Annotated in this window: 59 protein-coding genes (2 of these 59 running past the window's edge); 39 read left to right on the top strand and 20 right to left on the bottom strand. The window is 75.0% G+C overall.

Features of this window, described 5'->3' with window-relative positions; translation table 11 throughout:
- Both ACR9E3_RS15420 and ACR9E3_RS15415 read left to right on the top strand, forming a co-directional pair.
- Positions 1-569, top strand: the 3' portion of a protein-coding gene (locus ACR9E3_RS15420) for an alpha/beta fold hydrolase (RefSeq protein ID WP_460381171.1). It extends 298 nt beyond the left edge of the window; only the last 569 of its 867 coding nucleotides appear in the window; the start codon falls outside the window, past its left edge; the stop codon is at positions 567-569.
- Entirely contained in the window at positions 570-917 is a 348-nt protein-coding gene (locus tag ACR9E3_RS15415; protein WP_460381170.1) for a cobalamin biosynthesis protein, read from the top strand.
- Here ACR9E3_RS15415 and ACR9E3_RS15410 read toward each other — a convergent pair whose 3' ends face one another.
- Positions 918-1,583, bottom strand: coding sequence for an alpha/beta fold hydrolase (locus tag ACR9E3_RS15410; RefSeq protein WP_460381169.1), 666 nt, complete (start codon positions 1,581-1,583; stop codon positions 918-920).
- A 144-nt stretch (positions 1,584-1,727) separates the two neighbouring features.
- Between ACR9E3_RS15410 and ACR9E3_RS15405 the strand changes: the two genes are divergently transcribed.
- From ACR9E3_RS15405 to ACR9E3_RS15390, 4 genes are all read left to right on the top strand, one after another.
- Positions 1,728-2,162 carry a LapA family protein gene (locus ACR9E3_RS15405; protein WP_460381168.1) on the top strand — a complete coding sequence of 145 codons (435 nt, stop codon included), beginning with the start codon at positions 1,728-1,730 and terminating at the stop codon, positions 2,160-2,162.
- Positions 2,162-3,259, top strand: a complete 1,098-nt coding sequence (locus ACR9E3_RS15400; protein WP_460381167.1) for a class I tRNA ligase family protein — start codon at positions 2,162-2,164, stop codon at positions 3,257-3,259. Before ACR9E3_RS15405 ends, ACR9E3_RS15400 begins: the two co-directional genes overlap by 1 nt.
- A gap of 157 nt (positions 3,260-3,416) precedes the next feature.
- Positions 3,417-4,898 carry a hypothetical protein gene (locus ACR9E3_RS15395; protein ID WP_460381166.1) on the top strand — a complete coding sequence of 494 codons (1,482 nt, stop codon included), beginning with the start codon at positions 3,417-3,419 and terminating at the stop codon, positions 4,896-4,898.
- 251 nt (positions 4,899-5,149) lie between these two features.
- Positions 5,150-6,904, top strand: a complete 1,755-nt coding sequence (locus ACR9E3_RS15390; RefSeq protein WP_460381165.1) for a proline--tRNA ligase — start codon at positions 5,150-5,152, stop codon at positions 6,902-6,904.
- On the opposite strand, the gene ACR9E3_RS15385 is transcribed toward ACR9E3_RS15390, so the two are convergent.
- The 3 genes from ACR9E3_RS15385 to ACR9E3_RS15375 all read right to left on the bottom strand — a co-directional run bounded on the left by ACR9E3_RS15385 (position 6,894) and on the right by ACR9E3_RS15375 (position 9,638).
- On the bottom strand, positions 6,894-7,601 hold the full coding sequence (locus ACR9E3_RS15385; RefSeq protein ID WP_460381164.1) for a DUF1345 domain-containing protein: 708 nt from the start codon (positions 7,599-7,601) through the stop codon (positions 6,894-6,896). The genes ACR9E3_RS15390 and ACR9E3_RS15385 overlap by 11 nt on opposite strands.
- 139 nt (positions 7,602-7,740) lie before the next feature.
- A complete protein-coding gene (locus tag ACR9E3_RS15380) occupies positions 7,741-8,982 on the bottom strand; it encodes an MFS transporter (RefSeq protein ID WP_460381163.1) in 1,242 nt (413 codons plus the stop codon).
- On the bottom strand, positions 8,979-9,638 hold the full coding sequence (locus ACR9E3_RS15375) for an HAD-IA family hydrolase (RefSeq protein ID WP_460381162.1): 660 nt from the start codon (positions 9,636-9,638) through the stop codon (positions 8,979-8,981). The genes ACR9E3_RS15380 and ACR9E3_RS15375 overlap by 4 nt, the downstream gene beginning before the upstream one ends.
- 60 nt (positions 9,639-9,698) lie before the next feature.
- Here ACR9E3_RS15375 and ACR9E3_RS15370 point away from each other — a divergent pair, with 60 nt between their 5' ends.
- A complete protein-coding gene (locus ACR9E3_RS15370; RefSeq protein ID WP_460381161.1) occupies positions 9,699-10,886 on the top strand; it encodes an ROK family transcriptional regulator in 1,188 nt (395 codons plus the stop codon).
- A 72-nt stretch (positions 10,887-10,958) separates the two neighbouring features.
- Here the strand turns inward: ACR9E3_RS15370 and ACR9E3_RS15365 are convergent, their stop codons facing one another.
- A complete protein-coding gene (locus tag ACR9E3_RS15365; RefSeq protein WP_460381160.1) occupies positions 10,959-11,369 on the bottom strand; it encodes a secondary thiamine-phosphate synthase enzyme YjbQ in 411 nt (136 codons plus the stop codon).
- A gap of 53 nt (positions 11,370-11,422) precedes the next feature.
- On the opposite strand from ACR9E3_RS15365, the gene ACR9E3_RS15360 reads away from it, so the two are divergent.
- Both ACR9E3_RS15360 and ACR9E3_RS15355 read left to right on the top strand, forming a co-directional pair.
- Entirely contained in the window at positions 11,423-12,241 is an 819-nt protein-coding gene (locus tag ACR9E3_RS15360; RefSeq protein ID WP_460381159.1) for an SDR family NAD(P)-dependent oxidoreductase, read from the top strand.
- A 105-nt stretch (positions 12,242-12,346) separates the two neighbouring features.
- On the top strand, positions 12,347-13,771 hold the full coding sequence (locus tag ACR9E3_RS15355) for a hypothetical protein (protein ID WP_460381158.1): 1,425 nt from the start codon (positions 12,347-12,349) through the stop codon (positions 13,769-13,771).
- A gap of 20 nt (positions 13,772-13,791) precedes the next feature.
- Here the strand turns inward: ACR9E3_RS15355 and ACR9E3_RS15350 are convergent, their stop codons facing one another.
- Both ACR9E3_RS15350 and ACR9E3_RS15345 read right to left on the bottom strand, forming a co-directional pair.
- Complete coding sequence (locus ACR9E3_RS15350; RefSeq protein ID WP_460381157.1) at positions 13,792-14,289, bottom strand: DUF4439 domain-containing protein; 498 nt, start codon at positions 14,287-14,289, stop codon at positions 13,792-13,794.
- Positions 14,286-14,825, bottom strand: coding sequence for a hypothetical protein (locus ACR9E3_RS15345; protein ID WP_460381156.1), 540 nt, complete (start codon positions 14,823-14,825; stop codon positions 14,286-14,288). Before ACR9E3_RS15345 ends, ACR9E3_RS15350 begins: the two co-directional genes overlap by 4 nt.
- A 299-nt stretch (positions 14,826-15,124) precedes the next feature.
- Here ACR9E3_RS15345 and rimP point away from each other — a divergent pair, with 299 nt between their 5' ends.
- From rimP to ACR9E3_RS15285, 12 genes are all read left to right on the top strand, one after another.
- Positions 15,125-15,730, top strand: a complete 606-nt coding sequence (rimP, locus tag ACR9E3_RS15340) for a ribosome maturation factor RimP (protein ID WP_460381285.1) — start codon at positions 15,125-15,127, stop codon at positions 15,728-15,730.
- The gene (gene nusA / locus ACR9E3_RS15335) at positions 15,727-16,812 is read left to right on the top strand and encodes a transcription termination factor NusA (RefSeq protein ID WP_460381155.1); all 1,086 of its coding nucleotides are present in this window, start codon (positions 15,727-15,729) and stop codon (positions 16,810-16,812) included. Before rimP ends, nusA begins: the two co-directional genes overlap by 4 nt.
- Before the next feature lie 3 nt (positions 16,813-16,815).
- Positions 16,816-17,217, top strand: coding sequence for a YlxR family protein (locus tag ACR9E3_RS15330; RefSeq protein WP_460381154.1), 402 nt, complete (start codon positions 16,816-16,818; stop codon positions 17,215-17,217).
- 61 nt (positions 17,218-17,278) lie between these two features.
- Positions 17,279-20,446, top strand: coding sequence for a translation initiation factor IF-2 (gene infB / locus ACR9E3_RS15325; RefSeq protein ID WP_460381153.1), 3,168 nt, complete (start codon positions 17,279-17,281; stop codon positions 20,444-20,446).
- A gap of 29 nt (positions 20,447-20,475) precedes the next feature.
- Positions 20,476-20,772 (top strand): DUF503 domain-containing protein, encoded by a 297-nt coding sequence (locus ACR9E3_RS15320; RefSeq protein WP_460381152.1) that lies wholly within the window; start codon positions 20,476-20,478, stop codon positions 20,770-20,772.
- A gap of 31 nt (positions 20,773-20,803) precedes the next feature.
- A complete protein-coding gene (gene rbfA / locus ACR9E3_RS15315) occupies positions 20,804-21,337 on the top strand; it encodes a 30S ribosome-binding factor RbfA (protein WP_460381151.1) in 534 nt (177 codons plus the stop codon).
- Positions 21,338-21,413: 76 nt separating this feature from the next.
- Positions 21,414-22,430 (top strand): DHH family phosphoesterase, encoded by a 1,017-nt coding sequence (locus tag ACR9E3_RS15310; RefSeq protein WP_285649528.1) that lies wholly within the window; start codon positions 21,414-21,416, stop codon positions 22,428-22,430.
- A 43-nt stretch (positions 22,431-22,473) separates the two neighbouring features.
- Positions 22,474-23,814 (top strand): MATE family efflux transporter, encoded by a 1,341-nt coding sequence (locus ACR9E3_RS15305; protein ID WP_460381284.1) that lies wholly within the window; start codon positions 22,474-22,476, stop codon positions 23,812-23,814.
- A 65-nt stretch (positions 23,815-23,879) separates the two neighbouring features.
- On the top strand, positions 23,880-24,200 hold the full coding sequence (locus ACR9E3_RS15300) for a DUF4288 domain-containing protein (protein ID WP_460381150.1): 321 nt from the start codon (positions 23,880-23,882) through the stop codon (positions 24,198-24,200).
- Entirely contained in the window at positions 24,197-24,382 is a 186-nt protein-coding gene (locus ACR9E3_RS15295) for a hypothetical protein (RefSeq protein WP_460381149.1), read from the top strand. The genes ACR9E3_RS15300 and ACR9E3_RS15295 overlap by 4 nt, the downstream gene beginning before the upstream one ends.
- A gap of 67 nt (positions 24,383-24,449) precedes the next feature.
- On the top strand, positions 24,450-24,989 hold the full coding sequence (locus ACR9E3_RS15290) for a GrpB family protein (protein WP_460381148.1): 540 nt from the start codon (positions 24,450-24,452) through the stop codon (positions 24,987-24,989).
- Positions 24,990-25,024: 35 nt separating this feature from the next.
- Positions 25,025-25,720, top strand: a complete 696-nt coding sequence (locus ACR9E3_RS15285; RefSeq protein ID WP_460381147.1) for a hypothetical protein — start codon at positions 25,025-25,027, stop codon at positions 25,718-25,720.
- A gap of 1 nt (position 25,721) precedes the next feature.
- Here the strand turns inward: ACR9E3_RS15285 and ACR9E3_RS15280 are convergent, their stop codons facing one another.
- A complete protein-coding gene (locus ACR9E3_RS15280; protein WP_460381146.1) occupies positions 25,722-26,987 on the bottom strand; it encodes a geranylgeranyl reductase family protein in 1,266 nt (421 codons plus the stop codon).
- 64 nt (positions 26,988-27,051) lie between these two features.
- Between ACR9E3_RS15280 and truB the strand changes: the two genes are divergently transcribed.
- The 7 genes from truB (at position 27,052) to dapB (ending at position 34,998) form a co-directional block, all read left to right on the top strand.
- A complete protein-coding gene (gene truB, locus ACR9E3_RS15275; RefSeq protein WP_460381145.1) occupies positions 27,052-27,999 on the top strand; it encodes a tRNA pseudouridine(55) synthase TruB in 948 nt (315 codons plus the stop codon).
- Between the two features lie 274 nt (positions 28,000-28,273).
- Positions 28,274-29,218 (top strand): bifunctional riboflavin kinase/FAD synthetase, encoded by a 945-nt coding sequence (locus ACR9E3_RS15270; RefSeq protein WP_460381144.1) that lies wholly within the window; start codon positions 28,274-28,276, stop codon positions 29,216-29,218.
- 88 nt (positions 29,219-29,306) lie between these two features.
- Positions 29,307-29,768: a helix-turn-helix domain-containing protein gene (locus tag ACR9E3_RS15265; RefSeq protein ID WP_460381143.1), complete on the top strand. Its 462-nt coding sequence runs from the start codon at positions 29,307-29,309 to the stop codon at positions 29,766-29,768.
- A gap of 225 nt (positions 29,769-29,993) precedes the next feature.
- Positions 29,994-30,263 carry a 30S ribosomal protein S15 gene (gene rpsO / locus ACR9E3_RS15260; RefSeq protein WP_285649546.1) on the top strand — a complete coding sequence of 90 codons (270 nt, stop codon included), beginning with the start codon at positions 29,994-29,996 and terminating at the stop codon, positions 30,261-30,263.
- 261 nt (positions 30,264-30,524) lie between these two features.
- Complete coding sequence (locus ACR9E3_RS15255; protein ID WP_460381142.1) at positions 30,525-32,852, top strand: polyribonucleotide nucleotidyltransferase; 2,328 nt, start codon at positions 30,525-30,527, stop codon at positions 32,850-32,852.
- Positions 32,852-34,231 carry a M16 family metallopeptidase gene (locus tag ACR9E3_RS15250; RefSeq protein ID WP_460381141.1) on the top strand — a complete coding sequence of 460 codons (1,380 nt, stop codon included), beginning with the start codon at positions 32,852-32,854 and terminating at the stop codon, positions 34,229-34,231. The genes ACR9E3_RS15255 and ACR9E3_RS15250 overlap by 1 nt, the downstream gene beginning before the upstream one ends.
- Positions 34,232-34,263: 32 nt before the next feature.
- Positions 34,264-34,998 (top strand): 4-hydroxy-tetrahydrodipicolinate reductase, encoded by a 735-nt coding sequence (gene dapB, locus ACR9E3_RS15245; protein ID WP_460381283.1) that lies wholly within the window; start codon positions 34,264-34,266, stop codon positions 34,996-34,998.
- 75 nt (positions 34,999-35,073) lie between these two features.
- Here dapB and ACR9E3_RS15240 read toward each other — a convergent pair whose 3' ends face one another.
- Positions 35,074-35,667 carry a GNAT family N-acetyltransferase gene (locus ACR9E3_RS15240; protein WP_460381140.1) on the bottom strand — a complete coding sequence of 198 codons (594 nt, stop codon included), beginning with the start codon at positions 35,665-35,667 and terminating at the stop codon, positions 35,074-35,076.
- Between the two features lie 90 nt (positions 35,668-35,757).
- Here ACR9E3_RS15240 and ACR9E3_RS15235 point away from each other — a divergent pair, with 90 nt between their 5' ends.
- Positions 35,758-36,249, top strand: coding sequence for a beta-class carbonic anhydrase (locus ACR9E3_RS15235; protein ID WP_460381139.1), 492 nt, complete (start codon positions 35,758-35,760; stop codon positions 36,247-36,249).
- 61 nt (positions 36,250-36,310) lie between these two features.
- Here the strand turns inward: ACR9E3_RS15235 and ACR9E3_RS15230 are convergent, their stop codons facing one another.
- The 3 genes from ACR9E3_RS15230 to ACR9E3_RS15220 form a co-directional block, all read right to left on the bottom strand.
- Positions 36,311-37,582: a WS/DGAT domain-containing protein gene (locus tag ACR9E3_RS15230; RefSeq protein ID WP_460381138.1), complete on the bottom strand. Its 1,272-nt coding sequence runs from the start codon at positions 37,580-37,582 to the stop codon at positions 36,311-36,313.
- The gene (locus ACR9E3_RS15225; RefSeq protein ID WP_460381137.1) at positions 37,579-38,868 is read right to left on the bottom strand and encodes an acetyl-CoA hydrolase/transferase family protein; all 1,290 of its coding nucleotides are present in this window, start codon (positions 38,866-38,868) and stop codon (positions 37,579-37,581) included. The genes ACR9E3_RS15230 and ACR9E3_RS15225 overlap by 4 nt, the downstream gene beginning before the upstream one ends.
- Before the next feature lie 89 nt (positions 38,869-38,957).
- Positions 38,958-39,224: a hypothetical protein gene (locus ACR9E3_RS15220; protein WP_460381136.1), complete on the bottom strand. Its 267-nt coding sequence runs from the start codon at positions 39,222-39,224 to the stop codon at positions 38,958-38,960.
- A 98-nt stretch (positions 39,225-39,322) separates the two neighbouring features.
- Between ACR9E3_RS15220 and ACR9E3_RS15215 the strand changes: the two genes are divergently transcribed.
- Positions 39,323-40,573 (top strand): winged helix-turn-helix domain-containing protein, encoded by a 1,251-nt coding sequence (locus ACR9E3_RS15215; protein ID WP_460381282.1) that lies wholly within the window; start codon positions 39,323-39,325, stop codon positions 40,571-40,573.
- Here the strand turns inward: ACR9E3_RS15215 and ACR9E3_RS15210 are convergent.
- Complete coding sequence (locus tag ACR9E3_RS15210) at positions 40,543-41,487, bottom strand: LysR family transcriptional regulator (protein WP_460381135.1); 945 nt, start codon at positions 41,485-41,487, stop codon at positions 40,543-40,545. The two genes, ACR9E3_RS15215 and ACR9E3_RS15210, sit on opposite strands and share 31 nt — an antisense overlap.
- 76 nt (positions 41,488-41,563) lie before the next feature.
- Between ACR9E3_RS15210 and ACR9E3_RS15205 the strand changes: the two genes are divergently transcribed.
- Genes ACR9E3_RS15205 through ACR9E3_RS15195 form a run of 3 tightly spaced genes read left to right on the top strand, consistent with a single transcriptional unit; the run spans position 41,564 to position 44,990 of the window.
- Complete coding sequence (locus tag ACR9E3_RS15205; protein WP_460381134.1) at positions 41,564-42,259, top strand: succinate dehydrogenase cytochrome b subunit; 696 nt, start codon at positions 41,564-41,566, stop codon at positions 42,257-42,259.
- A 2-nt stretch (positions 42,260-42,261) separates the two neighbouring features.
- On the top strand, positions 42,262-44,238 hold the full coding sequence (locus tag ACR9E3_RS15200; protein WP_460381133.1) for a fumarate reductase/succinate dehydrogenase flavoprotein subunit: 1,977 nt from the start codon (positions 42,262-42,264) through the stop codon (positions 44,236-44,238).
- Complete coding sequence (locus ACR9E3_RS15195) at positions 44,235-44,990, top strand: succinate dehydrogenase/fumarate reductase iron-sulfur subunit (RefSeq protein ID WP_460381132.1); 756 nt, start codon at positions 44,235-44,237, stop codon at positions 44,988-44,990. The genes ACR9E3_RS15200 and ACR9E3_RS15195 overlap by 4 nt, the downstream gene beginning before the upstream one ends.
- A gap of 113 nt (positions 44,991-45,103) precedes the next feature.
- On the opposite strand, the gene ACR9E3_RS15190 is transcribed toward ACR9E3_RS15195, so the two are convergent.
- Positions 45,104-46,048, bottom strand: a complete 945-nt coding sequence (locus ACR9E3_RS15190; RefSeq protein WP_460381131.1) for a DUF4097 family beta strand repeat-containing protein — start codon at positions 46,046-46,048, stop codon at positions 45,104-45,106.
- Positions 46,045-46,818: a toxin-antitoxin system HicB family antitoxin gene (locus ACR9E3_RS15185; protein WP_460381130.1), complete on the bottom strand. Its 774-nt coding sequence runs from the start codon at positions 46,816-46,818 to the stop codon at positions 46,045-46,047. The genes ACR9E3_RS15190 and ACR9E3_RS15185 overlap by 4 nt, the downstream gene beginning before the upstream one ends.
- A gap of 96 nt (positions 46,819-46,914) precedes the next feature.
- Between ACR9E3_RS15185 and thyX the strand changes: the two genes are divergently transcribed.
- From thyX to ACR9E3_RS15170, 3 genes are all read left to right on the top strand, one after another.
- On the top strand, positions 46,915-47,670 hold the full coding sequence (gene thyX, locus ACR9E3_RS15180) for an FAD-dependent thymidylate synthase (RefSeq protein ID WP_460381129.1): 756 nt from the start codon (positions 46,915-46,917) through the stop codon (positions 47,668-47,670).
- A 51-nt stretch (positions 47,671-47,721) separates the two neighbouring features.
- Entirely contained in the window at positions 47,722-48,354 is a 633-nt protein-coding gene (locus tag ACR9E3_RS15175; RefSeq protein WP_460381128.1) for a TIGR03085 family metal-binding protein, read from the top strand.
- 104 nt (positions 48,355-48,458) lie between these two features.
- The gene (locus ACR9E3_RS15170; RefSeq protein WP_460381127.1) at positions 48,459-50,231 is read left to right on the top strand and encodes a ribonuclease J; all 1,773 of its coding nucleotides are present in this window, start codon (positions 48,459-48,461) and stop codon (positions 50,229-50,231) included.
- 10 nt (positions 50,232-50,241) lie between these two features.
- Here ACR9E3_RS15170 and ACR9E3_RS15165 read toward each other — a convergent pair whose 3' ends face one another.
- Positions 50,242-50,628 (bottom strand): NUDIX hydrolase, encoded by a 387-nt coding sequence (locus ACR9E3_RS15165; protein WP_460381126.1) that lies wholly within the window; start codon positions 50,626-50,628, stop codon positions 50,242-50,244.
- Between the two features lie 38 nt (positions 50,629-50,666).
- Here ACR9E3_RS15165 and ACR9E3_RS15160 point away from each other — a divergent pair, with 38 nt between their 5' ends.
- From ACR9E3_RS15160 to fdhA, 3 genes are all read left to right on the top strand, one after another.
- Complete coding sequence (locus ACR9E3_RS15160; RefSeq protein WP_460381125.1) at positions 50,667-51,278, top strand: hypothetical protein; 612 nt, start codon at positions 50,667-50,669, stop codon at positions 51,276-51,278.
- Positions 51,275-51,721 (top strand): hypothetical protein, encoded by a 447-nt coding sequence (locus ACR9E3_RS15155; RefSeq protein ID WP_460381124.1) that lies wholly within the window; start codon positions 51,275-51,277, stop codon positions 51,719-51,721. The genes ACR9E3_RS15160 and ACR9E3_RS15155 overlap by 4 nt, the downstream gene beginning before the upstream one ends.
- A 131-nt stretch (positions 51,722-51,852) precedes the next feature.
- On the top strand, positions 51,853-53,067 hold the full coding sequence (fdhA, locus tag ACR9E3_RS15150) for a formaldehyde dehydrogenase, glutathione-independent (protein ID WP_460381123.1): 1,215 nt from the start codon (positions 51,853-51,855) through the stop codon (positions 53,065-53,067).
- A 23-nt stretch (positions 53,068-53,090) separates the two neighbouring features.
- On the opposite strand, the gene ACR9E3_RS15145 is transcribed toward fdhA, so the two are convergent.
- The 4 genes from ACR9E3_RS15145 to pqqE all read right to left on the bottom strand — a co-directional run.
- On the bottom strand, positions 53,091-54,176 hold the full coding sequence (locus ACR9E3_RS15145) for a sodium:calcium antiporter (RefSeq protein ID WP_460381122.1): 1,086 nt from the start codon (positions 54,174-54,176) through the stop codon (positions 53,091-53,093).
- Between the two features lie 11 nt (positions 54,177-54,187).
- Positions 54,188-54,769, bottom strand: a complete 582-nt coding sequence (locus ACR9E3_RS15140) for a TMEM165/GDT1 family protein (protein WP_460381121.1) — start codon at positions 54,767-54,769, stop codon at positions 54,188-54,190.
- 65 nt (positions 54,770-54,834) lie between these two features.
- The gene (locus ACR9E3_RS15135) at positions 54,835-55,119 is read right to left on the bottom strand and encodes an amphi-Trp domain-containing protein (protein ID WP_460381120.1); all 285 of its coding nucleotides are present in this window, start codon (positions 55,117-55,119) and stop codon (positions 54,835-54,837) included.
- Between the two features lie 76 nt (positions 55,120-55,195).
- On the bottom strand, positions 55,196-55,299 hold the 3' portion of the coding sequence (gene pqqE, locus ACR9E3_RS15130; RefSeq protein ID WP_460381119.1) for a pyrroloquinoline quinone biosynthesis protein PqqE. The gene runs 1,024 nt beyond the window's last position; the window shows 104 of its 1,128 coding nt (coding positions 1,025-1,128); the start codon falls outside the window, past its right edge — the gene reads right to left on this strand; it ends in the stop codon at positions 55,196-55,198.

Below are 55,299 nucleotides of genomic sequence, written 5' to 3'. Positions count from 1 at the left end.
GGCCCTTCGCGCTGGCCTGTGCGGCCGGGGCGAACCCGCGCGTCACCGGGACCGCCCTCCTGGCCGGCGCGGGACCGATCGACGACCGGCCCGGCGCCCGGGAGGGACTCGCGAAGTCCGACCTGGACATGCTCGACCTCCTCGAGAAGCACCCGCACCGCGAGGCGATGGCGCTGCGGGTCCAGAAGTGGGCGACGCAGCTCGTGCCCTCGGCGGCGATCGGGCAGGTCTCCGCCGAGCTGACGCAGCCCGACCGGGACTTCCTCGCGCGGCGCTCCGCGAAGGAGGAGATGTCCTCCTTCGTCGAGTCCCTGCGGCAGGGCCCGGCCGGCGTCATGGAGGAGTACCGGCTCTGGGCGGCACCGTGGCACCTCGACTGGGCCGCCGTGACGACGCCGGTGGAGATCTTCCAGGGCGAGGACGACGCCATGGTGCCGATGCACCACGCCGAGGACATCGCGTCCCGCCTCCCGGCCGGGGTCGGCCGTCTGCACCGCCTGCCGGCCACCGGGCACCTGTCGATCCAGGACCACGTCGGCGACGTCCTCGACGCCCTGCGCGCGCCGTAGATGCTCGTCCTCGGTGTCGGCATCGAGCCGGGCACGCCCCTGACGCACCTGCAGGAGGCGGTCGAGGCGCTCGGGATCGACGGCTACGGCGTGGTGGCGACCATCGACACGCGGGCCGCCGAGCCCGCCGTGGTCGACCTCGCCGCCGGGCGGGTGCTGCGCACGTACTCCGCGGCCGTCCTCGGCACCGTCGCGGTGCCCAGCCCGTCCGCGGTCGTGCGGCGGCTGACGGGGACGGGCAGCGTCGCCGAGGCCGCGGCCCTGCTCGCGGCCCGCGAGACCGGCGCCGGGGAGCTCGTGACGCCCAAGCAGCGGGGGCGCGGGGTCACCGTCGCCGTCGCGCGCTGATCAGGACGCCGCGGCGAGGAGGGCGTCCCGCAGCGCGCCGGGGGCGTCGCGCATGAGGTTGTGCGCGGCGTCGAGCTCGCGGACGTCCCACGTCGGGTCGTCCCGCAGCCGGGCGAGGGTGTCGGCGAACGGCGAGGTCAGGTCGCCCCACTGCGTCGCGTAGAGGTAGACGCGCTTGCGGAACCCGTCGAGGCCGGCCGCCAGCGCGGCGGGCTGCTCGAGGGTCGCGAGCGGGTGGTCGGTCGCGCGGGCGTCGAAGAACGGCATCCGGGGGACGAGGCCGGTCGGGCGCCCCTCGTCGTACCAGGCGCGCTCGTGGTCGTTGGTCATGGAGCGGGCGGTCTCGCCGTCGCGGGGCACGAAGGCGTCGAGGTAGACCAGCGCGTCGACCCGCTCGGGACGCCGGTCGGCCGCGACGGTCATCGGGAGCCCGCCGTAGCTGTGCCCGGCGAGCACCACGGGCCCGGTGGCCGCGTCGAGGGCACGGACGACGTCGGCGACGTGGGTCGCGAGGTCCACGGTGGGGTCGGGCGGCGCGGTCGGGTCGCCGACCGACGTCAGCGTCACGGCGTCGACCGTGTGGCCGGCGGCGCGCAGCTCGGCGGCGAGGTCGTCGAAGCACCACCCGCCGTGGCACATGCCGGGTACGAGCACGAAGGTCGTCACGGCTCCCAGCCTGGGCGGCGCCCGGTCATGTGTCGAAGACATGCCAGGACTGGTGCTCATCACTGCTGCTTCTGCGTCGCGGATCGCACCGACGCGCAGTGGGAGGGGCTCACGGACCGGGCCGGGACGGGGGAGGATGCGACCATGAGCGAGCAGCCCCGGTACGGCGCGCCGTCGCCCGCCGACGGGCCCACCACCCCCGGCACCGGCGCCGTGTCGCGTGCCGACGTCGCGCCCGCCGCGACCGGAAGGACGGGGCCGCCCTCGGAGCCGGTCACGATCCCCGACGGTGCCGCCGCCGCCCGTCCGCGCCTCCGGTCCTCGCCGGGGCGCACGCGGATCGGCGGGGCGTGGATCGGGCTGATCCTCGGCGCGGTCGTGCTGGTGTTCCTGCTCGTGTTCATCCTGCAGAACCTCGACCCGGCGCGTGTCGCGTTCCTCGGGCTCGAGGCCACGCTGCCGCTCGGCATCTGGCTGCTGTTCGCCGCGATCGCGGGGGTGCTGCTGCTCGCCATCCCCGGTCTCGGGCGCATGGTCCAGTGGCGGCGCGCGGCACGTCGCACGGGGAAGGTGCGCTGATGAGTCCGTCCCTGCGTCTCGCGGGCGACCCGGTCCCGCTGGTCGGGCGGGCCCGCGCCTACGTCTGCGGCATCACCCCGTACGACACGACCCACCTCGGGCACGCGGCGACGTTCGTGTGGGCCGACGTGGCGACCCGCGTGCTGCGGCGGGTCGGGATCGAGGTCGTCAGCTGCCGCAACGTCACCGACGTCGACGACGTCCTCGACGCGGCGGCGGAACGCGCGGGCGCGCGCTTCGACAGCTTCGCGGCCGTCGGCCAGTTCCGCTTCGACCGCGACATGACCGCGCTCGGCGTCCGGCCGCCGACCCACGAGCCGCGCGCCCACAACCACGTCGACGGCGTCGTGGCGCTCGCGTCGGCGCTGATCGAACGCGGTGCGGCGTACGAGCGCGACGGGGCCGTGCTGTTCCGGGCCGACCGGATCCCCGCCCCGTCTCCGTCCCGGTCCCCGTCCCCGGACCCCGACGAGACCTCCGCCGAGGCGCCCTGGCCCGGCGCCGACGACCCCGGCGACGCCCTGGTCTGGCGCCCCGCCGCGCCGGGCGAGGCCGCCTGGCCGAGCCCGTGGGGCGACGGGCGGCCCGGCTGGCACGCGGAGTGCGCGGCCATGGCGCTCACCGTGCTCGGCCCGGCCGTCGACCTGCACGTGGGCGGCGCGGACCTGCGCCACCCCCACCACACCGTGCAGGCCGCGATGGCCGAGGCCCTCACCGGCGTCCACCCCTTCGCCCGGGCGCGCCTGCACGTCGGGACGGTGCGGGTCGAGGGCCGGAAGATGGCGAAGTCGGCGGGCAACCTGGTGCTGGTCGGCGAGCTGCTCGAGACCCATTCGGCCGCGGCGGTGCGCCTCCTGCTGCTCGACCGTGCGTGGGCGGAGCCGTGGGACGTCGACACGGGCGCCCTCGACGCCGCCGAGGCCCGGCTGGAGCGGCTCTACGCCGCCGCCGCGCGCCACGTCGAGGGCGACGTCGCATCCGGGGCGGTGCTCGATCGGCTCCTCGACGACCTCGACGTGCCGGGCGCCCTGGCCGTCGCGGAGGAGTCCGGCGGTGACGCCGCGCGCACGGCGCTGGCGGTGCTCGGCCTGACCTGACCCGGCCGGGGGAGATCCCGACCCACGGCCGTGGCCTGCACAACTGCCCCCGCGTGTCGGGCCCGGCACGCCGCGATCCGACCGGGCGTCCCCCTACCGTGGGTCCGGCGCCGGAGGCTTGCCCCGACCCCGGCGGCGGAGGGGAGGTGGCCTCGTGGTGGCGGGCACCCGATGGTGGCGGCGTGACGAGACCGATCCGGACCCCGACGTCTGGGGCGGGCCCGACGAGGTGACCCTCGCGCCCGCTCCCCGCAGCGCACCCGACGACGACGTCGCCCGCGACGCGGCGGAACGCGAGGCGCGGGAACTGGCGGAGCGGGAAGCGGCCGAGCAGGCGGAGCGCGAAGCGCGCGAGCAGGCGGACCGCGAGGCCGCCGAGCAGGCGGAACGGGAGGCCCGCGAGCAGGCCGAGCGGGAGGCCGCCGAGCAGGCGGAACGCGAGGCCGCTGAACGAGCCGAGCGCGAAGCGCGCGAGCAGGCCGAACGCGAGGCCCGGGAACAGGCCGACCGCGAGGCCCGGGAACAGGCCGACCGCGAGGCCCGCGAGCAGGCCGACCGCGAAGCCCGCGAGCAGGCCGACCGCGAAGCCCGCGAACAGGCCGACCGCGAGGCCCGCGAACAGGCCGAACGCGAAGCCCGCGAACAGGCCGACCGCGAAGCCCGCGAACAGGCCGAACGCGAGGCCCGCGAACAGGCCGAACGCGAAGCCCGCGAACAGGCCGACCGCGAAGCCCGCGAACAGGCCGAACGGGAAGCGCGCGAGCGCGTCGAGCAGGAGCGGGTCTCGACGCTCCCGGGCGCGGAGGCGGTGTCGCCGTCGGTGGCGCGGGAGTCCGCGGCGCGCGAGGAGGCCGCGCGGGAGGCGGCCGCCGCCGACAGGAAGCGCCGGCGCCGCCGGGTCCTCGTCGTCTTCGCGGCAGCGGTCGTCGCGGTGGCGGCGGTGTGGATCGTGCCGCGGCTGATCGCCCTGGGCCTGTCGTTCCTCACGGTGCTGGGGGTGGTGTCGCCCGCCGAGACCCCGTCGATCCTGGACGCGACACCGGTGGCGGCGGCGGACGCCGGACCCGTCGTGCGCCCCGAACTGCCGCGCGGAGGGTCCGCGGTGGCGCCGGCGCACCGGGTGGTCCTGGCGCGCGGCACCCCCGACGGCGTCGAGGCCGCCGCGGCCCCGTTCGACACGGCGGACCGCCCCGTGCTCCCGGCCCTCGAGCTCCCGGTCGCCGGCATCGATGAAACGCCCGCCGTCTGGCAGCGCCTCGCGGACACCCGCGCGCACCGGCAGCTCCTGGTGCTCGCCGTGCCGACGGGTCCCGTCGGCGTGCGCGATGCCCTGGCGCCGTGGGAGCGGCTGCTGCGCGAGCCCGACGTCGGCCTCGCTCTCGCCGCGCCCCTGGCCCCTCCGGAGCTCGCCGCCGCGACGAGCTGGCTGGCCGGCCTCGTCCGGGACGCGAACCTGCCCCAGAAGCTGCTCGTCGTGCCGTCCGCGACCGGACCGGCGCCGGGCGAGCTCGCGGTGGTCGCCACGGACGGGGCCGCGGCGCCACCGGTGCTCCGGGGGGTCGTGCTCGCGCCCGGCGGGCCGGGACCCCGCGCGGTACTGGCCGCCACGCCCTCGCCGGACGTCCTGCTCCGCCGCTGAGGAGCATGATCGCTCCAGGTGCTCCTCCCACCCGATGACATCGGGTCAGAGGAGCACCTGGACGGATCATGGGCCGCCGCGCGCGGTCCCCACCCGAGCACCTCGGTCGGGGCCAGGACATCGCCCGTCCGGGAGCCGCCCGACACACCGCGGCCCGTCGGCGATCACGGCGCGGGCGGCCTCGAGGTCCACGCCACGATCCCGGCGCCGCCCTGCGCAACCCGCTTCGCGACCGTCGTTACGCTCGGAACATGGCACGAGGGGTCACGCGGATGTCCGGGCTGTTCCTGCGCACGCTGCGCGAGGACCCGGCCGACGCCGAGGTGATCAGCCACAAGCTGCTGGTGCGCGCCGGGTACGTGCGCCGCGTCGCGCCCGGCATTTACTCGTGGCTGCCGCTCGGGATGAAGGTCCTCGAGAACATCGAGCGCATCATCCGCGAGGAGATGGCCGCGATCGGCGGCCAGGAGGTCCACTTCCCGGCGCTGCTGCCCCGCGAGCCGTACGAGGCGACGGGCCGCTGGACCGAGTACGGCGACGCGCTCTTCCGGCTCAAGGACCGCAAGAGGGCCGACTACCTCCTCGGGCCGACGCACGAGGAGATGTTCACCCTCATGGTCAAGGGGGAGACCAGCTCCTACCGCGACTTCCCGATCACGCTGTACCAGATCCAGACCAAGTACCGGGACGAGGAGCGGCCCCGCGCCGGCATCCTGCGCGGCCGCGAGTTCACGATGAAGGACTCGTACTCCTTCGACCTCTCCGACGAGGGGCTGCAGGCCTCGTACGACGCGCACCGCGTGGCCTACCAGCGGCTGTTCGCCCGCCTCGGTCTCGAGGTGCAGATCGTCTCCGCGATGTCGGGGGCGATGGGCGGGTCGGCGTCCGAGGAGTTCCTCGCGCCCTGCGAGTCCGGCGAGGACACCTACGTCCGCTGCCCGGCCACCGGCTACGCCGCCAACGTCGAGGCCGTCACGACGCCCGCGCCGCCCGAGCAGCCCGTCCACGACAAGCCCGAGGCCGTCGTCCACGACACCCCGGACACCCCGACGATCGAGACGCTCGTCGACCACGTCAACGGTCTCGGCCTGGGGCGGACGTTCACCGCGGCCGACACGCTGAAGAACGTCATGGTCAAGACGAAGCTCCCGGGCGCGACGGAGTGGACACTGCTCGGCGTCGGCGTGCCCGGCGACCGCGAGGTCGACATGAAGCGCCTCGAGGCGTCCGTGTCGCCCGCCGAGGTCGCGCTGCTCGAGGACGCCGACTTCGCCGCGAACCCCTTCCTCACCAAGGGCTACATCGGGCCGGTGGGCCTCGCCAAGAACGGCGTCCGGTACCTCGTCGACCCCCGCATCGTCACGGGCACCGCCTGGGTCACGGGCGCCGACGAGCACGGACGCCACGTCGTCGACCTCGTCGCCGGCCGTGACTTCACCCCCGACGGGACGATCGAGGCCGCCGAGGTCCGCGAGGGCGACCCCTCGCCCGACGGCGGCGGCCCGCTCGTCGCGGCCCGCGGCATCGAGATGGGCCACATCTTCCAGCTCGGACGCAAGTACGCCGACGCGCTCGGCCTCACGGCGCTCGGCGCCGACGGCAAGCCCGCCACGATCACCATGGGCTCCTACGGCGTCGGCGTCACCCGGGCCGTCGCCGCGATCACCGAGCAGCACGCCGACGCGAAGGGCCTGGTGTGGCCGGTCGAGGTCGCGCCCTACGCCGTCCACATCGTCATCGCCGGGAAGGACCCGGCCCAGGCCGAGGCCGCGACGACGATCGCCGACGGCCTCGCCGCGGCGGGCCTCGAGGTCCTGCTCGACGACCGCAAGGCCTCGCCCGGCGTGAAGTTCGCCGACGCCGAGCTGCTCGGCATGCCCACCACGCTCACGGTGGGGCGCGGGCTCGCCAACGGCGTCGTCGAGGTCACCGACCGGGCCTCCGGCGAGCGCCGCGAGGTGCCGGTCGACACCGTGGTCGCCGAGCTCAGCGGGGTCAGTGGATGAGGAACGACGCCAGCAGGGCCACGATCACCGAGTTGTAGACGAAGGTCATCAGGGTGTGCAGGTTGACCACCCGGCGCATCTCGGGCGTCACGATGGCCACGTCGGTCGCCCCGAACGTCGTCGCGACGGCGAGGGCGAAGTAGCGGTAGTCGGCGAAGTCGTGGGTGCGCCGGCCCGGGAACTCGAGACCGGGCTCGTCGAGATCCCGCTGCGCGTAGTGCAGGGCGTACGCGGCGATCGACAGCGCCCAGGAGCTGACCAGGATGCTCAGGGTCACCGGCGCCAGGATCAGATCGGAGACGACGATCCCGTCGACGTGCGGGAGCACCAGCGCCGCGGCGAGCGCCACGAGCGTGGCCTCCAGCGCGAACGCCGGGGCGCCGACCGGCGCCGCGCGCCGCCGTCCCCCGGGACGGCCGGGCAGGTCGCGGGCCCGCATCCGGGCCCGGAACTCCTCGGGCCCGACCCGGCCGAACGTCCGCAGGGTGAGCACGACGTAGACCAGGGCGAAGAGGTCGAAGCCGAGGAGCAGGAGGATCGTGCGGGCGGCCCACACGTGCTCGTCGAGCAGGGCGGTCCCGTTCAGGCTGATGCCGACGGCCAGCGGCAGCAGGACGCCGACGGCCAGGGCGAGGGCGCCCCGACGCCCGTCGCGGCAGAGCGGATGGGTGGACGGGGCCGCCGTCGACGTGGTCATGGGCGCTCTCTCGGGGTCGCGGTCTCCTCCGACGATCACCGGCGACGGTGCCACGTCGATCTCACGGAGCGCGACGTCCACCGGCATCGGGGAGCCGGAAATGACCCCGATCAGCGCAGCGCCCGGCGACGCGAAGAGCTCAGCCGACCCGCTGCCGTCGCTCCAGGCCCACCGACACGGCCAGCACCACGAGGCCGACGAGCGGGAGCACGGCCCCCACGGCCGCCGGGGCGTCGTACCCGAGACCGGCGGCCAGGACCAGCCCGCCGATCGCGGCGCCGACGGCGTTGGCCACGTTGAAGGCCGAGTGGAAGCTCGCGGCGGCCAGGGACGGGCCCTCGGCGGCGAAGTCGATCAAGCGGCCCATGAGCGCCGGGCCCGCCGACATGCCGACGAAGCCCAGGGCGAACAGCCCGACCGTCGCGGCGACCGCGTCGTGCGCGGCGGCGACGAACGCGACCAGCACCGCGGAGTAGACGACCAGGGCGATCGCGATCGTCAGGCGCGGCGCCTTCTCGGCGAACCGGCCGCCCGCGATGTTGCCGACGGTCATGCCGATCCCGAGCGCGCCGAGCATCAGGGGCACCGTCGTCGCGGAGACCTGGGCCTGGGTGGTGAGGATCGGGTTGATGTAGCTGTAGACCGCGAACAGCCCGCCGAACCCGGCCGCGATGACGCCGAGGGTCAGCCACACCTGCGGGCGCCGCAGGGCGGTGAGCTCGCCGGAGATGCTGCCGCCGCGGTCGTCGACGGGGCGGGGGACGAGGGTCACGACGGCGAGCACCGTGATCAGCGCGATGATCGTCACCGCGACGTAGGCGCTGCGCCAGCCGAACGCCTCACCCAGCCACGTCGCGGCCGGGACGCCGATGATGTTGGCGATCGTCAGCCCGAGCATGACCGTCGCGAGCGCCCGGGCGCGCTTGGCCGGGGGCACGAGCGACGCCCCGAGCACCGCCGCGGTGCCGAAGTACGCGCCGTGCGGCAGGCCCGCGAGGAACCGCAGGCCGACGAAGGGGACGAACGACGGGGCCAGCGCCGACAGGGCGTTGGCGACGACGAGGAAGACCGCCAGCGCGACGACGAGCCGCTTGCGCGGCCACCGCGCGCCGACCAGCGCGATCAGCGGGGCGCCGACGACGACGCCGAGCGCGTAGGCGCTGATCGCGGTGCCGGCCGTCGGGACCGAGACGCCGAGGTCGGAGGCGAAGCCGGGGAGCACACCCATGCTCGCGAACTCGGTGGTGCCGATGGCGAGCCCGCCCAGCGACAGGGCCGCGAGGCTGACGCCCGCCGGGACGCGTGGGCCGCGCGACGGTGCGGTCTCCGTGATCTCCGCCCGGGTGGCGGGCGCGGTCTCGGTCGAGGTCGGCGGGGTCATGCGGTCACCTCCTGGGCGATCAGGGTCGGGACGACCTCGTGCAGGGTGTCGATCGGGATGTCGCCGGGGGCGCCGCGCAGGCCGGCGACGGTCGCGCCCGCCGCGCGCCCGGCGGCGACGCCGACGGGCGAGTCCTCGACGACGAGGCAGTCGGTGGGGTCGACGGCCAGGAAGTCGGCGGCCATGAGGTAGCCGTCGGGGGCCGGCTTGCCCTCGGCGACCATCTCGCGGGGGACGAGCACCGGGGCCTCGATGCCGGCGGCGCCGAGACGGGCGCGGGCGAGCTTCGTGTCCGCGCTGGTGACGACCGCCCACGGCGTGCGGGTGGCGTCGAGGTGGGCGACGAGCTCGTGCGCGCCCGGCGCCGCGACGACGTCGGCGAGGTCGGTGCACTCCGCCTCGAGCTGGTCACGGGTCGCCGCGGCGACCAGGGCCTCGTCGAGGTCGGGGCGGACCCGGCGCACGGTGACCTCGGCGGGCGCGCCGTGCATGACGGCGAGCACGGCCGCGGGGTCGGCGCCCCAGCGGCGCGCCCACGTGGACCACGAGCGCTCGACGGCGGCGTCGGAGTCGACCAGAGTGCCGTCCATGTCCAGGAGCACGGCGGTGAAACCGCAGGTCACCCGACGGGCGGGCGCCTCGGCGTGCAGTGTCACGGCAGGTCCTCCCGGAGCTTCGGTGGCCATTATTCTCGTTCTCCGAGCATAATCGGGACCATGACCGCGTCAACGGAGATCGGACGTGAGCCCGGTCGCGCCCGCGTGGACCGGTGGCGCACCAGCGCGGAGGTGCTCGACGAGGTCCGGCGCACGCCCGGCATCACCCGCGTCGAGCTCGGGCGCCGGCTCGCGCTGTCGAGCGCCTCGGCCACCGAGACCGTCACGCGCCTGCGCGAGGCCGGCTGGCTGTGCGAGCACCGCGCCCCCGTCCAGGGCCGCGGGCGGCCCACCACGACGCTGGAGCCCGCGCCCGACGGCCCACGCGTCGTCGCGGCGGACGTGCGCCACGAGGACTGGCGCGTGGGGCTGGCCGGGCTCGACGGCGAGGTCACCGGGGTCGTCAGCGCCCGCCACGACCGTGACCCCGCCGCCGTCACCGAGGCTCTGTGCGGGGCCGTCGCGCGGGTCGCGGCCGGGCACGACGTTGTCGCCGTGGGGCTCGCCGCGCCCGCGCCGGGCAGCGACGACGGGCTCGTGCACGCCACCGAGCTGGCGTGGGACGCCGTCGACCTCGGGTCGGTGACGCGGTGCCTGGGTCCGACACCGGTGCCGCTGCGGGTGGGCAACGACGCGACGCTCGCCGGGGTCGCCGAGGCCCGCACCGGGGCGGCGGCCGGGGCGAGCACGGCGGTCTTCCTCACCGTCGAGGTGGGTCTCGGGGGCACGCTCCTGCTCGACGGGCGGCCGCACCTCGGCGCGCACGGCGCCGCGGGGGAGTACGGCCACCTGCCCTTCGGCGACCCGTCGCGGCCCTGCGCGTGCGGGGCCTGCGGCTGCTGGGGCCCGGAGGTCGACGGCCGGGCGCTCGCGCGCCTGCTGGGCGACCCGGCGCCGACCGACCCCCGCTCGTACGCGGAGGCCGTGCTGTGCCGGTGCGCCGCCGGCGACGACGCGGCCGTCGGGGCGGTGCGGGCCGCGGGCGCCGTGCTGGCGCGCGGCGTCGCCGGGGTGGTGAACGTGCACGACCCGGACGTCGTCGTCGTCGGTGGCCTCGCCCGCGGGCTGCGTGCGGCCCCGGGCTTCGACGAGGCCTACCGGCGCGGGCTCATGGCGTTCCGGCGCGAGCACCCGGTGCCCGTGCTCGACGCGGTGCACGGCGACGACGGGGCCCTGCACGGCGCCGCGGCGCTGGCGCTCGACCACGCCACGAGCGCCGAGGGACTGGCGGAGCTCGCCGCCGACTGACCCCGAGCCTCGGGTGATCGAAGTACCGATACGGACGCTGAGTGTCTGTGACGGCACTTCGCTGACACGACCTCAGCCGCCCAGGAGGCTCAGCCGCACCTTCCGGGAGGGGTTGTCGCCGTTGGTGTCGACGAGGCACACCGACTGCCAGGTGCCGAGGGCGAGGCGGCCGTCCAGCACCGGGACCGACATCGACGGGGCGACGAGGGCGGGCAGGACGTGGTCGCGGCCGTGGCCCGGCGAGCCGTGGCGGTGCGACCACCGGCCGTCGGCGGGCAGCAGTTCGCGCAGCTGCGCGAGCAGGTCGTCGTCGCTGCCGGCGCCGGTCTCGATGATCGCGACCCCGGCCGTGGCGTGCGGCACGAACACGTGCAGCAGCCCGTCCGGCGACGGGGCGCCCGCGACGAACCGCGTGCACTCGCCGGTGATGTCGCGGACGGTCTCCCGGTCGCCGGTCCGGACCTCGATCTCCTCGCTGTACACCCGACGGAGGGTAGGGCCCGCCGCCGGCGGGACCGAGGGTGCAGGATGCCGCCGTGCAGCAGCCCGGACAGGACTCCAGGAGCGGACACGTCGCCGTGGCCGTGGTCACCGGCGCCGGCCGGGGCATCGGGGCGGCCCTCGCCGCCGCCCTCTCGGCGCGGGGCCACCACCTCGTCGTCACCGACGTCGACGGCGCGGCGGCGCAGGCGACCGCGGAGTCCCTCGACGGGCCCGCGACCGCCCTGCCCCTCGACGTCCGGGACCCCGCGGCCCACCGCGCCGTGGCGCGCACCGCGGCCGGGCTCGGCGACGTCACGGTGTGGATCAACAACGCCGGGGTCCTGTCGACCGCGCCCGCGTGGGAGGCCACCGACGAGGAGGTCGGCACCACCTTCGAGGTCAACACCCTCGGCGTCGTGCACGGCAGCCGCGCCGCGGTCGAGGTGATGCGCCGCGGCGACGTCCTCAACGTCGTCTCGCTCTCCGGGCTCGGCCCGACGCCCGGCTTCGCGCTCTACGGCGCCAGCAAGGCCGCGGCGCTGAGCTACTCGCAGGCCCTCGACATCGAGCTGGCCGCCGCCCGCCGCCCCGTGCGCATCCGGGCCCTGTGCCCCGACGTCGTCGACACCACCCTGGTCAGCAACGTCGCCCACCGGCCCAGCGCCGCCCTGCTGTTCACCGGGACGCGGCTGCTCTCGGTCGACGAGGTCGTCGACGCGGCCATGGGGCTGCTCGGGTCCCGCCGGGCGATGCGTACCGTGCCGGGCTGGCGTGCAGCGTTGCAGCGGACGTCGGCGGCGCTGCCGGCGCTCGCCCGGGTCGCGGTCCCGATCGTGGCGCGGATGGGCGAACGGCGGCGGCTGTCGCGCTGAGGGTCCCGCGCGCGGGACCACACGCCGGGCCGGGGGTCGTGATCGGATCGTGACCCCTTCGGCTACGTTGAGCACGGTCCATGTCCCCCGAACGTGGAGGATCGGATGCTGGTCCTGGCCCCCGATCCCCGTCTCGGTATCGCTCCGGAGCGGGTGACGCGGGTGCGCGGCCTGCTCGAGCAGGCGGAGGCGGGTGCGCCCGTCCCGGGCGTCGTGGTGGCACTGCCCGGCGGGCCCGACGGGGCGCTCGACGCGATCGTGCTGCGCCCGGACGGCGTCCTCGGCCTGGCGGCGCTGACCGCGGGCGAGCGCGAGCTGGCGCGCGACGCCTCACGCGAGGCCGTCGCCGCCGGTGGGGGACGGGCGGGCCTGGCGACCCCGGCGACCGGCCTGCCCCGCGCCCGCCACGGCGGCTCCGGCGGTTCCGTCGCCCCGGATGCCCCCGATGCCCCCGATGGCCCCGATGCCGTGGCGCCCACGGCCCGCGACTCCGCCGACGAGCTCGACCGCCTGCTCGCCCTGCCCGACCCCGCGTGCGGCGCCCCCCGGCGCGTGCTCGCGACCGTCGGCGACGACGAGGCGGGCATCGGCGCCACCCGCACGGCGCTCACCGCCCCCGTCGGCTCCTTCCGCGTGATCGACGTCGAGGACGTGCGCCGCCTGCTCGCGGCCTTCCGTCTCGGCGACCACGTCCCCGACGGGACGAAGCTGGCCGAGGTCGGGTTCCTCGCCCCGGGCACGCCGGCCCTGGAGGCCGGCGCGGTCCCCGAGACCGCCCCGGTGCCGGTCCCCACCTCCCGCAGCAGCGACTCGTCCCCGGGCTCGTCGGGCCGGACGCCCCTCCCGGCCACCGGCCGGCTGCCCGCCTCGGCCCCCGAGTCCTCCGGCCCGCCGCGGGGCGGGGCCATCGGCGGCATGGTCTCCGCGCCCGGACGCGCCGCGCGCTCCCGGTACGGCGGGCGGCTGCCGGACTGGGTCTGGGGCTGGCGCGGCCTGACCGTCGCCGCCGTCGCCGCGTTCCTCGTCGCGCTCGGGATCGCGGTCCTCGTGGGGCGGGCCGCCACCGGCGGCTCCCCGGAGCCCGACCCCACCGCGACCCGCGTGGTCGACGGGATCACCTTCACCCGCCAGGTCGCGACCTCCGACGCGTCCTGCGACGGCCACGCCTACCGGCAGGCGGCGGCGTTCCTGCGGGAGCGCCCGTGCCGCCACCTGGACCGTTCGCTGTGGTCCGCGACCGCGGACGGCCAGGACATCGTCGTCGCCGTGGCCACCGTGCAGCTGGCCGACACGAACACGGCGGGCGCCTTCCGGTCCCTGGTCGACAGCGACGGCACCGGCAACATCAGCGACCTCCTGCGCGAGCGCCGCGGCTACCCGGGCGCACCCGAGGGCCTCACCGGCCAGGGCTACGCGTCGGCGCAGCTCGGCGACCGTGTGGTCGTCGCCGAGGCCGACGGCATCGACCCCGCCTACACCGACGGCGACGCCCTCGACCGCATCTCCCGCGCGGGCCTCGCCCTCCGGTAGGGCCCCGCACCCGCGCGGGGTCAGGTCGCGGTGCCGTCCCCCGGGAACGCGGGGACGAGCGGCGTGCGGCCGGCGAGCTGCCGCCAGGTGACCGAGGTCGTCGCGGCCGTGGTCACCGCGCCCAGCGCGAGGCGGCGCAGCTCGGTGTCGTCGGGCGTTTCGGTGCGCTCGGCGACCGCACGCCAGGCCGCGGCGACGTCGTCCTCGGCGATCACGGCGAGCGCCGCGGCCGAGGCGCCGTCGGTCACCGGCGACGGCGGGCGGTACGCGGCGGCCGCGGGCGGCGGCGTCACCCCGGCGCGCCCGAGCAGCGCGACGACGGCGTCGCGACGCTCGCGGTGGGCGAGCGAGGCGGCGGTGACCGTGGCCCCGGCCGAGGACGGCACGAACGCCGACACGAGCCCGTAGACCCACACCGCGGCGTGCTCGGTGCCCAGGGCCGTGACGACGGCGTTCGCGAGGTCCTCGTCGAGCGACCCCGGTCCGGGGGTGGGCGCGGGCGTGGCCGGTGAGGTCATGCCAGCACCGTCGCGTACCCGGCGCAGCTCGCCGCGACCGAGGTGACCAGGCCGCACCGGTAGGACGCCGTCGTCAGCGCGAGGGCGCCGGCGGCGTCGCGGGCCGCGCCGAGCGAGCCGCGCAGGGCCGTGACCGCGGCGGCGGCGCTCGCCGGCGGCTGCGCCGGGGCCGGGCGGACGCCCGGTCCGGTCGGGGCGTCGACGGCCTCCGTGCGGTCGGGGCGCGCCCGCCGGACCTCCGCGGCGAGCGCGTCGGCGTGGGCGCTGCGCGCGTCGCGGACGGGGGTGAGCCTGCTCCCCAGCTCCGGGAAGGCGGCCACGGCGGCGGCCGCGGCCGTCGCGTCCGCGCGGGCGGCCGCGAGCGGCGCCTCGAGCTCGTCGGGGCCCTCGTCGCGGGCGCACCCGGCCGCCGCGAGCCCGGCGACGGCGACCAGCGCCCCGGCGCCCGCCAGCACGGTGCGGCGTGACGGCGCGGGACGCGACGGGGGAGGGCCGGCGCCGTGTCCGGCGGCGTCGGCGGTGTCGGCGGCGACCACGGCCGGCCAGTCTGCCAGCCGCGGGCGGACGCCCCGCCCGACGCGCCCGCACCGGCCGGTCCCGCCGGGGGCGAGCGCTACCCTGGACCACTGCGCGCCGGCACCCCGGCGCCATCCGCCTCCACCCGTCCGCGCCGGCGCTCCGACGCCACCGGGATCGCCTCCGGTGCGCCCCGCGCGTCGCCCGCGGCGGGCCCGCCCCGTGAGGAGCCCCGTTGTCCCCAGGGACGTCCCCTGCGCGCGCCGGTCGCGACGGCCGTGACGGCAGTGACGGCCGTGACGGCACGGCCGCCGAGCGCCTGCGCCCCACCGTCGTCGAGGTCGTCGAGGCCGCCGGATTCGTGCTCGACGACCTCGAGGTGCGCCCGGCCGGGCGGCGCCAGGTCGTGCGCGTCGTGGTGGACACCGCCGAGGTCCCCGGCCCCCACGACCCGCCGGCGCCGAGCCCGGACCTCGACGCCGTCGCCGGGGTGAGTCGCGAGCTGTCGACCGTCCTCGACGCGATCGACGCGGGTCAGCGGGAGGGCACCACCCCCGAGGGCGAGTACACGCTCGAGGTGACGACGCCGGGCACCGACCGGCCGCTCACGCGCCCGCACCACTGGCGGCGGGCGTGGCTGCGTCGGGTGGAGGTCACGCGCACCGACGGCGGCACGCTCACCGCGCGGGTCGGTCCCGTCGGCGCCGCGGGAGACGACGACGCCGGGACCGACGACGGCGCCGCGGTGACCCTGGCCGAGGGCACCCCGCGCGGCCCGGTGCTGCACCGGGTGCCGCTCGCGGACATCCGGCGGGCCGTGGTGGAGGTCGAGTTCAAGCCGGCACCGCCGGCCGAGGTCGAGGCTCTGGTGGCCGCGGCGACCGGCGACGAGGCCGGGGCGCAGGGACGGGAGGACCGGTCGTGAAGGTCGACATCGCCGCGCTGCGGGCCATCGAGCGGGACAAGGAGATCCCGTTCGAGACCGTGCTCTCCGCGATCGAGACCGCGCTGCTCACCGCCTACAAGCAGAACGGCGGCGAGCACCCGAAGGCGCGGGTCGAGGTCGACCGCAAGACCGGCGAGGTCGCCGTGCTCGTGCCGGAGACGACCGAGGACGGCGAGGTCGTCGGGGAATACGACGACACCCCCGAGGGTTTCGGCCGTATCGCCGCGGCGACGGCACGCCAGATCGTCGTGCAGCGGCTGCGGGACGCCGAGCACGAGCGCACCTACGGGGAGTTCTCCGCCAAGGAGGGCGAGGTCGTCGCCGGCGTCGTCCAGCGCGACGCGCGGGCCAACGCCCGGGGCGTCGTCGTGGTCGAGATCGGGTCGATCGAGGGCGTGCTGCCGGCGGCCGAGCAGGTGCCCGGCGAGCGCTACGAGCACGGGGCGCGGATCCGCTGCTACGTCGTCGGGGTCAACCGCGGTCCGCGCGGGGTCGGTGTGACGCTCTCGCGGACCCACCCGAACCTCGTGCGGCGGCTGTTCGCCTTCGAGGTGCCCGAGATCGCGTCGGGCGCCGTCGAGATCGTCTCGGTGGCCCGCGAGGCCGGGCACCGGTCGAAGATCGCGGTGCGGTCCACCGTCGCCGGGCTCGGCGCCAAGGGCGCGTGCATCGGGCCGATGGGGGCCCGGGTGCGCGGGGTGATGAGCGAGCTCAACGGTGAGAAGATCGACATCATCGACTGGGCGGACGACCCGGCGGAGTACGTCGGCAACGCGCTCTCGCCCTCCAAGGTCGTGTCCGTGACGGTCGTGGACCCGAAGGCCCGCACCGCCCGCGTCGTCGTCCCGGACTTCCAGCTCTCCCTCGCGATCGGCAAGGAGGGGCAGAACGCCCGCCTGGCCGCGCGGCTGACCGGCTGGCGCATCGACATCCGTTCGGATGCCGAGGCGCTGCCCCTCGACGACGAGGAGCCGGAGCCCGACGGTGAGCCGGACGGGGAGCCGGAGGAGAGGCCGGAGGCGGAGCGGGTCGAGCAGCCGTCGAGCGGCGCGGTAGAGTGACCGGTGGCCCGAACCCGCGAGCCCAGTCGTGGGGTGGCGCCGGATCGTGATCGTCGGGACGACGATCGGGGCCCGGTGCGCACCTGCATCGGCTGCCGTTCACGGGCCTCGGCGTCGGAACTCCTGCGAGTGGTGGCCGCGGACGGGATCGTCGATCCCGATCCACGACATCGGTTGCCCGGTCGCGGTGCGTGGCTGCACCCCGACGCGGACTGCCTGCATCGCGCGGAGCGCCGGTCGGCGTTCCCCCGGGCACTACGTGTCCCGGGGCCGCTCGACACCGGAGCCCTGCGCGCGCTGCTCGATCCGGACTCCGTCCCCGGGCCAGTCACACGCGACGACCGTCGCGTGAGTACGAGGAAGCAGGTCGACCCCCATGAGCCAGCCGTGAAGCCCTCCCGATGAAGGCGCAGGCGTAGAGGACGAGGTCGCGGGCCCCCCGCTGACCTCGAGAATGAGGAGATCAGTGGCAGGAAAGGCCCGGGTGCACGAGCTCGCGAAGGAGCTCGGCGTCACCAGCAAGCAGGTACTCACGCAGTTGGAGTCCCTCGGCGAGTTCGTCAAGTCGGCGTCCTCGACGGTGGAGGCCCCCGTCGCGCGCAAGCTGCGCGACTCCATGTCCGGCGGCGGCAACGGCTCCGGCCGCGGACCCCGTCCCGGCGCCTCGTCCGGCGCGCGTCCGGGCGGCGGCGTCCCGCGTCCGGGTCCGTCGTCGAGCCCGTCCGGCTCGTCCGGCGGTGCCCCGCGTCCCGGCCCGCGTCCTGGTGCCGCCCCGTCCGGCGGCGGCAACGGTGCCGGTGGCTCGGGCTCGTCCGGTGGCGCCCCGCGTCCCGGCCCGCGTCCCGGCGCCCGTCCCGGCGACGGGCAGGACCAGTCCGCGCCGGCCGCGGCGTCCGCGTCCGCGCCGGCCGCCCCGTCGGCGCCGGCCGAGAGCGCGTCCGACGGCGGCCAGTCCGGTACGGCGGCGCCCCAGGCGCCCCGGCCCGGTGGCGACCGTCCCCGCCCCGGCGGCGACCGTCAGCGTTCCGGCGGCATCCCGCGGCCCGGCGCCGAGCGCGGTGGCGAGCGGGGTGGCGACCAGCGTCAGGGCGGCGGTCAGGGCGGCCAGGGCGGCGCCCCGCGGCCCGGACCGCAGCAGCGGCCGGCCGCCGCGGCCGACGACCAGGGCGGTGCGGGCGACGCGACCGTCGCACCCCGTCCCCAGGCCCCCAAGCCGGGGCCGAAGGCGCCCCGCGTCGGCAACAACCCCTTCGGGGTCGGGTCCGGCGCCCCGCCGCGCCCGCAGCGTCCGCAGCAGCCCGGCCAGGGTCAGGGCGGCGGTCAGGGCGGCCCGCGGCCGCCGCGTGACGGCGAGGCCCCGGCGCCCCGCCCGCCTCGCGACGGCGAGCGTCCGGCCGCGGCGAGCGGTGAGCGCCCGCCACGTCCCGGCGGCACCGGCGGTGCCTCGCCGGGCAACATGCCCCCGCGTCCCAACCCCGGGATGATGCCGTCCCGCCCGTCCGGTCCGCCCGGACGCGGTGGCCCCGGCGGTCCCGGCGGCGGCCGTGGCGGTCCCGGCGGTGGCCGTGGTGGCCCCGGCGGCGGCCGTGGCGGTCCCGGTGGCGGCGGTCGTCCCGGGGGTCCCCCCGGTGGTGGCGGCGCCCCGGCCGGCGGCGGTTTCCGCGGTGGCGGCGGTCGTCCCGGCGGTCCCGGTGGCCGTGGTCGTGGCGGCGGTGCCGCGGGTGCCTTCGGGCGTCCCGGTGGTCCCGCGCGCCGTGGTCGCAAGTCGAAGCGGCAGAAGCGCCAGGAGTTCGACAACATGCAGGCGCCGTCGGTCGGCGGCGTCCGCCTGCCGAAGGGCAAGGGCGAGACCGTCCGGCTGCCCCGCGGCGCCTCGCTGACCGACTTCGCCGAGAAGATCGACGCGAACCCGGCCTCGCTCGTGCAGGTGCTGTTCCACCTCGGTGAGATGGTCACGGCCACCCAGTCGGTGTCCGACGACGTCCTCGAGCTGCTCGGCGGCGAGATGAACTACGACGTCCAGGTCGTCTCCCCCGAGGAGGAGGACCGCGAGCTGCTCGAGTCGTTCTCGATCAGCTACGGCTCCGACGAGGGCGGCGACGAGGACCTCGAGGCCCGCCCGCCGGTCGTCACGGTCATGGGTCACGTCGACCACGGCAAGACGCGCCTGCTGGACACCATCCGCAAGACGAAGGTGGCCGAGGCCGAGGCCGGCGGCATCACCCAGCACATCGGCGCCTACCAGGTCGACACCGAGCTCGAGGGCGTCGACCGGAAGATCACCTTCATCGACACCCCGGGTCACGAGGCGTTCACCGCCATGCGTGCCCGCGGGGCGAAGTCCACGGACATCGCGGTGATCGTGGTCGCGGCCGACGACGGCGTGATGCCCCAGACGATCGAGGCGATCAACCACGCGCAGGCGGCCGACGTGCCGATCGTGGTGGCGGTCAACAAGATCGACAAGGAGGGCGCCAACCCTCAGAAGATCCGCCAGCAGCTCACCGAGTACGGGCTGGTGGCCGAGGAGTACGGCGGCGAGACCATGTTCGTCGACATCTCGGCCCGCCAGAACATCAACATCGAGGGGCTGCTCGAGGCCGTCCTGCTCACCGCGGACGCCTCCCTGGACCTCCGGGCCAACCCGGACATGGAGGCCCAGGGTGTCGCGATCGAGGCGCACCTCGACCGCGGCCGCGGCCCGGTGGCCACGGTGCTGGTCCAGCGCGGCACGCTGCGGGTCGGCGACTCCGTCGTCGCGGGCGACGCGTCGGGCCGTGTGCGACGGATGCTCGACGAGTTCGGCGAGGACGTGAAGGAGGCGCTGCCCTCCCGTCCGGTGCAGGTCATCGGCTTCACGTCGGTGCCGGGCGCCGGCGACACCTTCCTCGTCGTCGACGAGGACCGGGTGGCGCGCCAGATCGCCGACCGCCGCCGTGCCCGCGAGCGCAACGCCCAGCTGGCCTCGCGCCGCAAGCGCGTGTCCCTCGAGGACCTCGACGCGGCGCTGAAGGAGACCAACGAGCTCAACCTGATCATCAAGGGTGACAACTCGGGAACCGTCGAGGCTCTCGAGGACGCGCTCATGAAGATCGACGTGGGCGAGGAGGTCCAGCTGCGGGTGCTGCACCGCGGCGTCGGTGCGATCACCGAGGGCGACATCAACCTCGCGATCGCCTCCGACGTCATCGTCCTGGGCTTCAACGTCCGGGCCGAGGGCAAGGCCACGGAGCTGGCCACCCGCGAGGGCATCGACATCCGCTACTACTCGGTGATCTACCAGGCGATCGACGAGATCGAGCAGGCCCTCAAGGGCATGCTCAAGCCGATCTACGAGGAGGTGGAGCTCGGCACCGCGGAGGTGCGCGAGGTCTTCCGCTCCTCGCGCGTCGGCTCGATCGCCGGCTGCCTGGTCACCGACGGGATCATCCGGCGCAACGCCAAGGCGCGCCTGGTCCGCGACGGTGCGGTCGTCGCCGAGAACCTCACGATCAACTCGCTCAAGAGGTTCAAGGACGACGCCACCGAGGTCCGCGACGGCTACGAGTGCGGTCTGACGCTCGGGTCGTTCAACGACATCAAGGTCGACGACAAGATCATGACCTACGAGATGCGGGAGAAGCCCCGCGAGTGACGGTCATGTCCGCCCGGGGGCGCTGACGGATGTACGTCGGCGCCCTCGAGCTCGACCTGCTGCTCGGTGACGTCGGGTCCATCAAGGAGAAGCGCTCCGTGGTGCGACCCGTCGTCGCCGAGCTGAAGCGGAAGTACGCGGTGTCGGTCGCCGAGGCTGGTCACCTCGACCTGCACCGCCGCGCCCTCATCGGGGTCGCGGCGGTGGCGGCCGACCCCGAGCACGTCACCGACGTGCTCGACCACTGCGAGCGCCTGGTGGCCGCCCACCCCGAGTTCCAGGTGCTCTCCGCGCGGACCCGCTGGCTGGGTCCGCACGACGACTGACACCCCTGTTTCACGAGAAGGAGTGCCCGCCATGGCCGACGCGCCACGGGCCCGCAGGCTCGCCAAGCGGATCTCCCAGATCGTCGCCTCGACGCTCGAGCACGAGGTCAAGGACCCGCGCCTGGCGATGGTGACGATCACCGACACCCGGGTGACCGCCGACCTGCGCGAGGCGACGGTCTACTACACCGTCTACGGCGGCGAGGCCGAGCAGGCCGGGTCCGCCGCCGCCCTGGCCAGCGCCCGGGGCGTGCTGCGCACCGCCGTCGGCCGCCAGACCGGTGTGCGGTTCACGCCGTCGCTCGCGTTCGTCCCGGACGCGGTGCCCGAGGGCGCCGCGCGGCTCGACGAGCTGCTCGAGGGCGTCCGGCAGGCGGACGCGGAGGTGGCCACCCTCGCCGTCGGCGCCTCCTACGCGGGCGAGGCCGACCCGTACCGCAAGCCGCGCGAGGACGACGACCTCGATGATCCGGAGGATCTCGACGACGTCCCGGTCGGCGACGAGCACGACGGTCCGGAGCCGGGATCCGCCGCGGACCGTGACGGGGTGCGGTCGACGGGCTGACGGCGACTCCGTACGGTCACCGTCGAGACGTCGACGCTCTCCCTCGGGGCGCGGACACGAGGGGAGCGCAGCAGCCATGGTGGCGGCGGAACCGAGACGCGGCGAGACGGGCAGCCGTCCCATCCCGCTCGAGGACGCGGTCGGCCTCCTGACCGACGCCCGCCAGGTGGTGCTGCTCGCGCACGTCAACCCCGACGCGGACGCGCTCGGCAGCGCGCTGGCCCTCGGGCTCGCGCTGCACCGCCGCGGCGCGCACGTCCAGGTGTCGTTCGGGGCGCCCGAGCACCCGGCGGAGTCGCTGCGCGACCTCGACGTCGCCGGGCTCGTCGTGCCCCACCACCGGGTCGTGCACGTCCCCGAGCTGCTCGTGGTGCTCGACACCGGCAGCGTCGACCGTCTCGGCCCGCTCGCCGACCGGGCGGACACCGCGGGGACGACGCTGGTGATCGACCACCACATCTCGAACTCGGGCTTCGGCACCTACTACTACGTCGACCCGCGCGCCGAGGCCACCGCGGTGATGGTGCTGCACCTGCTCGACGCCATCGGCGCGCCCGTCGACCTCCCGACCGCCCGCTGCCTCTACGCCGGGCTGGTCACCGACACCCGCAACTTCCGGGCCGCGTCGCCGGACACCCACGCCATGGCCGCGCGCCTGCTCGTCGCCGGCGTCGACGCCGAGGCCGTCACCCGGCCCCTGCTCGACACGCACCCGTTCTCGTGGCTGTCGATGCTCTCGGCGGTGCTGGCCACCGCGCGTCTGGAGGTCGGCGAGGCGCGCGGGCTGGGGCTCGTGCACGCGCTGGTGACCCGCGACCACACCTCGACCGGGCGCCAGGAGGAGATCGAGAGCGTCATCGACGTGCTGCGCACGACCGCCGAGGCGGAGGTGGCGGTCGTCCTCAAGCAGGTGGGCGCGCACCGGTGGACCGCCAACATGCGGTCCAAGGGCCGCCTCGACGTCGCCGCGGCGGCGTCCGCGCTCGGCGGCGGCGGCCACCGCGTGGCGTCCGGGTTCACGCTCGACGGCGACGCCCCCGCGATCCTCGACCGCGTCCGCCGCGCCCTCGCCGACGCGCCGCTGCTGGGGTGAGCGCGCGTCGGCGGTGGGCCCCCGCAGACACTGAGTGCCCGTGATGCCACACGCTCGCTCGCGGGACGTGGCGCGCCCGGACGACGAGCCCGGCGCCCGGCGTGTCCTCGCGCTCGCCTCGTCGGCGCTCGTGGTCCTCGTCGCCGAGCCGCTCTACCTGCTCGTCGACACCGCGGTCGTCGGCCACCTCGGCGCCATCCCGCTGGCGGGACTCGCGGTCGGCGGCATCGTGCTGGCGCAGGTCGCGAGCCTCGGGACGTTCCTCGCCTACGGCACGACGGCCCGCGCGGCCCGCCACCACGGCGCCGGCGACCGGGCGGCCGCCGTGCGCGAGGGCGTGGCCGCCACGTGGATCGCCCTCGGCGTCGGCGTGCTGGTGGTGGTCGGGGGCTGGACGCTCGCCCCGTGGCTGGGCGACGTGCTCGGCGGCGGGGGAGCGGTGGCCGCCGCGGCGACGTCGTGGCTGCGGATCGCGGTGTTCGGCGCGCCCGGCATCCTCGTGGCCCTCGCCGGGCACGGCTGGATGCGCGGGGTGCAGGACACCCGACGGCCGATCGTCATCGTGCTCGCGGGCAACGGGTTCTCCGCGGTGCTGTGCCCGTTGCTCGTGTACGGGGTCGGGCCCCTCCCGCGCCTGGGCCTCGAGGGTTCGGCCTGGGCCAACGTCGTCGCGCAGGCGACGGTGGGCGTGCTGTTCGTGGGGGCGCTGGCCCGCGAGCGGGTGTCCCTGCGGCCCGTCGTCGCCGACGTGCGCGCGCAGTTCGGACTGGGGCGCGACCTGCTCCTGCGCAGCGCCGCGTTCCAGGCGTGCTTCCTCTCGGCGACGGCCGTCGCGGCCCGCTTCGGCGCCCCGTCCGTCGCGGCGCACCAGATCGTGCTGCAGCTGTGGATGTTCATGGTCACCGTGCTGGACGCCCTGGCCATCGCGGCGCAGTCGCTGGTCGGCGCGGCCCTGGGCGCGGCGTCGGTGGCGACGGCCCGGGGCGTGGCCGGGCGCGTGACGCGCTACGGCCTCGTGCTGGGGTGCCTGGCGGGTGTGGTGTTCGCGGCGACCGCCGGGGTCCTGCCCGGGGTGTTCACGCCGGACCCGGCCGTCCGCGACGTCGTCCCGGAGGCGTGGTGGTTCTTCGTCGCGCTCCAGCCCGTGGCCGCGTACGTGTTCGCGCTCGACGGCGTGCTCCTCGGCGCCGGCGACGCCGCGTACCTCCGGCGCATCACCGTGGGGTCGGCGCTCGGCGCGTTCCTCCCGACGATCTGGCTGTCGCTCGTCCTCGGGTGGGGCCTGCTCGGCATCTGGGCCGGCCTGGCGCTGTTCATCCTCGCGCGGGCGGTGGCCGTCGGCGTGCGGGTGCGCAGCGACGCCTGGGCCGTCACGGGGACGTGAGTTCGGGGTCGCCCTGAGGGGAAACCCTGACGACGCGCCGCGCGGCAGCTGTGATCGTCGATCGCGTGACCGCAACGGAGCCGTGGGTGGCCATCCTGGTGTTCCGCGCGACGAGCGACGCGCCGGACTTCCAGGCCGTGTACCGCGAGGACGTCGCCGTGTTCCCCGCCGCGAGCGAGGCCGAGGCCCGCGCGGCGGCCCTCACGCACGCCCGGAGCCGGGAGACGAGCGTCGTGAACCCGCTCGGCGAGACCGTGGTGACCACGCTCGTGCGCCTGGTCGACGTCGCGCCCGTGCCCGGCGGCGGCGAGCTCTACCGCCGCCACTTCCGCGACCTCGAGGCCTACCGCCGCTTCGAGCCGCTGATGGCGAGCACGTCGTGGTGACCGAGCCGGAGCTCTGGGAGCTGCGCATCGGCGTCATCGCCACGGCCGCCGAGGCCGACGAGCTCATGGACCGCATCGCCGGTGTCCTGGACGTCGGTGCGGGGCCCTGGTCGCTCGCGCAGATCCCGGGCCGGCACCTCGACGACGACGCGCGCGCCGTGCACGAGTCGCTGCGGGACTGACGTCTCCGCTGTTCGAGGGCGGCCCGGCGGCGGCCCGGCGGCGGCTCGAGCGGGCAAGGTGGGCCGCGTGGACGAGGACCTGCCGGCATGGGCGACGGAGACGGTCCGGCTCGTCGAGCACGACCCGGCGTGGGCGGATCTCGCGCAACAGTTCGCCTCGGAGGTGGCGGCGCTCTTCGACGGATGGCTGGCGAGCCGGATCGAGCACGTCGGGTCGACGTCGGTCCCCGGGCTGCGCGCCAAGCCGATCGTCGACCTCCAGGCCGTCGCCGACGACCCGGCGTCCGCGGTGGTCGCGGTCGGGAGCGCTGCGGACGCGGCAGGGTGGAAGCTCGTGCCGCGGGACCTCGACCGCCGGCCGTGGCGCTGGTTCCTCGTGCGGGTGGACGCGACGGAACGGACGCGACTGGCGCACCTGCACCTCATGCCGCCGGCACGGGACCGGTGGGCGGAGCAGCTCGCCTTCCGCGACCGCCTGCGGGCCGACGACGGCCTGCGGGCCGAGTACGCCGCGGTCAAGGACCGTGCGGTCGCCGACCACCCCGACGACCGCGAGGCCTACGGCGACGCGAAGGCGGCCTTCGTCCGCAGGGTGATCGACACGTAGGAGGCGTTGTCGGGGGTCGGTGGTGCCATGGCTCCATGACCTCCATCGCCGGGGACGAGCAGGTGGCCGACTGGCTCGACGACGTGCTGGTGCGGTTGCGCGCGTCGGGGCTCGCCGATCTGCTCGAGCGCACCGTCGCCCGCGTCTGGGAGCACAACGTCGACCGGTACGACCCCGCGGTCGCGGGCGACACGGCGATGTCGCTGGGCATCACGGCGGCGGAGAACATCCGCACGCTGCTGCTCCGCGAGGACGCCCGGACGTGGGCGGCACGCGACGTCGTCATCGCGCTCGAGGAACACGCGCTGGTCCTGCACGTCGAGTCGCTCGAGGTCCTGGTGATGAAGTTCCCCGGGAGCTGGGACGCCACGCGCTGGGAGGTCGCGAGCGACGTGCGGCGCCGAGCCGCGCAGGACAACGCCGCGAGCTACGAGCCCGACCTCGACCACCAGCCGGGCCAGACGTGGCTGCTCGGGGTGGGCGACGACGACCCGGCGGAGCTCCGCCACCTCGTGCTGGCCTGGACCGGCGATCCGCTCACGGCCACGACCTCGGGCTGGCTCGCCGTGCCCTACGCGGGTCCGCCGGGGACGACGCCGTGGCTCGCGGTCACGCCGGTCTGGCGTCACGGGCTCGAGGACGTCCCGCGCCCGCGCGAACCGGTCGTGGCGATCCCCCGGGCGCGACCGCCGTCAGAGCCGGACCGGGCGAGCTGGCGAGCCTGTGGCTGAGTCAGCTCGCGGCCACGGGGGCGCGCAGGTCGGCGGCGGGGAAGGGCGGGCGCTCGTCGGCGCGCAGCGAGGCGCGGCCGGCCACCCGCCAGGCGCGGGCCACGAGGTCGGCGTCCTCGTCGGTCACCAGGTTGCCCATCACCCGCAGGGCCACCGTCATCAGCGCGCGCGAGCGCATGCCCACAGGGCCGGCGATCGGCAGCAGCCGGGGCATTGTGAGGAGCTTCGCGAGACGGCGCGCGATCGAGAACGCCGAGCCGTAGTGGGCCCGCAGCGTCGCCGGCCAGGCGAGCGAGAGGTCGTCCTCGCCCAGCAGGCCCGCGACGGTCCGCCCGCTCTCCAGGCCGTAGTCGATGCCCTCGCCGTTGAGCGGGTTGACGAGCCCGGCGGCGTCGCCCACGAGCGCCCAGTTGCGGCCCGCCACGCCCGACACCGCGCCGCCCATCGGCAGCAGGGCGGAGGCGACGTCGCGCACCTCGCCGTCGAGGCGCCAGTCGTCGCGGCGCTGCTGCGCGTAGTGCGCGATCAGCGAGCGCAGCCGCACGTTGGCGGGCCGGGCCTCCGTCGCGAGGGTCCCGACGCCGATGTTGACGTGCCCGTCGTGCAGCGGGAACACCCAGCCGTACCCCGAGAGCACCTCGTCGTCGGCGCCCCGCAGCTCCAGGTGCGACGAGATCCACTCGTCGTCGTGCCGGCCCGAGCGGACGTAGCCACGGGCGGCGACGCCGTAGGCGGTGTCGCGGTGCCACTCGCGCCCGAGCACGCGACCCAGCGTCGAGCGCGCCCCGTCGGCCACGACCAGGCGGCGGCAGGAGATCGTCGCCGGACCGTCGGGTCCGTCGAACACCACACCGGAGACCCCGTCGCCGTTGCGCTCGACGTCGACCGCGCGGGCGCCCTCCACCGGCTGCGCGCCCCGCTCGAGCGCCGCGGTCCTGATGCGGTCGTCGAGCTCCGTGCGCGCGACGGCCCCGCCGTGGGCGGGGAGCGACCCGCCCGGCCACGGCAGCTCCAGCAGCTGGCCGAAGCCCGCGGCGCGCAGGCCCCGGTTCGTGCCCCGCCCGCGGACCCACTCGCCGAGGCCGAGGTGGGTCAGCTCGGCGATGGCGCGCGGGGTCAGCCCGTCCCCGCACGCCTTGTCGCGCGGGAACACCGCGGCGTCGGCGAGGACGACGTCGTGGCCGGCGTCGGCGGCCCAGGCCGCGGCGGCCGAGCCGGCGGGGCCGGCGCCCACGACGAGGACGTCGGTGCGCGTCGGGGTGGTCACGTCCCCAGCATGCCTGGCGGGACGGTGACGGGCCGGGTGGCGGTGGCAGGCATCATGGGCGGCCGTGTCCGGTCGTGGTCGAGGTGCTCCCGGTGCTCGCCGCGAACGGCGCGAGCCCCCGCCGCCGGGGCTGCTGGTGGTCGACAAGCCCGCCGGGTGGACGTCGCACGACGTGGTCGGGCGCTCCCGCCGCCTCGTCGGCACCCGCAAGGTCGGGCACGCGGGCACGCTCGACCCGATGGCCACCGGGGTGCTCGTGCTCGGGGTGGAGCGGGCGACGAAGCTGCTCGGCCACCTCGCGCTCGACACCAAGAGCTACCTGGCCACGATCCGCCTCGGCCTCGCGACCGGCACCGACGACGCCGAGGGCGAGCCCGTCGGCGCGCCGGCGGACGCGAGCGGGCTCACCGAGGAGGCGATCGCCGAGGGCATCGCGGCGCTGACCGGCGAGATCGCGCAGGTCCCGAGCAGCGTCTCGGCGATCAAGGTCGACGGCCGCCGCGCCTACGAGCGCGCCCGGGCGGGGGAGGACGTGCAGCTCGAGGCCCGCCCGGTGACGGTCGACCGGTTCGACGTGCTCGCCGCCCGGACCGACGGGCCGTTCCGCGACCTCGACGTCCTCGTCGACTGCTCGTCGGGCACCTACGTCCGGGCGCTGGCCCGCGACCTCGGCGCCGCGCTGGGCGTCGGCGGGCACCTCACCGCGCTGCGGCGCACCCGGGTCGGGCCGTTCACGCTGGCCCACGCCCGCACGATCGAGACCCTGGCCGGCGAGGAGTCCGAGCACGGCCGCGCGTCGCTCTCGCTCGACCTCGACGCGGCCGTCGCCACCGCTTTCCCGCGTCGTGACGCCGACGCCGACGAGGCCGCCGGTCTCGCCCACGGGCGTCCGCTGCCCGCCGGCGGCTGCGCCGGCACGATCGGTGTGTTCGGGCCCGACGGGCACGTCGTCGGTCTCGTCGCCGACGACCGCGGCGCGGCGCGCCCGGTGCTCGTCCTCGCCCCGGCGTGAGGTGCTCTGTCCGGCGGCGTGAGTCACGTGGCTGGACGTCCGGACGCCTCGGGGCAGGCCGCAGCGGGCGCCACGATGCTTCGGAAACCGAAGTACGTGCGGCCTCCTCGCGTCGCCCTGCGACGTACGGGTCCGGGCGCGGTGCGGCGTGCGGAGGCCTGGCGACCCGGCGACGGGCCCCCGCGACACTCCTCGTGTGGCGATCACGACGGCCGGGTGACGGCGCCCCCTCCGACACGGCGTGAGAGCGGGCACCGCCCGTAGGCTCCGCGCCGTGCAACGCTGGCGGGGACTCGACGGGGTGCCGTCGGGCTGGGGTCGGTGCGTCGTGACGATCGGCGTGTTCGACGGCGTGCACCGCGGCCATCAGCAGCTCATCGCGCGGGCCGTGGAGCACGGGAAGGTGCTGGGCCTGCCCGTCGTGCTGATCACCTTCGACCCGCACCCGGCCTCGGTGCTGCGCCCCGGCACCCACCCGCCGCGGCTGACGTCGCTGACCCGCCGCGCGGAGCTCGTCGCCGAGCTCGGGATCGACGCCTTCTGGGTGCTGCCCTTCACCCCCGACCTGGCCCGCGTCGCGCCCGACGAGTTCGTGCACACGCTGCTCGTCGACCGCCTGCACGCGGCGATGGTGGTCGTCGGGCGCAACTTCACGTTCGGCTACCGCGCCGCCGGTGACGTCGCCGAGCTCGAGCGGCTGGGCGAGCGGTTCGGGTTCGCCGCCGAGGGCGTCGACCTCGTCGCCGAACCCTCCTCGCCCGCCGGCTCGTCGGTGACCTTCTCCTCGACCTACATCCGCGCCAGCATCGCGGCGGGCGACGTCCGCGCCGCGGCCGAGGCGCTCGGCCGGCCCCACCGCCTCGAGGGGGTGGTGGTGCGCGGCGACCAGCGAGGGCGCGAGCTGGGCTACCCGACCGCCAACCTCGAGCTCGGCGAGCACGACGCGATCCCCGCCGACGGGGTGTACGCCTGCTGGTTCCACCACCGGGGGAGCCGGCGCCCCGCGGCGACGTCGGTCGGCACCAACCCGACGTTCTCCGGTCGCGTGCGCACCGTCGAGGCGTTCGTGCTCGACACCGAGGAGGACCTCTACGGCGCCCGGGTCGCCGTCGACTTCGTCGAGCGCCTGCGGGGGATGGACCGCTTCGACTCGATCGAGGAGCTCATCGCCGCCATGGACGGCGACGTCGCCCGCACCCGCGAGGTGCTCGAGATCTAGGGCCGATCCTCCCGAACGGCCACCACCGCCGCGACGCCGGTGCCACCATCGCCGCGGGCGGGGGTTCCGGGCGGACGGGAGGGCGGCGGTGGGTGACGGCCCGCGGGACTCCGACGCCGTGCGGCGCAACCGCGAGCTGCAGCGCCGCTTCTACGGCGAGCCGCTCGGTGACCGCCTGCGCCGGCTCCTCGGCGCCCTCGACATCTCCCAGGCGGTGCTCGCCGAGACGCTGGGGCTGAGCTCGGCGATGCTCTCGCAGCTGATCAGCGCGCGGCGGGTCAAGATCGGGACCCCGGCGGTGCTGGGCCGCCTCGTGCTGCTCGAGCAGCGGATCCTCGCCGGCGACGGGCCGACGGACGTCGGCCGCCTGCTCGCCGAGGTCCGGGCGAGCCAGCCCCGCTCCGGGCCGCCCGCGCCCCGGTCGGCGGACTCCTACGAGCTCCTGCGCACCGTGGCCGACCCCGACGAGCTGGCGCGGGCCGCCGACACGCTCGACGGCGGGTTCCCGTCGCTGGCGGGGCTGCTGCGCCGCGCCGCTGACCAGGGCTGACACCCCGGACGGCCCGCCCGAGGCGCCCGCTCGTGCACCGGTACACTGGTCCTTGATTCGTCCGGCTGCGGTCCGTGGTGGCCGGACGACGGGTGGACCCGGGCAGGAGAGAACGAGAGCCCGACCCCCGCGAGCGTGCGTCGCCCGCCACCACCGACTTCCGGGTCGCGGTGGGTGCCGCCCGATCTCACGGCACCGACGAAGCAGACGAGGAGCACCACCCCCGTGGCACTGACCACCGAGCAGAAGAAGGCGACCCTCGCCGAGTACGGCGTGCACGAGTCCGACACCGGGTCGCCCGAGGCGCAGGTCGCGCTGCTGACGCAGCGCATCGTGCGGCTCACCGAACACCTCAAGATGCACAAGCACGACCACCACTCCCGCCGCGGGCTCCTGCTGCTGGTGGGCCGTCGTCGTCGCCTGCTCAAGTACGTCGCCTCCGTCGACGTGGCCCGCTACCGCTCGCTGATCGAGCGGCTGGGGCTGCGTCGCTGACCCAGCTGACGAGGCACCCCTGAACCCCGCGCACGCCCCGCGCCGGTCGGCACAGACGCCGGTCGGCGCGGCGGCGTGCGCACCCACATCCGGCCCCACCGCCGCCGCCCGCGCACCCGGGACGCCCGCGCGCCGGCCGGTCCTCGGTAGTGGCCTCCGGACGTCGACACGTCCGTGGGCTTCGATCGAAGACCGCTCGTCGCCAGCGTCGCCGGGGGAGCCGTCGGCGCGCCGCGGGAGGGGCCTCGAGGAGGAACCCTCATGACCGAGACAGACTCGGGAGTCCACGAGACCACCGCGGTCCTGGACAACGGTGCCTACGGCACCCGCACCGTCCGCTTCGAGACGGGCCGGTTGGCCCGCCAGGCGGCCGGCGCCGTCGTCGCCTACCTCGACGACGACACGATGCTCCTCTCCGCCACGACGGCGTCGAAGCGGCCGAAGGACAACTTCGACTTCTTCCCGCTCACCGTGGACGTCGAGGAGCGCATGTACGCCGCGGGCCGCATCCCCGGCTCGTTCTTCCGCCGTGAGGGCCGCCCGTCGACCGACGCGATCCTCACCTGCCGGCTCATCGACCGGCCCCTGCGCCCGACCTTCACCGGCGGGCTGCGCAACGAGGTCCAGGTCGTCATCACGGTCCAGAGCCTGGACCCGAAGGACCCCTACGACGTCCTCGCGATCAACGCCGCGTCGGCGTCCACGCAGATCTCGGGCCTGCCGTTCGACGGCCCGATCGGCGCGACCCGCGTCGCGCTGATCAACGGGCAGTGGGTCGCGTTCCCGACCTGGGAGCAGCTCGAGAGCGCCGTCTTCGACATGGTGATCGCCGGCTCGGTGACCGCCGACGGCTCCGACGTCGCGATCGCGATGGTCGAGGCCGAGGCCACCGACCACGCGTGGAAGCTCATCGGCGAGGGCGCCCAGGCGCCCACCGAGGACATCGTCGCGCAGGGCATGGAGGCGGCGAAGCCGTTCATCCGCACCCTCTGCGAGGCGCAGAAGGAGCTCTACGCCGCCACCGGCGTCACGACGAAGGACTACCCGACCTTCCCGGCGTACCAGGACGACGTGTACGCGGCGGTCGAGTCCGCGGTCGGCAACGACCTCGACGAGACCTTCACGATCACCGGCAAGCAGGACCGCGACAACGCCCAGGACGCGATCAAGGATCGTCTGGTCTCCGAGCTCGGCGAGAAGTTCGAGGGCCGCGAGAAGGAGATCGGCGAGGCGTTCCGCTCGCTGACCAAGAAGACGGTCCGCCAGCGCATCCTGCGCGACGGCTTCCGCATCGACGGCCGCGGCACCACGGACATCCGTCCGCTGGCCGCCGAGGTCGAGGTGATCCCGCGGGCCCACGGCTCGGCGCTGTTCGAGCGCGGCGAGACCCAGATCCTGGGCGTCACCACGCTGAACATGCTGCGCATGGAGCAGTCGATCGACTCCCTCACGCCGGAGACGACGAAGCGCTACATGCACCACTACAACTTCCCGCCGTTCTCCACCGGCGAGACCGGCCGCGTCGGCTCGCCCAAGCGCCGCGAGATCGGCCACGGCGCGCTCGCCGAGCGGGCGCTCGTGCCGGTGCTGCCGACGCGCGAGGAGTTCCCCTACGCGATCCGCCAGGTCTCCGAGGCGCTGGGCTCCAACGGCTCGACGTCGATGGGTTCGGTCTGCGCGTCCACGATGTCGCTGCTCAACGCCGGCGTGCCGCTCAAGGCGCCGGTCGCGGGCATCGCGATGGGCCTCGTGTCGGGCGAGGTCGAGGGCAAGGAGACCTTCGTCGCGCTCACCGACATCCTCGGTGCCGAGGATGCGTTCGGTGACATGGACTTCAAGGTCGCCGGCACGAAGGACTTCGTGACGGCCCTGCAGCTCGACACCAAGCTCGACGGCATCCCGTCCGAGGTCCTGGGCAAGGCGCTGACGCAGGCGCGCGGCGCCCGCCTCGCGATCCTCGACGTCATGGCCGAGGCCATCGACGCGCCCGACGAGATGAGCGAGTACGCGCCGCGCATCACCACGGTGAAGGTGCCGGTCGACAAGATCGGCGAGGTCATCGGCCCGAAGGGCAAGATGATCAACTCGATCACCGAGGAGACCGGCGCCGACATCTCCATCGAGGACGACGGCACGATCTACGTCGGTGCCGCCGACGGGCCGAGCGCCCAGGCCGCGATCGACCGGATCAACGCCATCGCCAACCCCCAGCTGCCGAAGATCGGCGAGCGCTTCCTGGGCACGGTGGTCAAGACCGCCGCGTTCGGCGCGTTCGTCTCGCTGCTGCCGGGCCGCGACGGCCTGGTGCACATCTCGAAGCTGGGCGGCGGCAAGCGCATCGGCAAGGTCGAGGACGTCGTCACCGTGGGCGACAAGCTGCGCGTCGAGATCACCGACATCGACAACCGCGGCAAGATCAGCCTGATCCCGGTCAAGGAGGAGGACGCCGCCGCCGGCAACGGTGACGGCTCCGGTGCCGACTCCGACGCCCCGGCCGACGGCGCCGAGTCCACCCCGGCCGCCCCGACCGGTGCCGCCGCCACCTCCGGCGCCGTCACCGGTGCCATCGGGGGCGCGTCGCAGGAGTGATGGGAGACGTAGCGCAGCGGAGCTCGACCCTGGGCACGGCACTCTCCAGCACGGGTCACGCGGAGACGCAGCACCCGGCCCCCGGCGTGGCACGCACCGTGCTGCCCGGGGGCCTGCGGGTGGTCACCGAGCACGTCGCCGGCGCGCGGTCGGCCTCGGTCGGCCTGTGGGTCGAGGTCGGCTCGCGCGACGAGCCGGCCCTCGGCGCGGGCACGCACGGCGCCGCGCACTACCTCGAGCACCTGTTGTTCAAGGGCACGCGGCGCCGCTCGGCGCGGGCGATCGCCGAGGAGATCGACGCCGTCGGCGGCGACCTCAACGCGTTCACCGGCAAGGAGCACACGTGCTTCTACGCGCACGTGCTCGACCGCGACATGCCGCTCGCGGTCGACGTGCTCGGTGACGTCGTCCTCGACGCCGTCATGGCCGGCGCGGACGTCGAGCTCGAGCGTGACGTGGTGCTCTCCGAGATCGCCGGGCGCGACGAGGACCCCGAGGACCTGCTCGCCGACGACTTCGACGCCCTGCTGTTCGGGGCGCACCCGCTCGGCCTGCCGGTGATCGGCACCGAGGAGACGGTGCGCGGGATGACCCGCGACCGGCTCGCGGACTTCCACGACCGGCACTACGTCCCGTCGCGGTCGGTGCTCGCCGTCGCGGGCAACGTGGCGCACGACGAGGTGCTCGACGCGGTCGCGGCCGCCTACGGCGCGCGGCTCGAGGGCTCCCCGGAGTCCTGGCACCGGCAGGCGGGCGACCTGCCCGCCGGGCCGACCGAGCGCCTCGCCGTCCGCGACGAGGACACCGAGCAGGCGCACCTCATGCTCGGCGTGCCCTCGTTGCGGCGCGCCGACGAACGCTGGCCCGCGCTCCAGGTGCTTGCGACCGTGCTCGGCGGGGGCATGAGCTCGCGGCTGTTCCAGCAGGTCCGCGAGCAGCGCGGGCTCGCGTACTCCGTCTACTCCGCGACCACGGGCTACACCGACACCGGCACGCTCGCGGTCTACCTCGGGTGCGCGCCCGAGCGTCTCGGCGCGGCCGCGACGGTCGTGCGCGACGAGATCGGGGACCTCGCCGCCCACGGCATCACCGACGCCGAGCTCGCCCGCGCCCGCGGCCAGCTGCGCGGCGAGCTCGTGCTCGGCCTCGAGGAGAGCTCGGCGCGCATGACCCGCCTCGGGCGCCGCGAGCTCGACCACGGTGGCCTGGACCGCGCCACCGACCTCGCCGGCACCCTCGAGCGCATCGACGCCGTGGGTGCCGCCGAGGTCGCCGCGCTGGCGTCCGAGCTGCTCACCGGCCCGCGCGTCGCGGCGGTCGTCGGCCCCTACGGTGACGTCGACGAGCTGCCGGACGAGGTGCGGGAGATGATCTCTTGACGAAGGTCGGGGTGCTGGGCGCCCAGGGCCGCATGGGCTCCGAGGCGTGCGCCGCGGTCGAGGGTGCCGAGGACCTCGAGCTGGTCGCGCGTGTGGACGTCCGCGGCACGGAGCGCAGCGGAGCTGACGCCGCGGTCACGGCCGACCGCGAGGCCCTGCGCGCCGCCGACGTCGTCGTCGACTTCACCCACCCGTCCGCGGTGGCCGACAACCTGCGCTGGTGCGTCGACGCCGGCCTGCACGTCGTCGTCGGTACCAGCGGGGTCGGCCAGGACCTGCTCGACGAGGTCCGCGGACGCCTGCAGCCCGGCCAGGGCGTGCTCGTCGTGCCGAACTTCGGCATCGGCGCGGTGCTCATGATGCGCTTCGCGGCGCAGGCGGCCCGGTTCTTCGACTCGGTCGAGGTCCTCGAGCTGCACCACCCGCGCAAGGCGGACGCCCCGTCAGGCACCGCGACCCGCACCGCGCAGGTGATCGCCGCCGCCCGCGCCGAGGCGGGCCTGGGCCCCGGCCCGGACGCGACGACGCACGACCCCGACGGGGCGCGCGGCGCCACGGTCGACGGCATCCCGGTGCACGCCGTGCGGATGGCCGGGCTCGTCGCGCACCAGGAGGTCCTCCTGGGCTCGGAGGGCGAGACCTTCACGCTCCGCCACGACTCCCTGCACCGCAGCTCGTTCATGCCCGGCGTCCTGCTGGCCTGCCGCACGGTCGCCGACCACCCCGGCCTCACCGTCGGCCTCGACGCCCTCCTGGACCTCGACTAGCCCTTCTGGCGCACGGGGGTGTGCCAGCGTGGCGGCCACGCTGGCGTTCAACGTCAGGAAAGCCCCCAGCTCGCCTCAGGGCAGCAGCGGCAGGTCCAGGTCGTCGAGCGACGGCGCGGGGCGGAACTCGAGGTCGAGGGTGCCCGCGACCCGGATCTCGCGCAGCGGCCGCCCGCCGGCGTCGAGGGTGCGGACGGTGCCGTCGGGGTCCCACCCGGCGCGCTCGAAGAAGCGGCGCGAGGCGGTGTCCCGCTCGGGCACCCACGCGATCCCGCGCACGGCGCCCGCGTCCCGCAGCGCCGCCGCGGCCTCGACCAGCAAGCGGCCCGCGTGACCCCGGCGTCCCCACCGCGGCTCGACCAGCAGCGCCGCCACGACCGCGACGGCGGACGCGTCCTCCGGCACCGCCCCGGCCGCGTCGGCGAGGTCGTCGGGCGTCGCCGGTCCGGCCGCGCAGAAGCCGACGAGCGCGTCGCCCTCGGTGGCCACCCACACCGCACCCGCCGCGATCGGCTCCGCCCAGCCCGCGGCGACGGCACCCTCGTCGAACCCCTCGACGGCGCCGGGCGGCAGCATGTCGGCGTACGCGGACGTCCAGACCGTGCGTTGGACGTGCGCGATCGCGCCCGCGTCGTCGGCGGTGGCGAGGCGGACGGAGGCGAGCGCCATGCCCCGAGCGTAGAGACCACGATCACCGCGGGCCGCAGCCCGGAGCGGGTACGGGACAACCGGACAGCCGCGACACCCCAGGGAGGACGCATGACCGCGACCGACGAGATGCTGGCCGCGAACGAGACGTTCGCCGCGGCGTTCGACAAGGCCGGGCTGCCCGGGCCGCCGTCGCGCCACGTGGCCGTCGTGGCGTGCATGGACGCGCGCCTGGACGTCTACCGCGTGCTGGGCCTCGGCGACGGGGAGGCCCACGTCATCCGCAACGCCGGCGGGGTCGTCACCGACGACGTCCTGCGCTCGCTCGCGGTCAGTCAGCGCAAGCTGCAGACGCGCGAGGTCGTGCTGCTCCACCACACCCGGTGCGGGATGGCGACGTTCACCGACGAAGACTTCGTCGCCGAGCTCGAGGCCGAGACGGGGGAGACGCCGCGGTGGGCGCCCGGGACGTTCCCCGACACCGAGCAGGACGTCCGCGACTCGCAGGCCGCGGTCCGGGACTGCCCGTTCCTGCTGCACACCGACGCGGTGCGCGGCTTCGTCTACGACGTCGACTCCGGGGCGCTCACCGAGGTCCCATGACGTCCGCTCGGCGGCATCCACCTCGTCGCCGTCAGCCGCTACCGCGAGGTGGCGCAGCGGCTCACCGGCATGCTCTGACGAGCAGCTCGGCCTCGGCCCGCAGACCGTCGGCCAGCTCGTCGACGCCCGGGACGAGGCCCGGGTCGACGCAGATCCCGAACGTCAGGACGTCCACCATCGACGCCGCGGTGACCCGCAGGGCGTGGTGGAGCCCGATCTCGGCGAGCGGCCAGGTCGCCCGCACCCGGCGGCCGAGCACGGCGACGGGCTCGCGGGGCCCGGGCACGTTCGAGACGCTGACGGTGAACGCCCGCGCGGTCGCGCGCAGCCGGTCGCAGACGCGGCGCAGCGGGGGCGAGACGTCCGCGACGTGGTGGAGCAGGTCGTCCAGGAGCGCTGCGTCGTGGTCGTCCTTGCGCAGGGTCGTCAGCTGGTGCACGGCGCGCAGGCGCTCGAGCGGGTCGGTGACGTGCACCGGCAGCGGCAGGTCGAACGCCGAGTCGCGGTTGCCCGCCGAGGGGTCGTCGCGGGGCAGGCTGACGGGCACGCGGACGCGCAGGTCGGTGACGGCGCCCGCGTGGTGGTCGACCCAGCGCCTCAGCCCGCCCGCCAGCACGGCGAGGAACGCGTCGTTGACGGTCGCGCCGGCCGCGCGGGCGGCGGCGTGCAGGGCCGCGAGGTCGGTGTCGACGAACGCCACGTCGCGCCGCGTCGAGATCGCGCCGTCGAACGGGGAGCGCGACGGGCCCACGCTGAACTCGCGCCGGATCACGCCCAGGAGGTGCTCCCGGCGGCGCGCGTGGTCGGCGCGGACGGTGGCGGGCGGCGACGCCGGCGGACCGGTGACCGGACCGGCGGGTGCCTCGTCGTAGAGGACCGTGTGCGACAGCCGGGTCATCGTCGCCCCGTCCGCGAGGGCGTGGTGGACCCGCCAGAGCAGCGCCGTCCCGCCGCCGGCCAGGGGGGCGACGTCGATCGACCACAGGGGCCGCGCGCGGTCGAGGTGCTGGGCGAAGCGGGCCGCCACGAGCGCGCGCAGGGCGACGGTGTCGTACGGCCCGTCGGGGGCGTCGACGACGTGCTGGGCGAGGTCGAGGTGCTCGTCGGGCACCCAGACGGGCTCACCGTCGCGGGTGTCGAGGCGGTAGCGCAGCTCGGGGGCGGCGGCCAGGCGGGCGGCGATCCGGTCGCGCATCGCGGCGGCCGTGACGGGCGCGCCTTCGAGGACGGACCCGTGCAGGACGTGGCCGACGACCGTGGCGCACTCGAGGTCGAGGATGGCGCGGTCCTCGTCGCTGAGCGGGACGCACGCCGGCTCCACCGGGGTGCTCACAGGTAGCCCAGCGTGCGGGCCTGCGCGGTGAGCTCGTCGCGGAAGTTCGGGTGCGCGATCGCGATGAGGCGGCGGGTGCGCTCGGCGATGGTGGCGCCGCGCAGCTCGGCGACCCCGTACTCGGTGACGACGTGGTCGACGATGTTCTTGAACGTCGTGACCGCGGCGCCCGGCTGCAGCTGCGGGACGATCCGGGAGACGGTGTCGTCGTGCGTGGCCGAGTGCAGCACGATGAACGCGGCCCCGTGCTCGGACATGATCGCGCCGCGGGCGTAGTCGGGCTGCCCGCCCGACGAGGACCAGTACTGGCTGCCGAGCGACTCCGAGGCGCACTGGCCGAGGAAGTCGACCTCGAGGGTGGCGTTGACCGAGCGGAACACGGGCTCGCGGGCGATGTTCCAGGGGTCGTTCGTGTAGTCGACGGGGTGGAACTCGACGCCCGCGTTGTCCGCCAGGAAGTCGTAGAGCCGCTGGGTGCCGAGGCATCCGGTCGTGACGATCTTCCCGCGGTGGGTCGCCTTGCGGGTGCCGGTGATGACGCCGGCCTCGACGAGGTCGAGGAAGCCGGTGCCGAACACCTCGGTGTGCACCCCCAGCTCGCGGTGCCCGCCGAGGGCGGCGAGCACCATGTCCGGGACCGCGCCGATGCCGATCTGGAGGGTCGCGCCGTCCGGGATGCGCTCGGCGACGAAGCCGGCGATGGCGCGGTCCCGGTCGGTGGCCACGGGCGGCGGGGTCTCGACGAGCGGACGGTCCGCCTCGCACCAGCCGACGATGTCGGACAGGTGCAGCTGGTTGGCGCCGAACGTGCGGGGCATCCGCGCGTTGACCTCGACGAAGAACGGCACCTCGCCGATGAGCGCCGCGTCGTAGCTGGCGTCGATCCCGAGCGAGAAGTAACCGTGGCGGTCGGGTGGCGAGACCGAGGCCACCACGAGGTCGGGGTGCAGCCGCCGCAGCAGGCGCGGCACGTCGCTGAAGTTGTTGGGCACCAGGTCGCAGTGCCCGGCGTGGAACGCGTCGCGCGTCGCCGGCGACAGGTACCACGACACATGCCGCAGCCCGGGCACCTTCCCGTCGATCGAGGGCCGCCACCGCGGGGCGAGCATCTGGTGGACCCGGACGTCGCGGAGCCGGTCGCCGCCGGCCTCGAGGGCGTCGAGCACGGAGGCCGGCTCCGCGTTGAACCCGCCGGACACGATCTGCGCCCCCGGCCCGACGTGCTCGAGCACCGCCGCGGCGGGACGTCGGGCGGCGGCGATCATTTCCGGGACGCTGGCGGCCACGGCACCGGATCCTGGGCCACCGCCACCGGTCTGACCAGCACGTTCGCCGTCCGCAGCGGGGTGCCTACGACGCGTGAGCGGAGCTCACCTCAGGCCGGACGTGGCAACGGCAGCGGGGGCGCCTCGTCGTCCCCCGTCCGCACCGTGGCCGCCGGGTGCTCGACGAGCGCCAGCACCCGCGAGGACATGAACCGCGCGGTGCGCACCGGCGTGCCGCTGCGGGTCACCTCGCTGACCTCCACCACCCCGCGACCGTGCGCGATCTCCACGCGCCGCCCGGCCCGGGTCGCCTCCACGTCCCACGTCCGCGTCGCGCCACCGGCGTCGACGACGATCTTCACACGGTCCCCGACCATGGGTCCACCTTTCCTCTTTTCCCTGGTCAACGCCGGTGCGGGCCCTCTGATTCCACGGACTGTCGGACCCCTGGGGCAGGATCGGCGGCGTGGAGACGATGTCGGCGGCGCAGGCGCGACGGGCGGCGGTCGCGGCGCAGGGGTTCGGCGGTCCCGCGCGGCGGGGCCGCCCCACGCGGGCGACGCTCGCGGCCGGGGCCCGGCACCTCGGGCTGCTGCAGCTCGACTCGGTCAACGTGGCGGTGCGGGCGCACTACGCGCCGCTGTTCTCCCGCCTCGGCCCCTACGACCGCGACGCGCTCGACGCGCTGGCCTGGCCGCAGACGCCCGCCCAGCGCCGGCGGCGCACGATGGTCGAGTACTGGGTCCACGAGGCGAGCCTGCTGCCGATCGAGGACTGGCCGCTGTTCCGGTGGCGGATGCGGGACAACGAGGGGCGGGAGAGCCGCTGGCTCGGCGCCGCGCTCGACCACCGGCCCGACGTCCTCCAGGCCGTCCACGACGCGGTGGCCGAGCACGGGCCGCTGGAGGCGGGCGAGGTCGGGGAGGTCCTCGGCGACGCGGGCGACCGCCGGGCGCGCGCCTACGGCGGCTGGTGGCAGCGCTCGGACGTCAAGGTCGCGTGCGAGCACCTCTTCGCCACCGGGGTGCTCACCACGGGGACGCGGCGGGGCTTCCGGCGGGCCTACGAGCTCGCCGAGCGCGTACTGCCGCCCGAGGTCCACGCCCGCGAGCCGGACCGCGACGAGGCCATGCGCGCGCTGATCGGCAAGGCCGCGGGCGTCCTCGGCGTCGCCACCGAGCCCGATCTGCGCGACTACCACCGCCTGCCGCCCGCCGAGAGCCAGGCCGCCGTGGCCGAGCTCGTCGACGCCGGGGAGCTCGTGCCGGTCGACGTCGAGGGCTGGTCGGCGCCGGCCTACCGCCCGCCCGACGCGCGCCTCCCGCGGCGGGTCACCGGCCGGGCGCTGCTGGCGCCGTTCGACCCGCTGATCTGGTTCCGCGCACGCACCCTGCGGATCTTCGACTTCCACTACCGCATCGGCATCTACACCCCCGCCGAGAAGCGCACCCACGGCTACTACGTCTTCCCGTTCCTGCTCGACGGGCGTCTGGTCGCCCGCGTCGACCTCAAGGCCGACCGCGCGGCCGGCGTGCTCCGCGTGCCGGGCGCCTTCCTCGAACCGGGAGCCCCGGAGGCCCGTGTCGCCGACGAGCTCGCCGGCGAGCTCGCGACGATGGCGGCGTGGCTCGAGCTCGAGGGCGTCGTGGTCGAGGGCGGCGACCACGCCGACGCGCTGCGGCAGGCGGTGAAGGCTCAGGCGGTCAGCGCCGGCGGGTGGACGTAGCGCACGCCCGGGGGCAGGTGCCCGGTGCGTGAGGTCCGGGCGAGCACGGCGAGCAGGTCCTCGCGGAACGCCTGGGCGGCACGGGTCGGGGCGACGTCGGTGCGGTGGGCCAGCGAGATCGTGCGGTGGCTCCAGGCCCCGCCGTCGAGGCGGGTCGCGCGCAGCGACGGGTGCCCGGCCAGCACGAGGCTGGGCACGATCGCCACGCCCAGCCCGCGCTCGACCATGCGCAGCACCGCGTCCATCTCGCCGCCCTCGACCGCGATCCGCGGGGTGACGCCGGCGGCGGCGCACGCGGCGAGGGTGACCTCGCGCAGCTCGTAGCCGGGGCGGTTGACCACCAGGGGGTGCGCGGCGAGCTCGGCGACGCCGATGTGCTCGCCGAGGTCGGGCCGACCACGTCCTGTGACGACGACGAGCTCCTCGCGCAGCACCGGGGTCAGCGCGAGATCGGCCACCGCCTCGGTGCGGTCGATCACCAGCGCGCAGTCGAGCTGGCCGCGCTGGAGGTCGGCGACGAGGTCCTGCGAGCCGCCCTCGGTCACCTGGATCGCGATGCCGGGGTAGCGGCCGTGGAAGACTTCCAGCACGTCAGCGACCACGCTGACGCACAGGCTGGGGGTCGCGCCCAGGCGCAGCCTGCCCTTGCGCAGCCCCGCCAGCTCGGCGATCTCCATCCGGGCCGTCTCGGAGTCGGCGACGATGCGCCGGGCGAGGGGCAGGAGGGCCTCGCCCGCCGGAGTCGGTGTGACGTTGTCGTGACCCCGCGTGAGGAGGGTCTCGCCGAGGTCCTCCTCCAGGGCACGGATCTGTTTGCTCAGCGTCGGCTGCGCGACGCGGCACAGGCCCGCTGCCTGCGTGAATCGGCCGGTGTCCACCACAGCGAGGAAGTAGCTGAGCTGTTTGATGGTCATCGCCATAGTCTCACGCTATGGCATGCCGGTCCTGCATGCATTGGCTCTCCGGCGGATACCGACCTACCGTTTTCACGTGGTCATCACCCCGCAGCGCAACATCGTGTCGAGGACGTGGGGCACCTCGGTCGGCAGGAAGTCGGTCATGGCCGTGACCGGCGTGGTCTTCCTGCTGTTCGTCATCGCCCACATGCTCGGCAACCTGAAGATCTTCTTCGGGATCACGGCGTTCGACGAGTACTCCGAGCACCTGCGCACGCTCGGCGCCGAGATCTTCGGCTACTCGGGCGTCCTGTGGATCCTGCGCGTCGTGCTGCTCGCCAGCGTGGTGCTGCACATGTGGGCGGCGATCTCGCTCTGGTACCGGGCGAAGAAGGCCCGTCCCGTGGGCTACCAGCACCGCCCGAGCTGGCAGGGCAGCTACGCGGCCCGCACGATGCGCTGGGGCGGCGTGATCATCGCGCTGTTCGTGGTGTGGCACATCCTCGACCTCACGACCGGCACCGTGAACCCCGCGCCCGCCGGGTCCGGGGCCTACGAGAAGCTCGTCGCGAGCTTCGACCGGCCCGTCGTGGCGATCTTCTACATCCTCGCGATGCTGGCCCTCGGGCTGCACATCCGGCACGGCCTCTGGTCGGCCCTCCAGACCTTCGGCGCGAACAGCGCGCTGAAGCAGAACGCGCTCAAGACCCTGGCCTTCGTCGTGGCCGCGGTGATCACGGTCGGATTCGTGATCATCCCCGTCTCCGTCATGACCGGTCTGGTGAGGTGATCATGTCCGAGCTGCATCAGGAACCCACGGCCACCCAGGGCGAGGGCCGCTACGTGGTCGGCGACCCGATCGCGGACACGCGCGCCCCCGACAGCCCGATCGGCGACCGCTGGAGCGACCGCAAGTTCTCGGCGCGCCTGGTGAACCCGGCCAACCGCCGCAAGATGAGCGTCATCGTCGTCGGCACCGGCCTGGCCGGGGGCGCCGCGGCGGCGACGCTGGGCGAGGCCGGCTACCACGTGAAGTCGTTCTGCTTCCAGGACAGCCCGCGCCGCGCGCACTCGATCGCCGCCCAGGGCGGGATCAACGCCGCGAAGAACTACCGCTACGACGGCGACTCGGTGCACCGCCTGTTCTACGACACGGTCAAGGGCGGCGACTTCCGCTCGCGCGAGTCGAACGTGCACCGTCTGGCCGAGGTCAGCCTCAACATCATCGACCAGTGCGTCGCCCAGGGCGTGCCGTTCGCGCGCGAGTACTCGGGCCTGCTCGACACCCGCTCGTTCGGCGGCACCCAGGTCTCGCGCACCTTCTACGCCCGCGGCCAGACGGGCCAGCAGCTGCTGCTCGGCGCCTACCAGGCCCTCGAGCGCCAGGTCGCGGCCGGCACCGTCGAGATGCACCCGCGCACCGAGATGCTCGACCTCATCGTCGTGGACGGGAAGGCGCGCGGGATCGTCACCCGCAACCTGTTCACCGGGCAGATCGACACCCACCTCGCGGACGTCGTCATCCTCTGCTCGGGCGGCTACGGCAACGTCTACTACCTCTCGACGAACGCCAAGGGGTCGAACGTCACGGCCGCGTGGCGGGCGCACAAGCGCGGCGCCCTGTTCGCGAACCCCTGCTACACGCAGATCCACCCGACCTGCATCCCGGTCTCGGGCGACTACCAGTCGAAGCTGACGCTGATGTCGGAGTCGCTGCGCAACGACGGGCGCGTCTGGGTGCCCAAGGAGCGCGGCGACGACCGGCCGCCGAACGAGATCCCCGAGGACGAGCGCGACTACTACCTCGAGCGCCAGTACCCGGCCTTCGGCAACCTCGTGCCCCGCGACATCGCCTCGCGCGCCGCCAAGAACATGTGCGACGCCGAGCACGGCGTCGGACCCGGGGGCCTCGGTGTCTACCTCGACTTCAAGGACGCCATCGAGCGTCTGGGTCGCCACGCCGTCGAGGCCAAGTACGGGAACCTCTTCGAGATGTACCAGCGCATCACCGGCGACGACCCGTACGAGGTCCCGATGCGCATCTACCCCGCCATCCACTACACGATGGGCGGGCTGTGGGTCGACTACGACCTGCGCTCGACGATCCCGGGCCTTTTCGTCGGCGGCGAGGCGAACTTCTCCGACCACGGGGCCAACCGGCTCGGCGCCTCGGCGCTGATGCAGGGCCTGTCCGACGGGTACTTCGTGCTCCCGACCACGGTGGCGAACTACCTCGCCGACGCGCCGTTCGAGGAGGTCCCCGAGGACCACCCCGACGTCGTCGAGGCCGTCGAGTCCACCCGGGAGCGCATCGACAAGCTGCTCTCGGCCAACGGGCACCGCACGGTCGACTCGTTCCACCGCGAGCTCGGCCAGCTCGTGTGGGACCAGTGCGGCATGGCCCGCAGCAAGGAGGGCCTGGAGAAGGCCCTCGACCGGATCCCCTCGCTGCGCGAGGAGTTCTGGCGCGACGTCAAGATCGTCGGGACCGGCGACGGCTTCAACCAGTCGCTGGAGAAGGCCGGCCGGGTCGCCGACTTCATGGAGCTCGCCGAGCTCATGTGCATCGACGCGCTGCACCGCGAGGAGTCTTGCGGCGGCCACTTCCGCGTCGAGCACCAGACCGAGGACGGCGAGGCCGCGCGCGACGACGAGAACTTCTCGTACGTCGCGGCCTGGGAGTACGGCGGGGACGACCACCGCCCGGTGCTCCACAAGGAGGACCTCGAGTTCTCCTACGTCCACCCGAGCCAGCGGAGCTACAAGTGAGACTCACCCTGCGCATCTGGCGCCAGCCGTCGGCGGACGCCAAGGGCAAGATGAAGAAGTACGTGCTCGACGACGTCGAGCCCGACATGTCGTTCCTCGAGATGCTCGACGTGCTCAACGAGAAGCTGATCCTCGACGACGAGGACCCGGTCTCGTTCGACCACGACTGCCGCGAGGGCATCTGCGGCTCGTGCGCGATGGTCATCAACGGGACCCCGCACGGTCCGCAGAAGAACACCACCACCTGCCAGCTCCACATGCGGCACTTCGACGATGGCGACACCATCGACGTCGAGCCGTGGCGGGCGCGGGCGTTCCCGGTGGTCAAGGACCTCGTCACCGACCGCAGCGCCTTCGACGAGATCATCAAGGCCGGCGGCTACATCTCGGTCAACACCGGCTCGGCGCCCGAGGCGCACGCGATCCCGGTGGACAAGGTCTCGGCCGACGACGCTTTCGACGCCGCCACCTGCATCGGCTGCGGCGCCTGTGTCGCGGCCTGCCCGAACGGCAGCTCGATGCTGTTCACCTCGGCCAAGGTCACCCACCTCGGCCTGCTCCCGCAGGGGCAGCCGGAGCGGGCGACGCGGGCGATGAACATGCTCGCCAAGCAGGACGAGCTGGACTTCGGCGGCTGCACCAACGTCGGCGCCTGTCACGAGGTCTGCCCCAAGGGCATCCCGCTGGCCTCGATCGCCCAGCTCAACCACGACGTCCTCGGCGCCACCCTCTCCGGGGCGCGCTCGGACTAGCACCGGGGCGCCCGCAGCGACGAGACCTTCCGGGCGACGGAGCGAGGGCGTCCTCCGCTGCCCCCGACGCAGCGAAGGCGCCCCTCGCTCCCGACCGGGCGCGGCTCAGAGGTTCAGGAGGCCGGGAGCGCCGGGATCCGGGCGGCGGTGACGGTGACGTCGCCGGCGCCGGTCCGGGCGCGCACGCTCAGCGGCCCGCCGCCGGGCTGCTCGGGGCGGTCGGCGCGCACCGGGAGCTCGCTGCGCACCCGCCCGACGGTCGCGTCGAGGCGCACCTTGGCGTCGACGCCGGGGTGCACACCGACGCGCAGCGACCCGACGCCCGTGCCGAGCTCGACCTCGCCGGTGACGGCGTCGGCGACCTCGACGTCGCCGGCCGCGGCGCGCACCGCCACGTCGGCGCGCACCTCGCCGAGCCGGACCCGCCCGGCGCCGGTGGTGATCTCGGCCGGAGCGAGCACGTGGTCGACGCGCACGCCGCCGGCGCCGCCGCTCATGCGCAGCGGGGCGCCGAGGCGCCCGATGCGGACCTCGCCGGCGCCGCAGCGCAGCTCGGTGCGTCCGGCGACCTCGTCCAGGCTCACCTCGCCGGTGCCGGCCACCGAGACCTCGCCGGCCCGGCCCTCGACGCCGATCCGCGCGGCGCCCGCCCGCACCCGCAGATCGGAGTCGGCGGGTGCGTGCACGGTGACCGCGAGCGGCACGCCGCGCAGGCTCCAGTCGCGGGGGCCGCGGACCGTGAGGCGGCGGGCGTCGGCGTCCCAGTCGAGCGTGGTCGCCGCGACCGCGGCCTCGGCGCGCTCGTCGGGAGAGGACGGGCCCTCGGCCAGGCGCTCCCCGAGCAGCCCGAGCAGGCCCGAGAGACCGCGCAGCCAGCCGGGCGGTGCCTCGGGATCGGCTTCGACGCGGACCCGCACGGTGGCGGTGTCGGCATCGGTGGCGGCGTCGTCGCCGGGGGCGGCGGGGGACAGGCGCACGCGCACCGTCCCGGCGTCGAGGGCGAGGTCGAGGGTCGCCGGGCCCGGCCCGTGCCCGACGACCTCGCGGGCGGGGGTCATCCCTTCACCCAGCCGTCGACGCCGCCGTCGCCCCCGTCGTCACCGTCGTCCTTCTTCTCGGCGGAGCCGCTGGTGCCTCCCGGGGGAGTGGACGACCCCGGCGCACCCTGGTCCCATCCCTTCTGCCAGTTCTCGTCGCGCTCGGAGGAACGGTCGGCGTCCCAGCCGCCCTCCCACCGGCCGCCCCACGGGCCGCCCCGGTGGCCGCCGTACTGGCCCTTGAGGGCGCCCTGCACGGCCTGGCCGATCCAGGAGTTCAGCGACATCCCCTGCGCCGCGGCGGCGCGCTCGGCCTGCCCCTTGATCTGGTCGACCAGGCGCAGGGTCATCCGCGAGATGTCGCCCATGTCGGGCCCGCCCGGACCGCCGGGGCCACCGAAGCCCTGGCCGAAGCCCTGACCGAAGCCCTGACCGAAGCCCGGGCCGGGCGGCGGCGGGGGCGTGGGGCCGTGCCCGCCGGGGCCGCCGTTCGGCGCGCCGGCGAACGGCGACGACGACGGGCCGGCGAAGAAGCCGTCATCGGCCGCGGGGTCGCGGTCGACCACGACGTTCACCTCGCGGCCCGACAGGCGCAGGGAGACGGTGCGGTCGCCGAGGGACTCGGAGACCTCACCGGCGAGGTCGGAGAGGGCGTTCATGAGCGCCAGCCGGACGGCGGGCTCGAGGGCGGCGGCCAGGGAGGTGCCCGCCCGGGCGGTGGCCTCGTCGCCGACCGCGGCGGCCGCGGCGAGGTCGTCGCGCAGGGCGGCGACGTACGGTGTCAGGTCCATGACACCACTGTGACACCACAACGCCGCGGCCGCCACCACCGTGGTGTCGTTGAGCTGTCGGCGAACACCGCGAACGGCGACTTGTACCGTGGGCCCGTGGCTCCCGAGACCGTGACCCCCCAGGTGACGCTGATCGCGAAGACGGAGTTCCGCGCACCGCCCGGGGTCCCCTGGGAGACCGACGCGGACGGCGGGCAGGCGCTCGCCGAGTTCGCGGGTCGCGCGTGCTACCAGTCCTGGAGCAAGCCGAACCCCGCCACGGCCAGCAACGCGGGCTACCTGCGGCACATCCTCGAGGTCGGCCACCTCTCGGTGCTCGAGCACGGCACCGTCAGCTTCTACCTCACCGGGGTGTCGCGGAGCCTGACCCACGAGCTGATCCGGCACCGCCACTTCTCGTACTCGCAGCTCTCCCAGCGCTACGTGCCCGAGAAGGACGCGGCGATGGTGGAGCCCGAGGTCATCGCGGCCGACCCGGAGCTCCACCAGCAGTTCCTCGAGGCCGCCGAGGCGTCGCGGCAGGCCTACGAGAAGCTGCTGGCGGGCCTCGAGGAGCGCTTCGCCGACGAGCCCAACCGCACGCTGCGGCGCAAGCAGGCCCGCCAGGCGGCCCGCGCCGTGCTGCCCAACGCCACCGAGACGCGCCTCGTCGTCACGGGCAACTACCGCGCCTGGCGGCACTTCATCGCCATGCGGGCGAGCGAGCACGCCGACGTCGAGATCCGCGACCTCGCCGTCGCGTGCCTCAAGGTGCTCCAGGACGAGGTGCCCAACGTCTTCGCCGACTTCGAGATCACGACACTGCCCAGCGGCTCGGAGGTCGCGAGCAGCCCGTTCGTCGCCGAGGGCTGAGCGAGCGATCAGCCCGGGTAGCGCCGGTCGGCCACCGGGTAGGAGGACTGCATGAGTGCCGCCCAGATCGCCGACGCCGAGCGTCGCGATCTCGCCGACCTGTTCCTGCGCCTGGGTCCCGACGAACCCACGCTGTGCGGGGGCTGGACGACGCGCGACCTCCTGGCGCACCTGATCACGCGCGAGCGGCGGCCCGACGCGGCGCCGGGCATCCTGATCCCGCCGCTGGCCGCGTGGACCCAGCACGTGCAGTCCGGCATCGCGCGCACCGACTTCGGCGAGCTGGTGGGCACGCTGCGCTCGGGCCCGCCGTTCTGGAGCCCGATGGCGCTGCCGCCGCTGCGGGCCGTCGACGTGCAGGAGTACTTCATCCACCACGAGGACGTGCGCCGCGCCCAGGACGGCTGGTCGCCCCGGCCACCCGACGAGGCGCGCGACCGCGTGCTGTGGCGGATGGCCGGCCTGCTCGGCCGGCTGAGCTACCGCTCCAGCCCGGTGGCCGTCACCCTGCGCCGGCCCGACGGCGAGGAGCACGCCGTGCGCTCGGGCCCGCGCACCGTCATCCTCACCGGGGAGCCCGGTGAGCTGCTGCTGCACGCGGCGGGCCGCGACGAGTGCGTCGTGCACCCCGAGGGCGAGCCCGCCGACGTCGCCGCCGTGATGGCGCTCGACCGCGGCCTGTAGACGGCCGCACCCCACACTTCCCCGTCCCCGGCGGCGACCGCCGCCCCGCACCAGGAGGACCCGATCACCGCACGTCCCACGCTCCCGACCCCGGGAGCCGTCCGATGAGCCGTTCCACCGCCCGCCGCCAGGACCAGAACAAGGCCGAGCAGGGCTCCCACGACCACGACTGCGCCCGGGGCTCCGGCGTCCCCACGCAGTCCGTCCCCGGCACCGAGGGCACGCCGCCGCCGACGCCCGAGGGCGCGCTGCGCGTCGTCGCGCTCGGCGGCATCGGCGAGATCGGCCGCAACATGACCGTGCTCGAGTACGGCGGCCGGCTGCTGATCGTCGACTGCGGCGTGCTCTTCCCGTCCGAGGACTCGCCCGGCGTCGACCTGATCCTGCCCGACTTCCGGGCCGTCGAGGACCGCCTCGACGACGTCGACGCGCTGGTGCTGACCCACGGGCACGAGGACCACATCGGCGCCGTGCCGTTCCTGCTGCGCCAGCGGCCCGACCTCCTGGTCGTGGGCTCGAAGTTCACGCTCGCGCTGGTCGAGGCCAAGTGCCGGGAGCACCGGCTGACCCCGCACCTGCTCGAGGTCCGCGAGGGCGAGCGCAACCACCACGGCACGTTCGACTGCGAGTTCTTCGCGGTCAACCACTCGATCCCCGACGCGCTGGCGGTGGCCGTGCGCACGCCCGGCGGCACCGTGCTGCACACCGGCGACATCAAGCTCGACCAGCTCCCGCTCGACGGGCGCCTCACCGACCTCGCGGGCTTCTCACGCCTCGGCGACGAGGGCGTCGACCTGCTGCTCGTCGACTCGACCAACGCCGAGGTCCCGGGCTTCGTGACCCCGGAGCGCGACATCGCGCCGGTGATCGACGACGTGTTCCGCAAGGCCCCGAGCCGCCTGATCGTCGCCTGCTTCGCGAGCCACGTGCACCGCGTCCAGCAGGTGCTCGACGCGGCGGCGAAGCACGGCCGCAAGGTCTGCTTCACCGGGCGCTCGATGGTGCGCAACATGGGCATCGCGACCGACCTCGGCCTCCTGCACGTGCCCGAGGGCCTGCTCGTCGAGCTCGACGACGCCCTCGCGATGCCCGAGAAGGACGTCGTGCTCGTCTCGACGGGCTCGCAGGGCGAGCCGCTGTCCGCCCTCGGGCGCATGGCGCGCGGCGACCACCGCCAGATCACGATCACCCCGGGCGACACCGTCGTCCTGCTCTCGAGCCTCATCCCCGGCAACGAGACCGCCGTCTTCGCCGTGATCAACGGCCTGACGCGCCTCGGGGCCGAGGTCGTGCACTCCGGGGTGGCCCGCGTGCACGTCTCCGGTCACGCGTCGGCCGGTGAGCTGCTGTTCCTCTACAACGCGCTGCGGCCCCGCAACGTGATGCCGGTGCACGGCGAGTGGCGCCACCTTCGCGCCAACGCCGAGATCGCGCGGCGCACCGGTGTCGAGAACGTGGTGATCGCCGAGGACGGCGTCGTCGTCGACCTCGTCGAGCGCCGGGCCGCGATCTCCGGGCGCGTCGAGGTCGGCCACGTCTACGTCGACGGCAACCAGGTCGGTGACGTCGGGGAGTCGACGCTGTCGGACCGCACGGTCCTCGGGGAGGGCGGCTTCATCGCGATCACCGTCGCCGTCGAGGCCGCGACCGGCCGGGCGCTGTCCGCGCCGCGGATCTCCGGGCGCGGGTTCTCCGACGACCCCAAGGCGCTCGAGGACGTGGTGTCGCTGGTCGAGATGGAGCTCTCGCGCACCGAGGCCGAGGGCATCACCGACACCCACCGCATCGCCCAGGCGGTCCGCCGCGTGGTCGGCAAGTGGGTGGGGGAGACCTACCGCCGCCGGCCGATGATCGTCCCGACGGTCCTGCCGGTCTAGGGCCGCGGGCTCAGCGCCGCCGGATCGTCTTCTCGAGGTGGAGGCGCACCGGCGCCCACAGGTTCGGCAGCACCATGTCGACCTGGTCGTGCAGGTACCAGCCGGCGCGGACGCTGTCCGGGATCTCCTCGGGATCGACGTCGTGGACCGGCCGCGCGGCGACGTAGATCGTCGCGATGCCGTCGTGGTTGAAGCGCCCGAGCTGGCGACCGGCGCGGATCTCGACGCCCGTCTCCTCGCGGCACCCGCGCTCCGCGGTCGCGCCGGGCGACTCGCGGGCCTGCGGGCGCCCTCCGGGCAGCACGGCCGGCGGGATCTCACCGGGCCGGTGGACGAGCAGGAGCCGACCCGGCGGCGCCGTCACCACGGCCAGCACGAGCTGTGCGTCCCGGCTCATCCGTCCCTCCCTGCGCTCGGCCGCTTAGGCTACGGCGGGTGACCACCACCGAGGGCGGCGAGGTGACCACACCTGCCCGCCGTGTCGCCGCCCGCATCACGACGGTGACCTCGCCGACGCTGCTGCTGGCGGTGCTCTACCCGGTGGTGGGCGCGCTCGCGGCGGGGCCGGTGGGCGTGGCGTGGTCGCTGATCGGGATGCTGTTCACCGTGGCGATCCCGGCCCTCATCGTCGACCGCGGCGTGCGCACCGGGCGCTACACCGACCACCACCTGCGCGAACGCGAGCAGCGGGCGGTCCCGCTCGGCCTCGCCGCGCTCTCGGTCGCGCTCGGGGTCGTGGTGCTGCTCGTCCTGGGTGCGCCCCGGGCGATCACGGCACTGCAGCTCGCCGTGCTGGTCACGGTCGCGGTCGCCACCGGCATCACGCTCGTCTGGAAGGTCAGCTTCCACACGGCGGTCGTCGCCGCCGCGGCCGCGGTGCTGACGCTGCTGGGCGGACCCTGGTGGGCGCTCGCCTGGCTCGCCGTCCCCGCCGTCGGGTGGGCCCGGCTCGTGCTGCGCGCCCACACGCTCGCCCAGGTGCTCGCCGGGCTCGTCGTCGGCGCGGGCGTGAGCACGGCGGTGCTGCTGCTCGCCGGGGTGCCGTGAGCACCGCGCGAGGCCTGCGCGGCGTCGAGCGGACCGACCGCACGCCGCGGTGGGCGCTGGTCGCCGGCTACCGCGGGACGCGGCGCCGGCTCACGGGCCTCCACACGGTCGCCCTCACCGCGGACGGTGTCGAGATCGAGGCCCGCCGGGCGCGGCTCGACCTGCCCTGGATGCAGGTGGTCGCGGTCCGGTCGCACGGGGGAGAGGACGCCGACGGGCGCCCGCGCCGGATCGCGCTGGACGTGGTCGACGCCGACCCGTCGGCCCCGCTCGTGGCCCGTCTGACCCACGGCGGCACCGACCGGCCCGGCGGCGTCCGGACGCTCGTGCTCCCGACGGCGGGTCTCGACGCCGATCCCGCGCTGCTCCTCGCCGCGCTCGACCACTACCAGACGCTGCCCGGCGAGCGACCCGGTCTGCCCGGCCACCACTGGGCGTCCTGACGCGTCGGCACGGGCCTGTCCAGCGGGGTCGCCTGCTGCGGCTGTGCGAGTGACGCAGGCCACCGTCGCCCAGAGAATCGAGGGGTCAGCCCGCCCGTCAGGGCCAGCGAGACGTTCACCGAGGAGCGCTCATGAAGGCCGTCGCCTACATCGAACCCATGAAGGTCGAGATCCAGGACATCGAGTACCCGGGCCTGGAGCTCAAGGACGGACCGGGGGTGAACCCGGCCAACGTGGGGCGCAAGTGCCCCCACGGCGTGATCCTCAGGCTCGTCGCCACCAACATCTGCGGCTCCGACCAGCACATGGTGCGCGGTCGGACCACCGCTCCGCCCGGACTCATCCTCGGGCACGAGATCACCGGCGAGGTCGTCGAGGTCGGGCCCGACGTCGAGTTCATCGCCCAGGGTGACCTGGTCTCGACGCCGTTCAACATCGCCTGCGGCCGCTGCCGCATGTGCAAGGAGGGCCACACGGGGGTCTGCCTCAACGTCAACCCCGACCGCCCCGGCTCCGCGTACGGCTACGTCGACATGGGCGGCTGGCAGGGCGGCCAGGCGGAGTACGTGATGGTGCCCTACGCCGACTGGAACCTGCTGCGGTTCCCCGACCGCGAGCAGGCGATGGAGAAGATCCTCGACCTGACGATGCTGTCGGACATCTTCCCGACCGGCTACCACGGGTGCGTCACGGCCGGGGTGACCACGGGCTCGACGGTCTACATCGCGGGCGCCGGGCCGGTGGGCCTGGCCGCGGCGGCGTCGGCGCAGTTGCTCGGTGCGTCCGCCGTGCTCGTCGGCGACATGAACAAGGAACGTCTCGAGCACGCGCGCACCGCCATCGGCGCGGAGACGATCGACCTCTCCGAGGAGGGCGCGCTGCCGGACCGGATCGAGCAGATCCTGGGCGAGCCGGTCGTCGACGCCGCGGTCGACGCGGTGGGCTTCGAGGCGCGGGGCCACGGCGCCGACTCCGCCCACGAGCAGCCGGCCACGGTCCTGAACTCGATCATGGAAGTCACGCGGGCGGCCGGGAAGCTGGGCATCCCGGGGCTCTACGTGACCGGTGACCCCGGCGCGGCGGACGAGGCCGCCAAGGTCGGCAGCCTCTCGATCCGCATCGGGCTCGGCTGGGCGAAGTCGCACTCGTTCACCACGGGGCAGTGCCCGGTCATGCGCTACCACCGGCAGCTGATGAACGCGATCCTGCGCGACCGGATCCAGATCGGGAAGGCGGTCAACGCGACCGTCATCTCCCTCGACGACGCCCCGCAGGGCTACGCGCAGTTCGACTCCGGCGTCGCCCGCAAGTACGTCATCGACCCGCACGGGTCGATCGCGGCCTGACCGCTCCGGGGCGGTCCCGGTCGTCAGCCGTCGACCGGGACCGCGCCGAAGGCCACGAGGCTGACGACGAAGTACACGACGTAGAAGCCGAGCAGCACGACCCCGTGCCAGCGGCGCACGCGGCCCGTCGCCAGGAACCCGGCCGCGAGGGCCGTCATGAGGACCAGCACCGGCAGGTGCCAGCTCACGACGTCGGGGTCGACCACGATCGCGCCGCCGACGAGCAGGATGATCCCGAGCTTGCCGGTCACCGAGAACACGACGCTGCCGACGATGTTCGCCACGGCGATCTCGGGCGCACCGCGGCGCTGGGGCTCGACGGTGAGGAAGACGTCCTCGAGGGAGAGGGCGAGCGTCGCGATCGTGACCCCGAAGACCGTGCCCGACAGGGCGAACTCGGACAGGATGCCGTCGGTGCCCTGTCCGGCGACGAGGGCGCCGACGATCAGGCCGGCGAGGGCCAGCACCGCGAGGCCGACCGTGACGCGGGGGGAGTGCTGCCGGGCGCGCAGGAAGCCCTGGTCGACCCGCAGGTCCGGGGGCAGGTCGAACCGCCCGCTCCCACCCGTCGCGTCCTCAGGGCCCCGTCCCACCCCGGTCCCGGTCGCGCCCCGGCCGACCGTGACGTGGTCGATCTGCTCGTAGAGCTCGGCGTTGCGCCACACCGGGCGCCGCGAGGTGTACTCGCGGAACCCGATCCAGCCGACGAAGGCCACGAACAGCACCACGAGCACGACACCGCTGACGACGGTCAGCGCCCCGGTGAGCGCGAGGGCGTACACGATCACGGGGCCGGCGACGAACAGGCCGAGGTAGTCCTGGGGGACGTCCACGCGGCACGGCGCGATGATCGCGGCGAGGGCGAGCACGAGGCCGGTCAGGGCGACGGTCGTCCCGATCACCGTGCCGAGCGCGACCTCGCTGAGGTCCTCGACGTTGAGGACGATGCCGAACGCGAGGTCGTCGAACTCGATGCCGGTGAAGACGACCGCCACGAGGAAGAGCGAGATCGCCCAGCGGCTCGCGACGCCGACGAGGTAGCCGATCAGCTTCTCGGCGCTGTAGACGAGGACCGCGATGCCCAGGACGAACTCGATGATCGGGATCATGGCGTTCCCCCTCAGCCGCGGATCGCGTCGACCGCGCTGATGACGGCCAGCACGATCATGATGGCTCCGGCGATCCGCGTCACCCAGTGCACCGGTACGAGCCTGCGCAGGCGGTTGCCCCCGTACACCGCGAGCGCGGACACGGCCCAGAGGCCGAGGACCGCGCCGATGGCGACGAGCAGCGGCTCGCCGTACCGCGCGGTCAGCGCCGCGGCGAGGATCTGCGACGGGTCGGCGAACTCGGAGAGGGCGGTGACGCCGAACGCCGTGGCCACCACGCCCCACCGGGTGCGGGGCGTCTCCCGCTCGTCGTCGTCGTCATCGTCGTCGTCCTCCTCGCCCTCGCGGATGAGCAGGACGGCGCCGACGAGGAGCACGACGGCGAGGACGGCCTCGAGCACGCGTTCCGGGAGCAGCCCGAGGAGGCTCCCCGCCGCGATCGCGACGCCGACGTGCACGAGCATGCCCGCGCAGACACCGAGGAGCACCCAGCGGGCGGGGAAGCGGGTCGCGAGCACCAGCGTGACGAGCCCGCTGGTGTCCGCGATCTCCGCCAGGGCGACGACGACGAAGGTGATCGCGATCACGGACACGGGGCATCGTTACCGGTCGTGCCCGGCCACCGCAACCACCGCGACCTCCTCGGGGCCTGGCCGCCTCAGCGCAGGGCCTCCGGGGCCGCCACCGTCGAGCGGTGGGTCGACGACGGCTCGCCCCGGTTCGGCCACATGAACTCGATCTCGAGCTCGATCTTGTCGCCGTACGGCTCGATCTCGAGCTCGCACTCGAACTCCTCGTCGGGCAGCTTCAGGGCCACCGTCGGGCCGACCAGCGCGACCTCGGCCGTCCCGCCGGCCTCGAGCGCCGAGGCCAGCTCGTGCAGCCACCGCGCGGTCTCCTGGCGCGTGAGGATGACCCGCTGTTCGATCTTTCCGCCCGGCATGACCGTCTCCTTCAGTGCGTGATCAGGGGCCGGACGAGCGTAAGCGTCCGACCACTCCGTCGCGCTGTCCGAGTGATCAGTCCGCGCGGTGCGGTCGGGGCACGAGCTCGGGCACCGGGACGAGGACCGGCTCGCGCGCCGACCGGCCGGGCGAGGACGGTGCGTCGGGGGCGTTGGCGG

It is taken from the genome of Actinomycetospora sp. C-140 (assembly GCF_054796175.1).
Note: the sequence above shows the minus strand (reverse complement) of the source record. Positions and strands in the feature narration are given on the sequence as shown.

Bases quoted from the DNA above. Each gene is read 5' to 3' on its own strand.
- ACR9E3_RS15415 (WP_460381170.1), top strand. From the start codon at position 570: ATGCTCGTCCTCGGTGTCGGCATCGAGCCGGGCACGCCCCTGACGCAC.
- ACR9E3_RS15285 (WP_460381147.1), top strand. From the start codon at position 25,025: ATGACCTCCATCGCCGGGGACGAGCAGGTGGCCGACTGGCTCGACGAC.
- ACR9E3_RS15400 (WP_460381167.1), top strand. From the start codon at position 2,162: ATGAGTCCGTCCCTGCGTCTCGCGGGCGACCCGGTCCCGCTGGTCGGG.
- ACR9E3_RS15170 (WP_460381127.1), top strand. From the start codon at position 48,459: ATGAGCCGTTCCACCGCCCGCCGCCAGGACCAGAACAAGGCCGAGCAG.
- ACR9E3_RS15145 (WP_460381122.1), bottom strand. From the start codon at position 54,176: ATGATCCCGATCATCGAGTTCGTCCTGGGCATCGCGGTCCTCGTCTAC.
- ACR9E3_RS15255 (WP_460381142.1), top strand. From the start codon at position 30,525: ATGACCGAGACAGACTCGGGAGTCCACGAGACCACCGCGGTCCTGGAC.
- ACR9E3_RS15175 (WP_460381128.1), top strand. From the start codon at position 47,722: ATGAGTGCCGCCCAGATCGCCGACGCCGAGCGTCGCGATCTCGCCGAC.
- ACR9E3_RS15320 (WP_460381152.1), top strand. From the start codon at position 20,476: ATGTACGTCGGCGCCCTCGAGCTCGACCTGCTGCTCGGTGACGTCGGG.
- ACR9E3_RS15185 (WP_460381130.1), bottom strand. From the start codon at position 46,818: ATGGACCTGACACCGTACGTCGCCGCCCTGCGCGACGACCTCGCCGCG.
- ACR9E3_RS15355 (WP_460381158.1), top strand. From the start codon at position 12,347: ATGCTGGTCCTGGCCCCCGATCCCCGTCTCGGTATCGCTCCGGAGCGG.
- ACR9E3_RS15385 (WP_460381164.1), bottom strand. From the start codon at position 7,601: ATGACCACGTCGACGGCGGCCCCGTCCACCCATCCGCTCTGCCGCGAC.
- rbfA (WP_460381151.1), top strand. From the start codon at position 20,804: ATGGCCGACGCGCCACGGGCCCGCAGGCTCGCCAAGCGGATCTCCCAG.
- ACR9E3_RS15250 (WP_460381141.1), top strand. From the start codon at position 32,852: ATGGGAGACGTAGCGCAGCGGAGCTCGACCCTGGGCACGGCACTCTCC.
- ACR9E3_RS15235 (WP_460381139.1), top strand. From the start codon at position 35,758: ATGACCGCGACCGACGAGATGCTGGCCGCGAACGAGACGTTCGCCGCG.
- ACR9E3_RS15310 (WP_285649528.1), top strand. From the start codon at position 21,414: ATGGTGGCGGCGGAACCGAGACGCGGCGAGACGGGCAGCCGTCCCATC.
- ACR9E3_RS15165 (WP_460381126.1), bottom strand. From the start codon at position 50,628: ATGAGCCGGGACGCACAGCTCGTGCTGGCCGTGGTGACGGCGCCGCCG.
- dapB (WP_460381283.1), top strand. From the start codon at position 34,264: ATGGGCTCCGAGGCGTGCGCCGCGGTCGAGGGTGCCGAGGACCTCGAG.
- ACR9E3_RS15190 (WP_460381131.1), bottom strand. From the start codon at position 46,048: ATGACCCCCGCCCGCGAGGTCGTCGGGCACGGGCCGGGCCCGGCGACC.
- ACR9E3_RS15390 (WP_460381165.1), top strand. From the start codon at position 5,150: ATGGCACGAGGGGTCACGCGGATGTCCGGGCTGTTCCTGCGCACGCTG.
- ACR9E3_RS15350 (WP_460381157.1), bottom strand. From the start codon at position 14,289: ATGACCTCACCGGCCACGCCCGCGCCCACCCCCGGACCGGGGTCGCTC.
- ACR9E3_RS15240 (WP_460381140.1), bottom strand. From the start codon at position 35,667: ATGGCGCTCGCCTCCGTCCGCCTCGCCACCGCCGACGACGCGGGCGCG.
- ACR9E3_RS15200 (WP_460381133.1), top strand. From the start codon at position 42,262: ATGTCCGAGCTGCATCAGGAACCCACGGCCACCCAGGGCGAGGGCCGC.
- ACR9E3_RS15215 (WP_460381282.1), top strand. From the start codon at position 39,323: ATGTCGGCGGCGCAGGCGCGACGGGCGGCGGTCGCGGCGCAGGGGTTC.
- fdhA (WP_460381123.1), top strand. From the start codon at position 51,853: ATGAAGGCCGTCGCCTACATCGAACCCATGAAGGTCGAGATCCAGGAC.
- ACR9E3_RS15370 (WP_460381161.1), top strand. From the start codon at position 9,699: ATGACCGCGTCAACGGAGATCGGACGTGAGCCCGGTCGCGCCCGCGTG.
- ACR9E3_RS15210 (WP_460381135.1), bottom strand. From the start codon at position 41,487: ATGACCATCAAACAGCTCAGCTACTTCCTCGCTGTGGTGGACACCGGC.
- ACR9E3_RS15405 (WP_460381168.1), top strand. From the start codon at position 1,728: ATGAGCGAGCAGCCCCGGTACGGCGCGCCGTCGCCCGCCGACGGGCCC.
- ACR9E3_RS15135 (WP_460381120.1), bottom strand. From the start codon at position 55,119: ATGCCGGGCGGAAAGATCGAACAGCGGGTCATCCTCACGCGCCAGGAG.
- ACR9E3_RS15380 (WP_460381163.1), bottom strand. From the start codon at position 8,982: ATGACCCCGCCGACCTCGACCGAGACCGCGCCCGCCACCCGGGCGGAG.
- ACR9E3_RS15220 (WP_460381136.1), bottom strand. From the start codon at position 39,224: ATGGTCGGGGACCGTGTGAAGATCGTCGTCGACGCCGGTGGCGCGACG.
- ACR9E3_RS15305 (WP_460381284.1), top strand. From the start codon at position 22,474: ATGCCACACGCTCGCTCGCGGGACGTGGCGCGCCCGGACGACGAGCCC.